The following is a 54432-nucleotide window of genomic DNA, read 5'->3' as shown; positions in this document are numbered from 1 at the left end:
CAGGCTCATGCCTCAAAGGGCGAAGCGGCCTGACGCCCTTCGCAAAACTCAAACCCGAACCAGACATACACTCAAGGAAACTGAACAATGGCTGACTTGCAGAAGATCGTTGACGACCTCTCGAGCCTCACCGTGCTCGAAGCTGCCGAACTCGCGAAGCTCCTCGAAGAGAAGTGGGGCGTTTCGGCTGCCGCGGCTGTCGCCGTGGCCGGCCCGGCTGCCGGTGGCGCCGCTGCCGCTCCGGCCGAAGAGAAGACCGAGTTCACGGTCGTCCTCGCCAGCGCCGGCGACAAGAAGATCGAGGTCATCAAGGAAGTCCGCGCCATCACCGGTCTCGGCCTGAAGGAAGCAAAGGACCTCGTCGAGGGTGCTCCGAAGCCGCTGAAGGAAGGCGTGAACAAGGACGAAGCCGACAAGATCAAGGCCCAGCTCGAGAAGGCTGGCGCCAAGGTCGAGCTCAAGTAAGCGCTGCTTACTGGCGGGATCCCGGGCGGGCAACGGCTCAGCCCGGGATCCTGGTCTTCTTCGAGAGGAGTGGACCGGATGCAAAAGGCGTGCGACGGAACGATCCGACGCAGGCCGAACACGAAAAAGTGTGGGGATTTGAGGGTTTGACCCTCGAATCTGCACTATTGTCGCCCCATATCGGGTCGGCAGCACGAAAGCGCGGTGGGCAGGGATGCCGGATTTCCCTGTAAGCCGTTGGGAGAGCAGGCTATTTCGGGCTTTTGCAGTCCGTGAAGATGATCGTTGTGACGGGCGGGCGCGCATCTGCGCCCCGCGCGTCGTTTTGCGTTTTGAAGGTCTGAAGAACAGATTCAGGACATCGGCACCTGAAACTGCGTCTCCGGCCCCCAAGACGGGTTCGAAAATTCAACCCGGAAGGCGGTGGCAGCCGCGTTCCGGACGGTTCGCCCAGGGCGGGCGACGAAAATGAGAGGCCACGATGGCGCAGCAGACATTCACCGGTCGCAAACGCGTTCGCAAGTTCTTCGGACACATCAAGGAAGTCGCCGAGATGCCGAACCTCATCGAGGTTCAGAAGGCGTCCTATGACCAGTTCCTGATGGTGGACGAACCGCAGGGCGGACGTCTCGACGAGGGTCTGCAGGCGGTGTTCCGCTCGGTGTTTCCGATCTCCGACTTCTCGGGCACCTCGATGCTGGAGTTCGTCCGCTACGAGTTCGAGCAACCGAAATACGACGTCGACGAGTGCCGCCAGCGCGGCATGACCTTCGCTGCGCCCCTCAAGGTGACGCTGCGCCTCATCGTGTTCGATATCGACGAGGAAACCGGCGCGAAGTCGGTGAAGGACATCAAGGAGCAGGACGTCTACATGGGCGACATTCCGCTCATGACGATGAACGGCACCTTCATCGTCAACGGCACCGAGCGCGTCATCGTCTCGCAGATGCACCGTTCGCCCGGCGTGTTCTTCGATCACGACAAGGGCAAGACCCATTCCTCGGGCAAGCTGCTGTTCGCCGCCCGCGTCATCCCGTATCGCGGCTCCTGGCTCGACATCGAGTTCGACGCCAAGGACATCGTCTATGCGCGTATCGACCGTCGCCGCAAGATTCCGGTGACGTCGCTGATGTTCGCCCTCGGCCTCGACGGCGAGGCGATCCTGTCGACGTTCTACAAGAAGATTCTCTACAAGCGGACCAAGGAAGGCTGGCGCGTTCCGTTCGACGCCAACCGCTTCCGCGGCTACTCGACCGTCAACGACCTGATCGATGCCGACACCGGCAAGGTCGTGCTCGAGGCCGGCAAGAAGCTCACCGTCCGCGCCGCCCGCCAGCTCCAGGAGAAGGGGCTGAAGGCGCTGCGCATGGCCGACGAGGAACTGGTCGGCAACTACGTCGCCGAGGACCTCGTCAACCCGAAGACCGGCGAGATCCACGCCGAGGCCGGTGAGGAGATCACCGACAAGCTGATGAAGGCGCTCAACGAGCAGGGCTACAAGGAGCTGCCGCTGCTCGACATCGACCACGTCAATGTCGGTCCCTACATCCGCAACACGCTCTCGGCCGACAAGAACATGACGCGCGAGGACGCGTTGTTCGACATCTACCGCGTGATGCGTCCGGGCGAGCCGCCGACGCTGGAATCGGCTCAGGCCATGTTCCAGTCGCTGTTCTTCGACGCCGAGCGCTACGACCTGTCCGCCGTCGGCCGCGTCAAGATGAACATGCGCCTCGACCTCGATGCGCCCGACACCCAGCGCACGCTGCGCAAGGAGGACATCCTCTCCGTCATCAAGACGCTGGTGGACCTGCGCGACGGCAAGGGCGAGATCGACGACATCGACCATCTCGGCAACCGCCGTGTGCGTTCGGTCGGCGAGCTCATGGAGAATCAGTACCGCATCGGCCTGTTGCGCATGGAGCGCGCGATCAAGGAGCGCATGTCCTCGGTCGACATCGACACGGTCATGCCGCAGGACCTGATCAACGCCAAGCCGGCGGCCGCCGCGGTGCGCGAGTTCTTCGGCTCCTCGCAGCTCTCGCAGTTCATGGACCAGACCAACCCGCTCAGCGAGATCACCCACAAGCGCCGCCTGTCGGCGCTTGGACCGGGCGGTCTGACCCGCGAGCGCGCCGGCTTCGAGGTGCGCGACGTGCATCCGACGCATTACGGCCGAATCTGCCCGATCGAAACGCCGGAAGGTCCGAACATCGGCCTGATCAACTCGCTCGCGACCTTCGCGCGCGTGAACAAGTACGGGTTCGTCGAGACGCCGTATCGCAAGGTCAAGGATGGTCGTGTCACCGACGAGGTGGTGTACCTGTCGGCGATGGAGGAAGGGCGCTATTCCGTGGCCCAGGCCAACGTGCCGGTCGATGCCAAGGGCCGCTTCACCGAAGACCTCGTGGTCTGCCGTTCGAGCGGCACCCGCGACGTCGTGCCGATGACGCCCGACAAGGTCGACTACATGGACGTGTCGCCGAAGCAGCTGGTTTCGGTCGCCGCGGCGCTGATCCCGTTCCTCGAGAACGACGACGCCAACCGCGCGCTGATGGGCTCGAACATGCAGCGCCAGGCGGTGCCGCTGGTTCGCGCCGAGGCGCCGTTCGTCGGCACCGGCATGGAGGGCGTGGTTGCCCGTGACTCGGGCGCTGCGATCGCGGCGCGCCGTTCGGGCGTGATCGACCAGATCGACGCGACCCGCGTCGTCATCCGCGCCACGGAAGATCTCGATCCGACCAAGTCGGGCGTCGATATCTACCGCCTCATGAAGTACCAGCGTTCCAACCAGTCGACCTGCATCAACCAGCGTCCGCTGGTGAAGGTCGGCGACATCGTCAAGAAGGGCGACATCATCGCCGACGGTCCCTCGACCGATCTCGGCGAGCTCGCTCTGGGACGGAACGTGCTGGTCGCGTTCATGCCGTGGAACGGCTACAACTTCGAAGACTCGATCCTGCTCTCCGAGCGGATCGTGAAGGAAGACGTCTTCACCTCGATCCACATCGAGGAGTTCGAGGTGATGGCCCGCGACACCAAGCTCGGACCTGAGGAAATCACCCGCGACATTCCGAACGTCTCGGAAGAAGCGCTGAAGAACCTCGACGAAGCCGGTATCGTCTACATCGGCGCCGAAGTGCGCGCCGGCGACATCCTGGTCGGCAAGATCACGCCGAAGGGCGAAAGCCCGATGACGCCGGAAGAGAAGCTGCTGCGCGCCATCTTCGGCGAGAAGGCCTCCGATGTCCGCGACACCTCGCTGCGCGTTCCTCCGGGCGTGCAGGGCACGATCGTGGAAGTGCGCGTGTTCAACCGTCACGGCGTCGACAAGGACGAGCGTGCGCTGGCGATCGAGCGGGAAGAGATCGAGCGTCTGGCCAAGGACCGCGACGACGAGCAGGCGATCCTGGACCGCAACGTCTACAACCGTCTTGCCGAGCTGCTCGAGGGGCGGCAGGGCATTGCGGGCCCGAAGGGCTTCAAGAAGGACACCAAGATCACCCGTGCGGTGCTCGAGGAGTATCCGAAGTCGCAGTGGTGGCTGTTCGCTTCGCCGAACGACAAGCTGATGGCCGAGATCGAGGCCATGCGGAAGCAGTACGACGAGTCGAAGAAGGGGCTGGAACAGCGCTTCCTCGACAAGGTCGAGAAGCTTCAGCGCGGTGACGAATTGCCGCCCGGCGTGATGAAGATGGTCAAGGTCTTCGTCGCGGTGAAGCGCAAGATCCAGCCCGGCGACAAGATGGCAGGCCGCCACGGCAACAAGGGCGTGGTGTCGAAGATCGTGCCGATCGAGGACATGCCGTTCCTCGAAGACGGCACGCATGCCGACATCGTGCTCAATCCGCTCGGCGTGCCCTCGCGCATGAACGTCGGACAGATCCTCGAGACCCACCTCGGCTGGGCCTGCGCCGGCCTCGGCAAGCGTATCGGCCAGACCGTCGATGCGTATTTGTCGAAGCAGGACATCAAGCCGCTGAAGGAAACCTTGAAGAAGGTCTACGGCGAGGACGAGACGATCAAGTCGCTCAACGACAACGAGCTGATCGAGCTCGGCCATAACCTCAGCCGCGGCGTGCCGATCGCGACCCCGGTGTTCGACGGTGCCAAGGAAGCCGACATCGAGGAGATGCTGAAGCTTGCCGGTCTCGACGCTTCGGGTCAATCGACCGTCTATGACGGCCGCACCGGCGATCCGTTCGATCGCAAGGTGACGGTGGGCTACATCTACATGCTCAAGCTGCACCATCTGGTCGACGACAAGATCCACGCGCGTTCGATCGGTCCGTACTCGCTCGTCACCCAGCAGCCGCTGGGCGGCAAGGCGCAGTTCGGCGGCCAGCGCTTCGGTGAAATGGAGGTGTGGGCGCTCGAGGCTTACGGCGCGGCGTACACGCTCCAGGAGATGCTGACGGTGAAGTCGGACGACGTCGCCGGCCGCACCAAGGTGTACGAGGCGATCGTGCGCGGCGACGACACGTTCGAGGCCGGTATTCCGGAATCGTTCAACGTGCTGGTCAAGGAAATGCGCTCGCTCGGCCTCAACGTCGACCTGCACAACTCCAAGATGGGACCGGCGCCGACGTCGGAAGCGGCCGAGTAATTCGACCTGTCATGCCCGGCCGTCGCGGCCGGGCATCGGCGCCCCGCCCGAGGCCTTGAGGGCAGGGCGCCATGCAGAAGTGATTTTCGAATTTGCGGCCGGAGGCGACCGGCACGCGAGGAGAAGACGATGAACCAAGAAATTATGAATCTCTTCAACCCGACGACGCCGGCTCAGGTCTTCGACCAGATCCGGATCTCGATCGCGTCTCCAGAGAAGATTCTGTCCTGGTCCTACGGCGAGATCAAGAAACCGGAGACCATCAACTATCGTACCTTCAAGCCCGAGCGCGACGGCCTGTTCTGCGCCCGCATCTTCGGGCCGATCAAGGACTACGAGTGCTTGTGCGGCAAGTACAAGCGCATGAAGTACAAGGGCATTATCTGCGAGAAATGCTCGGTCGAGGTCACGCTGTCGCGCGTCCGGCGCGAGCGCATGGGCCATATCGAGCTCGCAGCCCCCGTCGCGCACATCTGGTTCCTGAAGTCGCTGCCCTCGCGCATCGGCCTCCTGCTCGACATGACGCTGAAGGATCTCGAGCGGATCCTCTATTTCGAATATTACGTCGTGCTCGAGCCGGGCCTCACCGCGCTGAAGGACCGTCAGCTGCTGTCGGAAGACGAGTATCTGAAGGCGCAGGACGAGTACGGCCAGGACAGCTTCACCGCCATGATCGGCGCCGAGGCGATCCGCGAGCTGCTCAAGGGGATGGACCTCGAGAAGCTCGAGGCGTCCTTGCGTGTCGAGATGCAGGAGACCGACTCCGACATCAAGCACAAGAAGCTCGCCAAGCGCCTGAAGATCGTGGAAGCGTTCCGCCATTCCGGCAACAAGCCGGAATGGATGATCATGACCGTGGTTCCGGTGATTCCGCCGGACCTGCGTCCGCTGGTGCCGCTGGACGGCGGCCGCTTCGCGACCTCCGACCTCAACGACCTCTACCGCCGCGTCATCAACCGCAACAACCGCTTGAAGCGGCTGATGGAGCTGCGCGCGCCCGACATCATCATCCGCAACGAGAAGCGCATGCTTCAGGAAGCGGTCGATGCGCTGTTCGACAACGGCCGCCGCGGCCGCGTCATCACCGGCGCCAACAAGCGTCCGCTGAAGTCGCTCGCCGACATGCTCAAGGGCAAGCAGGGCCGCTTCCGCCAGAACCTGCTCGGCAAGCGCGTCGACTATTCCGGCCGTTCGGTGATCGTGGTCGGTCCCGAGCTGCGCCTGCATCAGTGCGGCCTGCCGAAGAAGATGGCGCTCGAGCTGTTCAAGCCGTTCATCTATTCGCGGCTCGACGCCAAGGGCCTGTCCACCACCGTGAAGCAGGCCAAGAAGCTGGTCGAGAAGGAACGGCCCGAGGTCTGGGACATCCTGGACGAGGTGATCCGCGAGCATCCGGTGCTGCTCAACCGCGCACCGACGCTGCACCGCCTCGGCATTCAGGCGTTCGAGCCCGTGCTGATCGAGGGCAAGGCGATCCAGCTTCACCCGCTGGTCTGCTCCGCGTTCAACGCCGACTTCGACGGCGACCAGATGGCCGTGCACGTTCCGCTGTCGCTCGAAGCGCAGCTGGAAGCGCGCGTCCTGATGATGTCGACCAACAACATCCTGCATCCGGCGAACGGCCAGCCGATCATCGTGCCGTCGCAGGACATCGTGCTCGGCCTGTACTACGTCTCGATCATGCGCGAAGGCCTGCCCGGCGAGGGCAAGGTGTTCGGCGACATGGCCGAGCTCGAGCACGCGCTGCACGCGAAGGTCATCCACCTCCACACCAAGATCAAGTACCGGTGGGAAGGCATGGACGAGACCGGCAAGGTCTCCAAGCGCTGGATCGAGACCACCGCAGGCCGCGTCATGCTCGGCAACCTGCTGCCGAAGAACCCGCGCATCTCCTACGAGATCATCAACAAGCTGATGACCAAGCGCGAGATCTCCGGCGTCATCGACCAGGTCTACCGCCACTGCGGCCAGAAGGAGACGGTGATCTTCTGCGACCGCATCATGGCGCTCGGCTTCTACAACGCGTTCAAGGCCGGCATCTCGTTCGGCAAGGACGACATGGTCGTGCCGCACGGCAAGTGGAAGATCGTCGACACCACCCGTACGCTGGCGAAGGATTTCGAGCAGCAGTACAACGACGGTCTGATCACCCATGGCGAGAAGTACAACAAGGTCGTCGACGCCTGGTCGAAGGCCACCGAAGAAATCGCCAAGGCGATGATGAAGGAGATCTCCGCCACCAAGAAGACGGCGAGCGGAGCCGACGCCGACATCAACTCGATCTACATGATGGCTCACTCCGGCGCCCGCGGTTCGCCGGCCCAGATGCGCCAGCTCGCCGGCATGCGCGGCCTGATGGCCAAGCCGTCGGGCGAGATCATCGAGACGCCGATCATCTCGAACTTCAAGGAAGGCCTCTCGGTGCTCGAGTACTTCAACTCGACCCACGGCGCCCGCAAGGGCCTCGCGGACACCGCGTTGAAGACCGCGAACTCGGGCTACCTGACCCGTCGTCTCGTCGACGTGGCGCAGGACTGCATCATCACGCAGAGCGACTGCGGCACCAAGCTCGGCATCAAGATGCGCGCCATCGTCGACGCCGGCACCGTGGTCGCCTCGCTCGGCTCGCGCATCCTCGGACGCACGGCCTGCGAAGACGTGCGTGACAGCTCGGGCCAGGTGATCGTCAAGCGCGACACGCTGATGGAAGAGAGCCACGTGGATGCCATCCATCAGGCCGGCATCCAGGAGGTGAAGATCCGCTCGGCACTGACCTGCGAGCTCGTCAACGGCATCTGCGGCAAGTGCTACGGCCGCGACCTCGCCCGCGGCACGCCGGTCAACCACGGCGAAGCGGTCGGCGTCATCGCGGCGCAGTCGATCGGCGAGCCGGGCACCCAGCTCACCATGCGCACCTTCCACATCGGCGGTGCGGCGCAGCTCAACGAGCAGTCCTTCGTCGAAGCCAACTTCGACGGCAAGATCGTGATCAGGAACAAGGCCATCGCCCGCAACAGCGAAGGTCACCTGATCGCGATGGTGCGCAACATGGTTGTCGCGATCGTCGATGCCGACGGCACCGAGCGTGCGACGCACCGTATCCAGTACGGTTCGCGCCTGCACGTCGACGAGGGCGACATGGTCAAGCGCGGCCAGCGCATCGTCGAGTGGGATCCCTACACCCGTCCGCTGCTCACCGAGGTCGAAGGTACCATCGGCTTCGAGGATCTGGTCGAAGGGCAGTCGATCTCGGAAACGCTCGACGAGGCGACCGGTATCGCCAAGCGCGTGGTCATCGACTGGCGTTCGACGCGCGGCGGCTCGGACCTGCGTCCGGCCATCGTGATCAAGGGCAAGGACGGCAAGGTGCTCAAGCTCGCCCGTGGCGGCGACGCCCGCTACATGCTGTCGGTCGACGCCATTCTCTCGGTCGACATCGGAGCCAAGGTCCAGCCGGGTGACATCCTCGCCCGTGTCTCGACCGAAAGCGCCAAGACGCGTGACATCACCGGCGGTCTGCCGCGGGTGGCGGAACTGTTCGAGGCTCGGCGCCCGAAGGATGCGGCGATCATCGCCGAAATCGCGGGCACCATCCGGTTCGGGCGCGACTACAAGAACAAGCGTCGCATCTCGATCGAGCCGATGGACAAGACCGACGAGCCGCGCGAGTACCTGATCCCGAAGGGCAAGCACATCCACCTTCAGGACGGCGACGTCGTCGAAAAGGGCGACTTCATCGTGGAAGGCAATCCGGCGCCGCACGACATCCTTGCGGTCAAGGGCATCGAGGAGCTCGCGGCCTATCTGGTCAACGAGATCCAGGAGGTCTACCGGCTGCAGGGCGTGCTCATCAACGACAAGCACATCGAGGTGATCGTCCGTCAGATGCTCCAGAAGGTGGAAATCACCGACCAGGGCGATACGGACATGATCTCCGGCGAGCAGGTCGACAAGATCGAGTTCGACGCGCTGAACGTGAAGGCCAAGGAAGAGGGCAAGAAGCCCGCCACGGGAACGCCGGTTCTGCTCGGCATCACCAAGGCGAGCCTGCAGACCCGCTCCTTCTTCTCGGCGGCATCGTTCCAGGAGACCACCCGCGTCCTCACCGAGGCGGCGGTCAACGGCAAGATCGATCCGCTCGAAGGCCTCAAGGAGAACGTCATCGTCGGCCGGCTGATCCCGGCGGGCACCGGCGCCTCCATGGCCAAGATCCGCGAGGTCGCCATGAAGCGCGACAAGCTGATCCTGGACGAGCGCGAGAAGCAGGCGGCCGTCGTGTCGCCGGCGCCAGAAGCCGAGCTTCCTGCGCTGCCGCCCGCGGAATGATGGTTCATCCGTAGGACTACCGAGGACAATGAAAAGGCCGGCTTTTGCCGGCCTTTTTGCTGCTTTCATTGCTTGCTGCGATGCAGGATCGCCCTTTGTTCATCTTTCCTTCAGCCGCCAAAGCGCTTCTGCTAAGGCGACTGAGACCGGTGGTCCCGTGAAGGGGGCAGGGCCGGAAGACCACGGAACTCCCATGCTTGATCTCGCAATCGTAGGCGGCGGCCCCGGCGGGCTGATGAGCGCCTGGTACCTGAAGCGCAAGCTCGGCGACCTCTGCCGCGTCACAATCTACGAGGCCTCCGACCGGCTCGGCGGCAAGATCGTCACGCGCAAGTTCGATTCGGCGCCGGCGATTTACGAGGCCGGCGTTGCCGAGATCTACGACTACTCGATGACGGGTCCGGATCCCTTGCGCGAGTTGATCCAGCATTTCGGCCTGCAGACCATTCCGATGGATGCCGAGCAGGTCCAGTTCGGCGGTGAGCTGCTCAACGACGTTCCGGGCATGCGCCGCAAATACGGCGCCAAGACTGCGGCAGCGATCGAGGCCTTCCGCAAGCGCTGCGCCGAGGTGATGTCGCCGGTGGAGTATTACGAGGGCGTCGGCGCGCACGACAACGAGCATCCCTGGGCCTACAAGACCGCCGAGCAGGTGCTCGACGAGGAGGTCGAGGACGCCACCGCAAAGCGCTTCTTCAAGGTGATGGCGCGCTCCGACATCGCGACCGAGAGCCACAACACCAACGGGCTCAACGCGCTCAAGAACTATCTGATGGACGTTGACGGCTATATCGGCCTCTATTCCATCCAGAACGGCAACGAGCAGCTGATCGATTGCCTGCAGTCGGAGGTCAATGCCGACATCCAGCTCAATCACCGCGTCCTCACCGTCGGCAAGGCGCCGACCGGCCGTTACCAGCTCAAGATGATGAACGGCAAGGGCCCGGAGACCCGCGACTTCGATCTCGTGCTGGTCTGCCTGCCGCATTCCTGGCTCGCCACCCTCGGCTGGGAGGGCGAGCAGCTGCGCAAGTCGATGGTCAAGCACGTCTCATATTTCGACCGTCCCGCGCACTATTTGCGCGTCTCGATCCTGTTCGACGAGCCGTTCTGGGGCGACAAGATTCAGGGCGCCTGGTTCATGTCGGAAGCCTTCGGCGGCTGCTGCGTCTACAACGAGGGCGCTCGTCACGACGTCGGCAAGCATGGTGTTCTGAACTGGCTCATTCCCGGCTCCGACGCGCTGGCTTTCGCCAATCTGTCGGACCAGGAGCTGATCGACGCCGCCCTGAAATCGCTGCCGGCCTCTCTCGGCGATGCGCGTCTGCACTTCATCGAAGGCAAGATCCACCGCTGGCTGTCGTCGGTGAACGCGCTGCCCGGCGGTTTGCCCGTGCGCGACGTCATGACCAATCACCGGCCCGAGCCGAAGGAGCACCCCGGCATCGTGGTGGTCGGCGACTATCTGTTCGATTCGACGCTGAACGGCCTGCTCGATTCCTCGGACGCCGCCACCGACATCATCCTGACCGAGATGATGCGCCTGCGCCGCGAGCGCGCGCAGAGCGAGAAGCCGCTCTCGGACAAGATCGATCGCGACTATTTCGAGAACTATCGCGGCCTCGGCCCCTATCACCAGGCGTGGCGGCACTTCACCGATCCCGGCTACCTCACCAAGCTGATCGGCATCGTCTGGGGCAAGGCGGCGGGCGCCAAGCTGCTGGTTGCGGGTTCCGCCAGCGGCGAACTGGTCGGCGCGCTGCGCGATCGCGGCATCGATGCGTGGGGAATCGAGAACAACCGCGCCATCCATGCCAAAACACCGAAAGCGCTGAAGAAGTACAACAAGCTCGGCTCGATCACCGACATGCCGTTCAAGGACGGCGCGTTCGACTTCGTGTTCGAGACCAGCCTCTGCCACGTTTCCCCGAAGCAGGTGGCCCGCGCCATCCGCGAGTTCAACCGCGTGGTCAAGACCGGCCTCGTGTTCGGCTCCGTCACCTCGGACATGGCGCCGGCATTGATCGACCGCTACGACCTGCTGCGCGGCGTCAAGAAGCTCGGCACCTGGTGGGAATGGTCAGAGCTGTTCTTCGGCAACGGCTTCGACCTGTCGATGCACCGCAAGGATTGCACCGATGCGCTCTGGGAGGCGACGCTCGCCGCCAACAAGGGGCCGGGGCAGTGGTACGCCGACGCGGACAGCTTGCGCTATTCCTTCTTCGACAAGGTCGAGGACGAAGACTAGTCTCAGGGAACGGGAAACGAATTCGCCAATTGTTTGCCGAATTCATCCTGATCGCATAGAATCGGTGCAATAGCGGTTGCCGCTATTCCTGCATTCTCTGCGGTCATGCCGGCCGTCAGCATCGGTTGGTTTCATGGCATCCAAGCCTTTCTCGCCCGGCGACAAGCCTCTTTCTCCCGACCAACAGAAGCTCGCCGCGGAAGAGGCGGCCGGGCTCGCCGACGCCGCCAATCCGGACCTCGAAGACGACGAGGACGCCGAAGACGAGGGGGATGACGAGCTGGAGCTCGACGAGGACGATGAGGACGAGGACCTCGTCGTGTTCACCGCGCGCGAAGCTGCCGGCGCGCTTGCGACCATCGTCGGGTTCGTCAAGCCCTATCTGTCCAACTACAAGCGGATGCTCTCGTACGTGGCATTCGGCGTCGTGGTCGAGACGTTGTTCAACGTCATCATGCCGCTCAGCCTCAAGTTCCTGATCGACGATGCGCTCGGCGAGGAGGATTTTCAGGCGCTCTACAAGATCCTCGGCGTGCTCGCCGTCGCCGGCATTTTCACCTCGGTCGTCGCGGTCTGGTACGAACGCTGGGACGCGCGCCTTGCCGGTTGCGTCATCTCCGACGTCCGCAAGCGCCTGTTCGAGCACGTCCAGGACCTGCCGGCGGCCTATTTCGGCCGCACCAGACGCGGCGAGATCCTGTCGCGCTTCTCGGTCGATCTCTCGGCCTTTGAAGGCGCGGTCAAGACGTTTGCCAACAGTGCCGCGCTGCCGTTCCTGGAGCTGATCGCCGGCATCATCCTGATGCTGTTCCTCAACTGGCAGCTCGCCGTCGTCGCGCTGCTGGTGTTTCCGATCACGCTGATCGGTCCCCGGATCCTGACGCCGAAGGCGGTGCAGGCCAATTACGAGCAGAAGCTCAACGAATCGGCGCTGCTCGGCCTGGTGCAGGAGAACGTGGCGGCCCAGGCGGTGATCAAGGCGTTCAGCCTGCAACGCAAGATGTTCGGCTTCTTCAGCTTGCGCAACGACGAGACCCGCAACAGGATCGCTTCGGCCACATTCCTCTCCACCATGGTGGAGCGGACGGTCACCATCTCGGTGCTCCTCCTGCACCTCGTGGTGCTCGCGATCGGCGCGTATCTGGCGACCACGGGCCAGATCACCATCGGCACCTTCGTCACCTTCGAGAGCGCGTTCTGGGAGGTCTCCTACAACATCGCCCACGTGATGCATTTCATCCCGGTGTCGATCTCCTCGGCCGCCGCGATCCGCCACATCCAGGAATTGCTCGACGAGCCGACGCGCGGCGCCGACCGCCCGGGCGCGCCGGATCTGCCTCGCATCACCAACGACATCACCTTCGATCACGTTACCTTCCAGTACGAGGGCAGCCAGACGCCGGTGCTGGACAATCTCAGCCTCAAGCTCAATGCCGGCAAGCGCATCGCGATCGTCGGTCCGAGCGGCTCCGGCAAGAGCACGCTGCTCAATCTGATCCTGCGGCTCTACGTGCCCAACGAAGGCCGCGTCACCATCGACGGCGTCGACGTCCGCAAGGTGACGCTGGACTCGCTGCGCCGGAGCATGGCGGTGGTGTTCCAGGAGAACATGCTGTTCAACATGTCGATCCGCGAGAACATCCGGCTCGGCAAGGAGGGCGCAACTGACCAGGAGGTGGAGGAGGCCGCCAAGAAGGCGGAGATCCACCGCTACATCATGAGCCTGCCGCAGCGCTACGACACGCCGGTCGGCGAGCGCGGCGATACCCTCTCGGGCGGCCAGCGCCAGCGCATCGCGATCGCCCGCGCGATCATCCGTAACCCTTCCGTGCTGCTGCTGGACGAAGCCACCTCGGCACTGGACCAGACCACCGAGGCCGCGATCAACCGCACGCTGCTCAAGGTCGCCAAGGGCCGCACCATGATCTGGTCGACCCACCGTCTGACGTCGGTGGTCGAGATGGACGAGATCATCGTGATTTCAGGGGGCAGGGCGATCGAGCGCGGCTCCCACGCCGAGCTGCTCGCAAAGAACGGCACCTATCGCAAGCTGTGGAACGACCAGATTCACCAGCCCCACGGCACCGCAGCTCACGCCGCCGACGATCGCGACGATGACGACGACGACGACGACGAGTGACCGGGCCACCGCGAGCCCGTGATTCCGGTCCGTGGCACGCGGGCCGAACCTGACAGCGAGTCTGTTCGATTCGAAAACGCGGTCAGATGTCTCATGCAGACGGCCGGGCCGTCGGAAGCTCGTGCAGCCGATACCGCCGTTGTCGGTCGGACCGGACCACTCGACGCCGATCATGGTGATGTTCGTCCTGGATTGCTGCCGACGTAGAGAGATTAACGCGTCTTAACGCATTACGAGCATAAAAGCCCGTCGATGCCGATAATATAGTTTCTTTTAACCCGGATATAAATGATATGTGGGTTGGCAAATTGGAGACTTGGATCCTATATCAGGGCTGTGCGGTGAGGGCGGCAAACAGCGATTTCGACCGGCGCATGAAGCGCTTTGTGACTGTCGTTTCACCTTGACTTGACCGATTCTCACTTATAGAAAGCGCCTCACTTAACGACAGGCGGTGAGCATCGCCAGCGTCGGAACGGGCCACCCGTTGATCCCCAAAGACTAGATCTGCAAGGGGTCGCAACGACGGGCACCAACCTCGACGAATGCCGCTCAAACGCTGTCGATCATAGCTAGGCAATGCCAGTGCGACTTTAGTTCTCTCGAGCACGTTCTCTTGAGATCGAATTCGGATGCATGACCTCAGTGTGCGGCCGCAGCGTTACGCTGAACGGCCTCGAGACTGCGGTCCTCTGTGGCGTCGAAGCGCTTTCCGCTCGTTGATGGAGCGGTTGGCGCAATTTCGCTTTGCGTGGGTTATTCGCGCAAGGCGGTCCCTTCGGGCGGGTAGCTCGAACAGAATTTGCGGACCCGGTGACGGGCCGCGGCAAGACAGCGGACCCGCGAGGGGCCGCGGCAGAAAAAGGGTGAAGGCCAGAATGCCGACGATCAACCAGCTGATCGCTCAACCGCGGGAAGTGCAGAAGTCGCGCAAGAAGGTGCCGGCGCTGCAGCAGTCGCCGCAGAAGCGTGGTGTTTGCACGCGCGTCTACACCACGACCCCGAAGAAGCCGAACTCGGCGCTTCGTAAGGTTGCCAAGGTGCGCCTGACCAACGGCTTCGAGGTGATCGGCTACATCCCCGGCGAGGGCCATAACCTCCAGGAGCACTCGGTGGTCATGATCCGCGGCGGCCGCGTCAAGGACTTGCCGGGCGTGCGCTATCACATCCTCCGCGGCGTTCTGGACACCCAGGGCGTCAAGAACCGTAAGCAGCGTCGTTCGAAGTACGGCGCCAAGCGTCCGAAGTAAGCGGGAACCAAGCCTATGTCTCGTCGCCACTCTGCGGAAAAGCGCGAAGTTCTTCCGGATCCGAAGTTCGGGAACATCATCGTCACGAAGTTCATGAACTCGGTGATGTACGCCGGCAAGAAGTCGGTTGCGGAAGGCATCGTCTATGGTGCGTTCGGCATCATCGAATCCAAGACCAAGCAGAACCCGCTCGGCGTGTTCGAGCAGGCGCTCGAGAACGTCATGCCGACCATCGAGGTTCGCTCCCGCCGCGTCGGCGGCGCGACCTACCAGGTTCCGGTCGAGGTTCGCTCGACCCGCCGGCAGGCTCTCGGCATTCGCTGGCTGATCGCGGCCGCGCGTGAGCGCAACGAGAAGACGATGACCGAGCGGCTCTCGGCGGAGCTCTTGGACGCATCGAACAACCGGGGGAACGCCGTCAAGAAGCGCGAAGACGTGCACCGCATGGCGGAAGCCAACCGCGCCTTCTCGCACTACCGCTGGTAACGGCGACACACTCGGACTCGCAAGGAACCACCCATGCCCCGCCAACATGCCATCGAGGACTACCGTAACTTCGGTATCATGGCGCATATCGACGCCGGCAAGACCACGACCACCGAGCGCATCCTCTATTACACCGGCAAGAGCCACAAGATCGGCGAAGTGCACGAAGGTGCCGCGACGATGGACTGGATGGAGCAGGAGCAGGAGCGTGGCATCACCATCACCTCGGCTGCGACCACCGCGTTCTGGAACGGCAAGCGCCTGAACATCATCGACACGCCCGGTCACGTCGACTTCACCATCGAAGTCGAGCGTTCGCTCCGCGTGCTCGACGGCGCCGTCTGCGTGCTCGACTCCAACCAGGGCGTCGAGCCCCAGACCGAGACCGTCTGGCGCCAGGGCGACAAGTACAGGGTTCCGCGCATCGTCTTCGCCAACAAGATGGACAAGATCGGTGCCGACTTCTTCAAGTGTCTGGCGGACATCGTCGACCGCCTGGGCGCCAAGCCCGTCGCGATCCAGCTTCCGATCGGTGCCGAGAACAACTTCAAGGGTCTCGTCGACCTCGTGAAGATGAAGGGCGTCGTCTGGAACGACGAGTCGCTCGGCGCCAAGTTCGACTATGTCGACATCCCGGAAGACCTCGTCGACCAGGCCAAGGAATACCGCGAGAAGATGGTGGAAGCCGCCGTCGAGCTCGACGACGATGCCATGGCCGCCTATCTCGACGGCAAGGAGCCGGACGAGGCGACCCTGAAGCGCCTGATCCGCAAGGCGGTGCTGACCGGCGCGTTCTATCCCGTGCTGTGCGGCTCGGCCTTCAAGAACAAGGGCGTGCAGCCGCTGCTCGACGCCGTCGTCGACTACCTGCCGTCGCCGCTCGACGTGCCCGCGATCAAGGGCACCGACGACAAGGGCAACGAGGTCGTGCGCAAGGCGGACGACAAGGAGCCGCTGGCGCTGCTCGCGTTCAAGATCATGGACGACCCGTTCGTCGGCACCATCACCTTCTGCCGCATCTATTCCGGCATTCTGCAGAGCGGCACCGGCGTCGTGAACTCGACCCGAGAGAAGAAGGAGCGCATCGGGCGCATGCTGTTGATGCATGCGAACAACCGCGAGGACATCAAGGAGGCCTATGCCGGCGACATCGTCGCGCTGGCCGGCCTGAAGGAAGCGCGCACCGGTGACACGCTGTGCGATCCCGACAAGCAGGTGATCCTGGAGAAGATGGAATTCCCCGAGCCGGTCATCGAGATCGCGATCGAGCCGAAGTCCAAGGCCGACCAGGAGAAGCTGGGCGTGGCGCTGGCCAAGCTCGCCGCGGAGGATCCGTCCTTCCGCGTGTCGACCGACCACGAGTCCGGCCAGACCATCCTCAAGGGCATGGGCGAGCTCCATCTCGACATCAAGGTCGACATCCTCAAGCGCACCTACAAGGTCGACGCCAACATCGGCGCGCCGCAGGTGGCGTTCCGTGAGCGCATCACCAAGCGGGTGGAGCACAGCTACACCCACAAGAAGCAGACCGGCGGTACCGGCCAGTTCGCGGCCGTGTCGTTCATCGTCGAGCCGAACGAGCCCGGCAAGGGCTTCGAGTTCGAATCGAAGATCGTCGGCGGCGCGGTGCCGAAGGAATACATCCCCGGCGTCGAGAAGGGCCTGGAGAGCGTGCTGTCGTCCGGCGTGGTCGCGGGCTTTCCCGTGGTCGACGTCAAGGTGCAGCTGGTCGACGGCAAGTATCACGACGTCGACTCGTCGGCGCTCGCCTTCGAAATCGCCTCGCGCGCCTGCTTCCGCGAAGCGCTGCAGATGGGCAAGTCGGTCCTGCTCGAGCCGATCATGAAGGTCGAGGTGGTGACCCCGGAAGACTACACCGGCTCGGTCATCGGCGACCTGAATTCCCGGCGCGGTCAGATCCAGGGTCAGGACATGCGCGGCAACGCCAACGTCATCAACGCGATGGTGCCGCTCATGAACATGTTCGGTTACGTGAACAACCTGCGCTCGATGAGCCAGGGTCGCGCGACCTTCACCATGCAGTTCGACCACTACGCAGAAGCGCCGGCCAACGTGTCGGCAGAAGTCCAGAAGAAGTTTGCCTGATTGTCGTCGGTTGAAAGCTGACGATTGAACGGAGAGTCAAATGGCCAAAGCAAAGTTTGAACGTACCAAGCCGCACTGCAACATCGGCACCATCGGTCACGTCGACCATGGCAAGACGTCGCTGACCGCGGCGATCACCAAGGTTCTCGCCGAAGCCGGCGGTGCGACGTTCACCGCGTACGACCAGATCGACAAGGCGCCGGAAGAGAAGGCCCGCGGCATCACCATTTCGACCGCGCACGTCGAATACGAGACGCCGAACCGCCACTACGCCCACGTCGACTGCCCCGGCCACGCCGACTACGTCAAGAACATGATCACCGGCGCTGCCCAGATGGACGGCGCGATCCTGGTCGTGTCGGCCGCTGACGGCCCGATGCCGCAGACCCGCGAGCACATCCTGCTCGCCCGCCAGGTCGGCGTGCCCGCGCTCGTCGTGTTCCTCAACAAGTGCGACATGGTCGACGATCCGGAGCTGCTCGAGCTCGTCGAGCTCGAAGTCCGCGAGCTGCTCTCGAAGTACGAATTCCCCGGCGACAAGATCCCGATCATCAAGGGTTCGGCGCTGGCCGCTCTCGAAGACTCCGACAAGAAGCTCGGCCACGACGCCATCCTCGAGCTGATGAAGAACGTCGACGAGTACATCCCGCAGCCGGAGCGTCCGATCGACCAGCCGTTCCTGATGCCGGTTGAAGACGTATTCTCGATCTCGGGCCGCGGTACCGTCGTGACCGGCCGTGTCGAGCGCGGCGTCGTCAAGGTCGGCGAGGAAATCGAGATCGTCGGTCTCCGCGCCACCCAGAAGACCACCGTCACCGGCGTCGAAATGTTCCGCAAGCTGCTCGATCAGGGCCAGGCCGGCGACAACATCGGCGCGCTGCTCCGCGGCACCAAGCGCGAGGACGTCGAGCGCGGCCAGGTTCTGGCCAAGCCGGGTTCGGTCAAGCCGCACACCAAGTTCAAGGCTGAGGCCTACATCCTCACCAAGGAAGAGGGCGGTCGCCACACCCCGTTCTTCACCAACTACCGTCCGCAGTTCTACTTCCGCACCACCGACGTGACCGGTGTCGTGCACCTGCCGGAAGGCACCGAGATGGTGATGCCGGGCGACAACATCGCGATGGAAGTGCACCTGATCGTGCCGATCGCGATGGAAGAGAAGCTCCGCTTCGCGATCCGCGAGGGCGGCCGCACCGTCGGCGCCGGCGTCGTCGCCTCGATCATCGAGTAATTACGAGAAAAGGGACGGCGAGTAGCGAATGGTGACATTCGCTATTCGCTATTCGCCACCCACTGAAGAGAGACCACGGCAATGAACGGCCAAAACATTCGTATCCGTCTCAAGGCGTTCGACCATCGTATCCTCGATACGTCGACCCGCGAGATCGTGAACACGGCGAAGCGCACCGGCGCGCAGGTCCGCGGACCCATTCCGCTGCCCACCCGCATCGAGAAGTTCACCGTCAACCGTTCGCCGCACGTCGACAAGAAGAGCCGCGAACAGTTCGAGATGCGCACTCACAAGCGCCTGCTCGACATCGTCGATCCGACCCCGCAGACCGTCGATGCTCTGATGAAGCTCGACCTGGCCGCCGGTGTCGACGTCGAGATCAAGCTCTAAGATTTTGGATCCCGTTCGCCAAAAGCGGACAAAGAGAACAGGAAGCAAGCCGATGCGCTCCGGAGTGATCGCACAAAAGGTCGGGATGACGCGGGTCTTCACGGAGGCCGGCGAACATATTCCCGTGACCGTGCTGAAGCTCGGCAATTGCCAGGTCGTAGGCCACCGCACCGAAGAGAAGAACGGTTACGTCGCGCTCCAGCTCGGTTCGGGCAGCCGCAAGACCGTTTACATGCCGAAGGCCGAGCGCGGCCAGTTCGCGGTCGCCAAGGTCGAGCCGAAGCGCCGGGTCGAGGAATTCCGCGTCACCGCGGACGCCATGATCCCGGTCGGCGCCGAGATTCAGGCCGACCACTTCGTCGTCGGCCAGTTCGTCGACGTCACCGGCACCTCGGTCGGTAAGGGCTTCGCCGGCGGCATGAAGCGCTGGAACTTCGGCGGTCTGCGCGCCACGCACGGTGTGTCGATCTCGCACCGCTCGATCGGTTCGACCGGTGGCCGTCAGGATCCCGGCAAGACCTGGAAGAACAAGAAGATGCCCGGCCACATGGGTGTCGACCGCATCACCACGCTCAACCTTCGCGTCGTCCAGACCGATGTCGAGCGCGGCCTGATCCTCGTCGAAGGCGCCGTTCCCGGCTCCAAGGGCGGCTGGATCCGCGTGCGCGACGCCGTCAAGAAGCCGCTGCCGAAGGAAGCCCCGAAGCCCGGCAAGTTCAAGGTTGCTGGCGACGCGGAAGCCGCTCCGGCTGCGCAGGAGGCGTGAGATGGAATTGAAGGTCACCACCCTCGAAGGTAAGGAAGCGGGCTCCGTCCAGCTGTCCGACGCCATTTTCGGCCTCGAGCCGCGCGAGGACATCATCGCGCGCTGCGTGCAGTGGCAGCTCAACAAGCGCCAGGCCGGCACGCACAAGGCCAAGGGCCGCGCCGAGATCTGGCGCACCGGCAAGAAGATGTACAAGCAGAAGGGCACCGGCGGTGCTCGCCACGGCTCGGCCCGCGTGCCGCAGTTCCGCGGCGGCGGTCGTGCCTTCGGTCCGGTGGTGCGTTCGCACGCCACCGACCTGCCGAAGAAGGTCCGCGCGCTCGCCCTGAAGCATGCGCTCTCGGCCAAGGCCAAGGACGGCGATCTCGTCGTGATCGAGAAGGCCGCGCTCGAAGCCGCCAAGACCAAGGCGCTGCTCGGCCACTTCTCGGGCCTCGGCCTGACCAACGCGCTGATCATCGACGGCGCCGAGCTCAACAACGGCTTCGCCGCTGCGGCCCGCAACATCCCGAACATGGACGTGCTGCCGATCCAGGGCATCAACGTCTATGACATCCTGCGCCGTCAGAAGCTCGTTCTGACCAAGGCCGCCATCGATGCGCTGGAGGCGCGCTTCAAATGAGCAAGAACATCGAGCCTCGCCACTACGACGTGATCCTGTCGCCGGTCGTGACCGAAAAGGCGACGATCGCCTCGGAGCACAACAAGGTGCTGTTCAAGGTCGCCGCCAAGGCGACCAAGCCGCAGATCAAGGAAGCGATCGAGAAGCTGTTCGACGTCAAGGTCAAGAGCGTCAACACGCTGGTCCGCAAGGGCAAGGTCAAGGCCTTCCGCGGCACCATCGGCTCGCAGTCGAACAGCAAACGCGCGATCGTGACCCTCGAAGAGGGTCACCGGATCGACGTCACCACCGGTCTGTAAGGTCGTACGACGATGGCACTGAAGACATTCAATCCCACGACGCCGGGCCAGCGCCAGCTGGTCATGGTCGATCGTTCGGCCCTCTACAAGGGCAAGCCGGTCAAGGCGCTCACCGAGGGCAAGAAATCCTCGGGCGGTCGCAACAATACCGGCCGCATCACCGTTCGCTTCCGCGGCGGCGGTCATAAGCAGACGCTGCGTACCGTCGACTTCAAGCGTGAGAAGGTCGACGTGCCCGCGACCGTCGAGCGGCTGGAATATGATCCCAACCGCACCGGCTTCATCGCGCTGATCAAGTATCAGGACGGCGAGCAGGCCTACATCCTGGCGCCGCAGCGTCTGGCCGTGGGCGACACGATCATCGCCGGCAACTACGTCGACGTGAAGCCGGGCAACGTCATGCCGCTCGGCAACATGCCGGTCGGCACGATCATCCACAACATCGAGGTCAAGATCGGGAAGGGCGGCCAGCTCGCCCGTTCCGCCGGCACCTACGCCCAGCTCGTCGGCCGCGACCAGGACTACGTCATCATCCGCCTGAACTCGGGCGAGCAGCGCCTGGTGCACGGCCGTTGCCGCGGCACGATCGGCGCGGTGTCGAACCCGGATCACATGAACACCTCGATCGGCAAGGCCGGTCGCAAGCGTTGGATGGGCCGTCGTCCGCACAACCGCGGTGTTGCCATGAACCCGATCGACCATCCGCACGGCGGTGGTGAAGGTCGTACCTCGGGCGGCCGCCACCCGGTCACCCCGTGGGGCAAGCCGACCAAGGGCAAGAAGACCCGCACCAACAAGTCGACCAACAAATTCATTCTCCTAAGCCGCCACAAGCGGAAGAAGTAAGGAACGCCGGACATGGTTCGTTCAGTCTGGAAAGGCCCGTTCGTCGAGGGTTCTCTGCTCAAGAAGGCAGATGCCGCGCGCGCGTCCGGCCGTCACGACGTCATCAAGATCTGGAGCCGCCGCTCGACGATCCTGCCGCAATTCGTCGGCCTGACCTTCGGCGTCTACAACGGCCAGAAGCACGTGCCGGTGGCCGTGAACGAGGAAATGGTCGGTCACAAGTTCGGCGAGTTCTCGCCGACCCGGACCTTCCATGGCCACTCCGGCGACAAGAAAGCCAAGAAGGCTTGAGGATTAAACGATGAGCAAACCTAAGCGCGAACGGAGCCTCGCCGAGAACGAGGCCAAGGCGGTCGCCCGGATGCTGCGGGTGAGCCCGCAGAAGCTCAACCTGGTCGCCCAGCTCATTCGCGGCCGGAAGGCGTCTGCCGCGCTCGCCGACCTGCAGTTTTCGCGCAAGCGGATCGCGGTCGACGTGAAGAAGTGCCTGGAATCGGCGATCGCCAACGCCGAGAACAACCACGACCTCGACGTCGACGATCTCGTCGTGGCGCAGGCCTTCGTCGGCAACGGCCTCGTGATGAAGCGTTTCGCCGCCCGCGGCCGCGGCCGCTCGGGTCGTGTCTACAAACCGTTTTCGCAGCTGACGATCATCGTTCGTCAGGTCGAAGCTGAAGCCGCCGCTTAAGGGCGCAGGAGAACACGATGGGTCAAAAGATCAATCCGATCGGTCTGCGCCTCGGCATCAACCGGACCTGGGATTCCCGCTGGTTCGCCGGCAAGCAGGAATACGGCAAGCTGCTGCACGAGGACGTCAAGATTCGCGAGATCCTGCACAAGGAGCTCAAGCAGGCGGCCGTCGCCCGCATCGTGATCGAGCGTCCGCACAAGAAGTGCCGCGTCACCATCCACTCGGCCCGTCCGGGCGTGGTGATCGGCAAGAAGGGCGCCGACATCGACAAGCTGCGCAAGCGGGTGGCCGACATCACCTCGTCCGACGTCGTCATCAACATCGTCGAGATCCGCAAGCCGGAGCTCGATGCGACGCTGGTGGCGGAATCGATCGCGCAGCAGCTCGAGCGCCGCGTGGCGTTCCGCCGTGCCATGAAGCGCGCCGTGCAGTCGGCGATGCGTCTCGGTGCGGAAGGCATCCGCATCAACTGCTCGGGACGTCTGGGCGGCGCGGAAATCGCGCGCATGGAGTGGTACCGCGAAGGCCGCGTGCCGCTGCACACGCTGCGTGCCGACATCGACTACGGCGTTGCGACCGCGTTCACGACCTTCGGCACCTGCGGCGTCAAGGTCTGGATCTTCAAGGGCGAGATCCTCGAGCACGATCCGATGGCCCAGGACAAGAGAATGGCCGAAGGCGAGACCGGCGGCAGTGGCGATCGCGGTGGCCGTCAGCGCCGCGAGACGGCCGCAGCCTAAAGCCAGACAGGAATTTGAGGGCTCAAAGCCATGATGCAACCTAAGAAAACGAAGTTCCGGAAGGCGCACAAGGGCCGCATCCACGGCGTCGCGTCTTCGGGCGCGACGTTGGCGTTCGGCCAGTTCGGCCTGAAGGCGACCGAGCCTGAGCGCGTCACCGCGCGCCAGATCGAAGCCGCCCGCCGCGCGCTGACCCGCCACATGAAGCGCGCCGGCCGCGTCTGGATTCGCGTGTTCCCGGACGTTCCGGTGTCGAAGAAGCCGGCCGAGGTCCGCATGGGCTCCGGCAAGGGTTCGCCGGAATTGTGGGTGGCGCGCGTCAAGCCGGGCCGGGTGCTGTTCGAGATCGACGGCGTCAACACCCAGACGGCGCGTGAAGCGCTGACCCTGGCGGCCGCCAAGCTGCCGATCAAGACGCGCTTCGTCGAGCGCATTGCGGAGTAATGGCCATGGCACAGATGAAGATCGAAGACATCCGCGCGATGAGCCCCGACCAGCAGGATGAGGCCATCCTCAACCTGAAGAAGGAGCGCTTCAACCTGCGCTTCCAGCGCGCCACCGGGCAGCTCGAGAACACCTCGCGCCTGCGCGAGGCCCGCCGTGACATCGCCCGGATCAAGACCATCGCCGCGCAGACGCGCGCGAAGAAGAAGTAAGAGGCTTACGAAGATGCCGAAACGTACTTTGCAGGGCGTGGTCGTCAGCGACAAGCAAGCCAAGACCATCGTGGTGCGCGTGGACCGCCGCTTCACGCACCCGATCTACAAGAAGACGATCCGCCGTTCGAAGAACTACCACGCGCACGACGAGAGCAACCAGTTCAAGCCGGGCGACATGGTGTGGATCGAGGAAACCAAGCCGATCTCGAAGTTGAAGCGCTGGGTCGTGATCCGGGGCGAACACAAGAAAAGCGCCTGATCTGTTGGCTTTAGCCGACTGACTTCAGGGAAATGTTGAGCGCCGGCTGGGCTGGCGCAAAGAGAAAGAGGACGAGGTGCATCAATGATTCAGATGCAGACCAACCTCGACGTGGCCGACAATTCTGGCGCACGCCGTGTCATGTGTATCAAGGTGCTCGGGGGCTCCAAGCGCCGCTACGCCACGATCGGCGACATCATCGTCGTGTCGATCAAGGAAGCGATTCCGCGTGGCAAGGTGAAGAAGGGCGACGTGATGAAGGCCGTCGTGGTGCGCGTCCGCAAGGACATCCGCCGCGCCGACGGCTCGGTCATCCGCTTCGACCGCAACGCCGCCGTGCTGATCAACAACCAGTCCGAGCCGGTCGGCACCCGTATCTTCGGGCCCGTGCCGCGCGAGCTGCGCGCCAAGAACCACATGAAGATCATCTCGCTCGCGCCGGAGGTGCTGTGATGGCTGCGAAGATCCGCAAGGGCGACAAGGTCGTCGTGCTGACCGGTCGCGACAAGGGCCGCACCGGCGAAGTGTTCGAGGTTCGCCCCGACGCCGGCACCGCGCTGGTGCGCGGCATCAACATGGTCAAGCGTCACCAGAAGCAGACGCAGGCCCAGGAGGGCGGCATCATCTCGAAAGAGGCGCCGATCCAACTGTCCAACATCGCGTATGTCGGCAAGGACGGAAAGCCGACGCGCGTCGGATTCAAGATTCTGGCGGACGGCAAGAAGGTCCGCATCGCCAAGAGCTCGGGAGCTGAGATCGATGGCTGAGGCCGCTTACACCCCGCGCCTGCGCGCGGAATACGATGCGAAGATCCGCACGGCTCTGACCGAGAAGTTCGGTTACGAGAACGTCATGCAGGTTCCGCGCCTGGACAAGGTCGTGCTCAACATGGGCGTTGGCGATTCCGTCAACGACCGCAAGAAGGCCGAGACCGCCGCTGCCGAATTGACCCAGATCGCCGGCCAGAAGGCGATCGTGACCTATTCGCGCATCGCGATCGCGACCTTCAAGCTGCGTGAGAACCAGCCGATCGGCTGCAAGGTCACGTTGCGCAAGGCCCGCATGTACGAGTTCATCGATCGCCTGGTGAACGTGGCGCTGCCGCGCGTGCGCGACTTCCGCGGCTTGAACCCGAAGAGCTTCGACGGCCGCGGCAACTACTCGCTCGGCATCAAGGAGCACATCATTTTCCCCGAGATCGACTTCGACAAGGTCACGGAAGCCCGCGGTATGGACATCACCGTCTGCACCACGGCCAAGACCGACGAAGAGGCGAGGGCCTTGTTGACCGCTTTCAATTTCCCGTTCCGGCAGTGAGACGCTGACTTAGAGCCTCTCAAACGCGGATACCCAGGAGCCAAGCATGGCAAAGAAGAGTTCAGTCGAGAAGAACAACCGGCGCAAGCGGATGGTGAAGAACGCCGCCGCCAAGCGCGAGCGGTTGAAGGCGATCATCGCCGACAAGACCCTGCCGATGGAGGAGCGGTTCGCCGCGACCCTGAAGCTGGCGGAAATGCCACGCAACTCGTCGGCGACCCGCATCCGCCTGCGTTGCGAGCTGTCGGGCCGTCCGCGCTCGAACTACCGCAAGAACAAGCTGTCCCGTATCGCGCTACGCGACCTTGGCTCCAAGGGCATGGTCCCGGGCCTCGTGAAGTCCAGCTGGTAAGGAGGGTCGTTTAGATGTCTACGCACGATCCAATCAGCGATCTGATCACCCGTATCCGCAACGCGCAGATGCGTTCGAAGACCAAGGTCTCCACGCCCGGCTCGAAGATGCGCGAGAATGTGCTCGAGGTTCTGAAGGCCGAGGGCTACATCCGCGGTTACGCCACGCTCGAGCACTCCTCGGGCCGCAGCGAGATCGAGATCGAGCTGAAGTATTTCGACGGCGAGCCCGTCATCCGCGAGATCGAGCGCGTTTCCAAGCCGGGGCGGCGCGTCTACGCCTCGGTGAAGAACCTGCCGCGGGTGAATAACGGTCTCGGCATTTCGGTGTTGTCGACGCCGAAGGGGATCATGGCCGACCACAGCGCGCGCGACGCGAATGTGGGCGGTGAAGTCCTCTTCACGGTGTTCTGAGAAGGATTTTTCATCCATGTCACGTGTTGGCAAAAGACCTGTGGCGGTTCCGTCGGGTGTGACCGCGACCGTCGATGGGCAGACCGTCAAGATGAAGGGCCCGAAGGGCCAGCTTCAGTTCGTCGTCCATGACGACGTCGAGGTGAAGCTCGAGAACGGCCAGGTAAAGGTGAACCCGCGGGTCGAGACCAATCGCGCGCGGGCGCTCTACGGCACCGCTCGCGCCCAGGTCGCGAATCTGGTCGAAGGCGTCACCAAGGGTTTCGAGAAGAAGCTCGAGATCACCGGCGTCGGCTACCGCGCCGCGATGCAGGGCAAGAACCTGCAGCTCGCGCTCGGCTACAGCCATGACGTGATCTATCCGATCCCGGAAGGCATCACGATCGCCGTGCCGAAGCCCACCGAAATCACGGTGTCGGGCAGCGACATTCAGCGCGTCGGCCAGGTTGCCGCCGAGATCCGCTCCTATCGTCCGCCGGAGCCCTACAAGGGCAAGGGCGTGAAGTATGTGGGCGAGTTCATCTTCCGCAAGGAAGGCAAGAAGAAGTAACGGAGCCGGTCATGTCCAAAGCCAAGGTTACGAATGCCCGGCGCAAGCGGAGTGTGCGGCTGAAGCTGCGCCGTTCCGCCGGCGGCCGCCCGCGCCTGTCGGTGTTCCGCTCGTCCAAGCACATCTACGCCCAGGTCATCGACGACCTGAAGGGCGAGACGCTGGCCTCTGCCTCCTCGCTGGAGAAGGCGATGCGCGACGGCGGCAAGACCGGCGCCGATATCGATGCGGCGAAAGCGGTCGGCAAGCTGCTGGCTGAGCGCGCTGCAGAGAAGGGTGTCAAGGAAGTCGTGTTCGATCGCGGCAGCTATCTCTATCACGGGCGCGTCAAGGCTCTTGCCGATGCTGCGCGTGAGAGCGGGCTGAGCTTCTAACGGAATTTGAGGATTGAGGCGTAAGCCTCTGAAGGATTAGAAAAATGGCAGAACGCGAACAACGTGGTGGACGCGATCAACGCGGCGGCGGACGTGAACGCAGGGAGCGCGAGGAGCGCGACAGCGAGTTCGTCGACAAGCTCGTCCACATCAACCGCGTGGCCAAGGTCGTCAAGGGCGGCAAGCGCTTCGGTTTCGCAGCGCTGGTCGTGATCGGCGACCAGAAGGGCCGCGCCGGCTTCGGTCACGGCAAGGCGCGCGAAGTGCCCGAGGCGATCCGCAAGGCGACCGAGTCCGCCAAGCGCAACCTGACCCGGGTGTCGCTGCGCGAGGGCCGCACGCTCCATCACGACATCGCCGGCCGTCATGGCGCGGGCCGAGTCTATCTGCGTGCAGCTCCGGCCGGTACCGGCATCATCGCCGGCGGTCCGATGCGCGCCGTGTTCGAGACGCTCGGCGTCCAGGACGTGGTGGCGAAGTCGATCGGCTCGTCGAACCCGTACAACATGGTGCGCGCCACCTTCGACGCGCTGAAGCACCAGGATTCGCCGCGTTCGGTCGCAGCCCGCCGCAACATCAAGGTGTCCACTCTGCAGTCGCGCCGTATCGGTGGCGATGCCGAGGCGGCTGCCGACTAACGGAAGCTTCGGAGTAGACTCCCATGGCCAAGGCCGCAAAGACGATCAAGGTCGAGCAGACCGGCAGCGCGATCCGCCGCCATCACTCGCAGCGCTCGACCCTGATCGGGCTCAAGCTCAACAAGATCGGCCGCACCAGCGAACTGCCGGATACTCCGGCAGTCCGCGGCATGATCGAGAAGGTTCACCATCTCGTCCGCATCATCGACGAGAAGTAAGCAAAGGCGGGCGGTCCCGGAAAGCCGGAAGCGGTTTTCGGTGAAGATCGTGCGCAAGACACAAGGAGAAGGGCGATGAAGCTCAGCGATATCGCCGACAACGCCGGCTCGCGCAAGAAGCGTATGCGCGTCGGCCGCGGCATCGGTTCCGGCAAGGGCAAGCAGTCCGGCCGCGGCGGCAAGGGCCAGACCGCGCGTTCGGGCGTGCGCATCAAGGGTTTCGAAGGCGGCCAGATGCCGATGCATCGCCGTCTGCCCAAGCGCGGCTTCAACAACATCTTCCGCGTCGAGTTCGCCGAGATCAATCTCGACCGGCTCCAGGAAGCGGTCGATGCCAAGAAGATCGACGCCGGCAGCGTCGTCAACGTCGAGGCCCTGGTGAAGGGCGGCGTGCTGCGCCGCGCCAAGGCCGGCCTGCGGCTGCTCGGCCGTGGCGAGCTCAAGTCCAAGCTCAACATCGAGGTGCACGGCGCCAGCAAGACCGCGATCGCGGCGGTCGAGAAGGCCGGCGGCTCGGTGAAGATCCTCGCCCAGCCCAAGGAAGAAGGCGAGGCGGCGTAACAACTGCGTCATTGGCCCGCGGCGCGCGGGCCTTTACGCATGCGGGACGTGGACTTATCGAAGCCGAGCCCCAGATAATGTCCGGCGTCCGCTAAACTAGCCCGGCCGCGGGCATGACGGCGCAACAGGCGGCGGGAGAAAGTCCAAGATGGTCTCTGCAGCGGAACAACTGGCAGCCAATCTCAATTTCGGCGCGTTTGCCAAGGCCGACGAACTGAAGAAGCGCATCTGGTTCACGCTGGGTGCGCTGCTCGTTTATCGGCTCGGGACCTACATCCCGCTGCCGGGCATCGATCCCAATATCTGGGAGCAGGTGTTCCGCTCGCAGGCGGGCGGTATCCTCGGCATGTTCAACATGTTCGCCGGCGGCGGCATTCACCGCATGGCGATCTTCGCGCTGAACATCATGCCGTACATCTCGGCCTCGATCATCATCCAGCTCCTCACCACCGTCTCGCCGCAGCTCGAGGCGCTGAAGAAGGAAGGCGAGGCCGGCCGCAAGACGCTGAACCAGTACACGCGCTATCTGACCGTCATCCTGGCCCTGTTTCAGTCCTACGGCATCGCCGTCGGCCTTGAGGGATCAGGTGGCGGCGTCGTCGCCGACCCCGGCATGTTCTTCCGCCTGTCCACGGCGATCACGCTGACCGGCGGCACCATGTTCCTGATGTGGCTCGGCGAGCAGATCACCTCGCGCGGCATCGGCAACGGCATTTCGCTGATCATTCTCGCCGGCATCGTCGCCGAGCTGCCCGCGGCGCTCGCCGGCATGCTCGAGCTCGGCCGTCAGGGCGCGATGTCGACCGGCCTGATCCTGGTCGTCATCATCATGGCCGTCGTCGTCATCGCCTTCATCGTCTTCATGGAGCGCGCCCAGCGCCGCCTCTTGATCCAGTATCCGAAGCGCCAGGTCGGCAACAAGATGTTCGAGGGCCAGTCCTCGCATCTGCCGCTCAAGCTCAACACCTCCGGCGTGATCCCGCCGATCTTCGCGTCCTCGCTGCTCCTCTTGCCGACCACGGTTGCGAACTTCAACACGGGCAGCGGGCCGGAATGGTTCCAGTGGATCACCACCCAGCTCGGCCATGGCCGTCCGCTGTTCCTGATCATGTATCTGGCGCTGATCGTGTTCTTCGCTTTTTTCTACACCGCGATCGTGTTCAACCCGACCGAGACCGCGGACAACCTGAAGAAGCACGGCGGCTTCATTCCGGGCATCCGCCCGGGCGAACGCACCGCGGAATACATCGACTACGTGCTGTCGCGCATCACCGTGCTGGGTGCGGTCTATCTCGCCATCGTCTGCTTGATCCCGGAAATCCTGATCTCCTACGCCTCGGTGCCGTTCTATTTCGGCGGCACCTCGCTGCTGATCGTCGTCAGCGTCACCATGGACACGGTGGCGCAGGTGCAAGGCTATCTGCTGGCGCACCAGTACGAAGGCCTGATCCGCAAATCGAAGCTGCGGGGCCGCCGTAGATGAGCAGGGAGCTCGCGCGCCGAATCGCTTTCACGATTGGCGCGCTGCTCCTTTTCAGGCTCGGAGCGCAGATCCCGATTCCGGGACTGGACCTCCCCGACGTCTCGCCGACACGGGATCTCGTCTCCCGGCTTTCGATCTTTGCGCTCGGCCTCATTCCCTATCTGACAGCGGCAATCTTCGTCCGGCTGCTGGCCGTGGTGTGGCGCGGCCTGAATTCGCTCGAACGGTCGGGCGAGGGTGGACGGCGCAAGATCGCGCGTGCCACGCTCGGGCTCACACTCGCACTTGCGGCCTTTCAGGCCCACGGCATCGCCTCGGCACTGACGTCGATCCCGGGCCTCGTCAAGAACCCCGACGGCTGGTTCGTGACGACGGCTACGGCCTCGATGGTCGGCGGCGTCTTCGTGCTGGTGTGGCTCGGCGAACAGATGACCCGCTACGGCATCGGCAATGGCTTGGCGCTGATCTTGAGCGCCGGCTTCATCGTCGCCATTCCGGAAAACATTGCCGGTGTCGCGGATCTCGTGCGGCGCGGGGTGATCTCGGGCAATCTCGTGCTCGGCCATGTCGTGTTCTGGATCGTGTCCGTCGTCGTGATCGTGCTTGTCGAAGGCGCGCGGCGAAATATCCGGGTCCAGTTCGCCGCATGCAGCGTCGGTACGCGGCAACTGCCCGAGCGCGATGCAATGCTGCCGATCAAGCTCAACAGCGCCGGGTTCCTGATTCCAGTCACCGTAGCGCCGCGGATTTTCTATCTGCCGCTTGCCTTTGCGGGCTTCATCCTGGGAGGCGATCATCCCCTGGTCGCCGCAGCCTACCGGAATCTCCAGCTGGGGCAGCCGGCGCACGTCATCCTCGTGTCGATCGCCGTGTTCGTGCTCGCCCTCGTCTATACCGCCTATGTCGTCGATCCCGAACACACGGCCCGATCCCTGGCGGATCGTGGCGGCACCGTTCCCGGTGTCGCTCCGGGTGAAGCCACGGCCGACTATCTCGATCGCGTCGTGTCATTGACGACAGTCGTCGGAGCCGTCTACCTGACGGCGTTGCAGTTGATTCCGGAGGTCTTCGAGCTTTACGGGATCGGGCTGCCTTATAGTATGGTCGTCAATGGTGGTGCAGCGCTGGTTGTGGTTTGCACCGCTCTTGATATCAAAGCACAGGTGCGCGACGTATCGCTCACCAAGCCGGGGGGCGTACGCCGATGAGAATTATACTTCTGGGACCGCCGGGGTCGGGCAAAGGGACTCAGGCCCAGCTCCTGGTGCAGCGCTATGGCATCGTCCAGCTTTCGACCGGCGAGATGCTGCGTGCCGCGGTTGCGGCCGGCACCCCGGTCGGGCTGAAGGCCAAGGAGATCATGGCCAGCGGCGGCCTCGTGCCCGATGACGTCGTGGTCGGAATCATTTCCGACCGCATCGACCAGCCGGACGCCAGGAACGGTTTCATCCTCGACGGTTTCCCCCGAACCGTGCCGCAGGCCGAGGCGCTGGACGAGCTGCTCAAGCACAAGCATCTCAAGCTCGACGCCGTGATCGAGCTCCGGGTCAATGAGAGCGCGCTCCTGAGCCGCGTCGAGACCCGCGTCGCCCAGATGCGGGAGCGCGGCGAGGAGGTCCGGCTCGACGACACCCCGGAGGTCCTGACCAAGCGGCTGGCCAGCTACCGCAGCCAGACGGAACCGCTGATTCACTACTATTCCGAGCGTCGGAAGCTCTCGACCATCGACGGCATGATGGCCATCGACGAGGTCACCCGCGCCATTCACCGCCAGCTCCTGGCGCTTGGGGCGGTCGAGCCCAAGAGCCATGGCAAGCCGCATGCCCGGAGCGCCGCCAAGGCGGCCCCGGCCAAGAAGGCCAAGGCGGGGAAGAAATCGGCCAAAAAACCCTCAAAGGCGACTAAAAAGCCCGCCAAATCGGCCAAAACCGCCAAAAAGGCAGCCAAGAAGACGGTCAAAAAAGCAGCCAAAAAGACCGTCAAGAAAGCCGCCAAGAATGGTGCCAAGAAGGCCGCAAAAAAGGTCACGAAAAAGCGAGCCAAGCGCTAGCGGCGGTTGACGAAAGCCCCTGGAATCCCCTAATAAGCCCCGCATCCAAGTCGGATAGTTTCAGACGATGCCGGGCCCCAGGAAGACCGGGGGTGGGCGTCGTGTTCGCGTTTGTGAACACCTGCCCGAGAAAGCAAGCACATAAAGCCCGATTCCTGACGAGGGATCGGCAACAGGAGAGAAGGCCGTGGCCCGTATTGCCGGCGTGAACATTCCCACCAACAAGCGCGTGCTGATCGCGCTCCAGTACATCCATGGCATCGGCCAGAAGATCGCTGGTGAGATCCTCGAGAAAGTGAAGATCCCCGTGGATCGTCGCGTTAATCAGCTCAGCGACGCCGAAGTGCTCCAGATCCGCGAAGTGATCGACCGCGACTATCTCGTCGAGGGCGACCTGCGTCGTGAGGTCGGCATCAACATCAAGCGTCTGATGGACCTCGGCTGCTATCGCGGCCTGCGTCATCGTCGCGGTCTGCCGGTGCGCGGTCAGCGGACCCACACCAATGCGCGCACGCGCAAGGGCCCGGCCAAGGCCATCGCCGGCAAGAAGAAGTAAGTTTTCGAATCTAGTCGCGGCGTGCGGCGAACAGGGATGACCCGTTCGCTGCGCGCTTTTCGTTCCACAGGTGTAGCCGCTGGCATTACGGCGGCGTTTGAGATCTTCAGGAAAGGGACTCAATGGGCAAGGAAGCCACCCGCGTTCGTCGTCGTGAGCGCAAGAACATCGCCTCCGGCGTCGCGCATGTGAACTCGTCGTTCAACAACACGACCATCACCATCACCGACGCGCAGGGCAACACCATCGCCTGGTCTTCGGCCGGCACGATGGGCTTCAAGGGCTCGCGCAAGTCGACCCCGTACGCCGCGCAGGTTGCCGCCGAGGACGTGTCCAAGAAGGCGCAGGAGCACGGCATGCGCACGCTGGAAGTCGAGGTCGCCGGTCCCGGTTCGGGCCGCGAATCGGCGCTCCGCGCGCTCCAGGCCGCCGGCTTCACCGTCACCTCGATCCGAGACGTGACCACGATCCCGCACAACGGTTGCCGTCCGCGCAAGCGTCGTCGCGTCTGATTTTTGACGAGCTGCGGGCGCATCGGCGCCCGCAGTGACTTTGCAAGAAGCCGCGGGAATGATCTGCGGCCTTTCTCCAACGCCAGTATTTGCACCGTCAAATTGACTGGCCTGTATGGGTGAAACAGTGACGATCCAGAAAAATTGGCAAGAACTGATTCGGCCGAACAAGCTCCAGGTCACGCCCGGCAGCGATCCCTCGCGTTTCGCGACCATCGTCGCCGAGCCGCTCGAGCGTGGCTTCGGCCAGACCCTCGGCAATGCGCTGCGCCGCATCCTGCTCTCCTCGCTCCAGGGCGCGGCGGTGCAGTCGGTGCACATCGACGGCGTGCTGCACGAGTTCTCCTCGATCGCGGGCGTCCGTGAGGACGTCACCGACATCGTGCTGAACATCAAGGACATCTCGATCAAGATGCAGGGCGAAGGCCCCAAGCGCATGGTCGTGAAGAAGCAGGGCCCCGGCGTCGTCACCGCCGGTGACATCCAGACCGTCGGCGACGTGGTCGTGCTGAACCCCGATCTGCAGATCTGCACGCTCGACGAGGGCGCCGAGATCCGCATGGAGTTCACGGTCTCGACCGGCAAGGGCTACGTGCCTGCCGAGCGCAACCGTCCCGAGGACGCGCCGATCGGCCTGATCCCGGTCGACAGCCTGTACTCGCCGGTCCGCAAGGTCTCCTACAAGGTCGAGAACACCCGCGAGGGCCAGATCCTCGACTACGACAAACTGACCATGACGATCGAAACCAACGGCGCGATCACGCCGGATGATTCGGTGGCCTATGCCGCCCGCATCCTGCAGGACCAGCTCAACGTGTTCGTCAACTTCGAAGAGCCGCGCAAGGAAGTCGCCCAGGAGATCATCCCGGACCTCGCCTTCAACCCGGCCTTCCTCAAGAAGGTGGACGAGCTCGAGCTGTCGGTGCGTTCGGCCAACTGCCTGAAGAACGACAACATCGTCTACATCGGCGACCTCGTGCAGAAGAGCGAGGCGGAAATGCTCCGCACCCCGAACTTCGGCCGCAAGTCGCTGAACGAGATCAAGGAAGTGCTGGCTCAGATGGGTCTGCATCTCGGCATGGAAGTGCCGGGCTGGCCGCCGGAGAACATCGACGAGCTCGCCAAGCGTTTCGAGGATCACTACTGAGCGAATGGCGAGGTGGGAGTGGCGAATAGGGGAAGACCTGTTCGCTACTCACCATTCGCCACTCGCGACCTAGGGCGAACGCAGGAAGCCCACCTGAAAACCAGTCGCTGAACCTCCGCGACACAATCGAAGAAGGACTACCCAAATGCGTCACGGCAAGGTTCATCGGAAGCTCAACCGCACGGCCGAGCACCGCAAGGCGATGTTCGCCAACATGGCGGCCGCGCTGATCAAGCACGAGCAGATCGTCACCACGCTGCCCAAGGCCAAGGAGCTCCGCCCGATCGTCGAGAAGCTCGTTACCCTCGGCAAGAAGGGCGGCCTGTCGCTGCGCCGCCAGGCCATCTCCGAGCTGCGCGACGTCGACATGGTCAAGAAGCTGTTCGACACGCTGGCGACCCGCTACAAGGACCGCCAGGGCGGCTACACCCGCATCATCAAGGCCGGCTTCCGCTACGGCGACAACGCCGCGATGGCCGTGATCGAGTTCGTCGATCGCGATGTCGATGCCAAGGGCCAGGATTCCGGCCCGGTGCAGGAGAAGGAAGCCGAGGCGGCGTAAGCCCGATCGGCATGACGTTTCAAAAGCGGCGCCCTTGGCGCCGCTTTTTTGTTGCGCAGGGACGGTAGGGTGGCCAAAGGCGCGCTCTTCGCGCGCCGTACCCACCATTCACGATCCTCACGCGTCAGTGAGTCCTGATTGCAGATGAGGGAGCTGCTTCCGATATCTCCATCCACATCCATGGAGATCCCGCATGAAGATCGACCTGTCCGGAAAGACCGCCCTCGTCACCGGCTCGACCGCCGGCATCGGCCACGCCATCGCCAGGGGCCTCGCCGCCTCGGGCGCCAGCGTCGTCGTCAACGGCCGCGGTCAGGACAAGGTCGATGCGGCGGTACGCAAGCTGGAAGGGACGGGCGCCAAGGTCCGCGGGATCGCGGCGGACGTCTCGACCGCGGCAGGCTGCAAGGCGCTGGTTGCGGCGCTGCCCGAGGTCGACATCCTCATCAACAATGCCGGCATCTTCGAGCCCAAGGAATTCTTCGACATCCCCGACGAGGACTGGACCCGCTTCTTCGAGGTCAATGTCATGAGCGGCGTGCGGCTGTCGCGGGCCTATATGAAGGGCATGCTCGCGCGCAATTGGGGCCGCATCGTCTTCATCTCCTCGGAATCCGGGCTCAACATTCCCGTCGAGATGATCCACTACGGCATGACCAAGACGGCCCAGCTCTCGGTCGCGCGCGGCCTGGCGCAGCTCACCGCCGGCACCGCCGTCACCGTCAATTCCGTGCTGCCGGGCCCGACCATGTCGGAAGGCGTCGAGACCTTCGTCAAGGATCTCGCTCGGCAGAACGGCCAGTCCGTGGACGAAGCCGCCGCCAACTTCGTCAAGCAGCATCGCCCGAGCTCGCTGCTGCAGCGCTTCGCCAGCGTCGACGAGATCGCCAACATGGTGGTCTACGTTTCGTCGAAGGAGGCGTCCGCGACCAACGGAGCGGCGCTGCGGGCGGAGGGCGGCATCGTCAACACGATCGCCTGAGGCGAGGCGCTGAAATCGTAGGGCGGGTTAGCCGTGCAGATGCGCGAAGCGCTTCTGCTCGGCGTAACCCACCACCTTCGTCATCGCGGGAAATGAAGAGATGGGTTACGCTATGCGAACTGCGCTTCGCGCAGCCGCAAGGCTAACCCACCCGACGCACCGAGGCCTTCGCCTACCACCCCTCCAGCACGATCTTGCCGCGCGACTTGCCGCTCTCCAGCAGCGCATGCGCGCGCTTGAGGTTGGCGGCGTTGATCGTGCCGAAGGTCTGGTCCAGCGTGGTGCGCAACACGCCTTTGTCGATGAGGTCGGCGATGTCATTGAGCAGATGATGCTGCGCGATCATGTCAGGGGTCTGGAACGAGGAGCGCGTGAACATCGATTCCCAATGCACCGAGATCGCCTTGCCCTTGAATGCGGCAACCGTGAACTCCGGGGGATCGTCGATCAGGCCGAACTTGCCCTGCGGTGCCATGAATTCCGCAATCGCCTTGTAGTGCTGGTCGGTGAAGGTCAGGCTGGCGACCAGCGCGACCGGCGGCAGCTTCAGTCTCTCGATCTGCTCCTTCATCGGCTTGCCATGGTCGATCACTGCATGCGCGCCGAGATCGAGGCACCATTTTTGCGAGTCCGGCCGCGTGGCGGTGGCGAGCACCGTGAGGCCGGTGAGGCGGCGGGCGAGCTGGATCAGGATCGAGCCGACGCCGCCGGCGCCGCCCGTGATCAGCAGCGTGCGAGGATCGACGCTCTTGCCCGGCACGGCACCGAGACGGTCGAACAGCAATTCCCAGGCCGTGATGGAGGTGAGGGGAAGGGCGGCAGCTTGCGCGAACGACAGGCTCTTCGGCTTGTTGCCGACGATGCGTTCGTCGACCAGGTGAAATTCGGCGTTGGTGCCCTGGCGCAGGATCGAGCCGGCGTAGAACACTTCGTCGCCCGGCTTGAACAGCGTGACCTCGGGCCCGACCGCATCGACCACGCCGGCCGCGTCATAGCCGAGGATTTTCGTTTCGCCCTCGGGCGGCGCGGCGCGCTTGCGCACCTTGTAGTCGACCGGATTGGCCGAGATCGCTTTCACCGCGACACGGATGTCGCGCCCCTTGGGCTCGGGCTTTGCGGTCTCGAAATCGATCAGTGACTCCGCATCCTCGATCGGAAGCGATTTCTTGTAGCCGACGGCCTTCATGGCTTGTCTCCATCAGATGGCTTGGTTCGCCCGCCGCCCTAACTGTCGCTCTGGCTCCGATTTGGCAAGTACTGTAAATTCGGGGATATAGTCTCTGTTTGGATACTATTGGGAAAACCCGCATGAAACGCCACAATTTCGCCCGCCGTCCCGGCTGCTCGGTCGAGGCGACGCTGGACCTGATCGACGGCAAGTGGAAGGGCGTGATCCTCTACCACCTGCAGAGCGGCACCCAGCGCTTCGGCGAATTGCGCCGCCGGATGCCCGGCATCACCCAGCGCATGCTGACGAAGCAGCTGCGCGCGCTGGAGGAAGACAAGCTCGTCATCCGCAAGGTCTATGCCGAGGTGCCGCCGCGCGTGGAGTATTGCCTGTCCGAATTGGGCGAGAGCCTGAGGCCCGTGATCGACATCCTGAAGGCCTGGGGCGAGAGCCATCAGGAGCGGCTGTCCTGCGCGCCGCCGCCCGTTGTCGTGAAGAAGAAGCGCGCGGCGTGATCGTTCGGGAGTGGATGCTGCCGCTCCCGAACGACCTCGCTCTTAGAACGCGAACTGCGTGCGCATCGCGACGGCGTCGAACTTCGAGCCGACGTCTGCGGTCGAGACCGGCGAGGCCTGCCGCGACACCGTGCCGTGCAGATAGTCCAGCATGAAGCGCACGTTGCCGTTGACGTACCAGTTGAGCGCGAGCGTATAGACGGTCTGCCGGCCGCCTGCGACGCCGCTCGCCGTGGCGAGCTGATCGTTGAGGTCGATCGTCGAGAAGCGCCCTGCGATCTCCCACGCGCCCCAGCCTCCGCCGTCGAGCGAGAACGGATGCGCCGGCTTGACGCCGCTATAGGCCGCGTTCGCCGCATTGTAGGAACGGCCTTCGCCGGTCAGCACATAGCCGGCCTGCGCGTAGCCGCCCTGGAATTTAAGGCTCGGTGCGCCCACCAGCGGAACAGCGGTGTTGGCGGTGCGATCGACATTGTACCAGAAATACTCGCCCTGGACGATGAACGGGCCGTAGGTCGCCGCCGCCTCGACGCTGTAGACCTGCGCGCCCGAGGCATTGGCGATCGCACCGGTCGAGATCAGCGTGGTCGGATCGAGCCGCAATTCCGGACGATCGCTGAGCGTGACCGTCTGGGTGTTGGCGATCAGATTGCGCGGCGGCTGGATCAGCCATTGCGCGTTGGCGCCGATATGCACCGAGTAGTCCTTGGTGCTGATCGGATTGCCGGCCACGCGCGCCACGGCGCCATATTGCTCGCTGGTGCCCGCCGGCGCCGCGCTCGAGGCGGAATGGATCGCACCGGTCGAGGGCCCCGTGACATAGCCGCCGATCCAGAGCTGGTCGCTATACCAGCGCGCACCGGCTGCGGAACGGAAATCGCCGGCGGCGATGTTGGTCGCGATCACGCCGGGCGAGGCGCGCTCCATGAACATGATGTCGTTCGAGCTCGTGGCTTCATCCATGGTGTAGGGCAGGTCCATGATGCCGGCCTCGATCGCCATCTTGCCGCCGAACGGCTTCAGGCCGGTATAGCTGATATAGGCGTTCTCGACGCCGGAGACGCCGCCGCCGGGCAGCGATCCCGGCGCTGTGCCGCCAAATCCGTCGGACGAACCGCCGAAATCGTAGACAAGCGCAAAATTCCAATCGTGGAAGAACTTGCCGGTGACACCGATGCGCGCGCGGCGGACATTCTGGCCGCTATCGAGCTTTTGCGGCACGGTGGCCGCGGTGTTGGGTCGATAGTCATAGCCGCCGACATCCCAATGCAGGCGGCTGGTGATGGCGACGCAGTTGGCCTGGTCGGCGGTGCAGATCGTCGGCCGGTTGTTCGGCATCGTCACGACGACGCCTGACGCCGGCGCCGGCCCCTTGACGGGGATTGTCGCGTTGGCATTGGCCACCGCGGCCTTTGCCTCCGCGCGCGCCTCGGCTTTGGCCTCAGCCTTGGCTTCGACTTTCGCCTTTGCTGCGGCGGCCGTGTTCGCCGCGGTCTGGCTCTGCAGCTTGTCGAGCTTCTGCTCGAGCATCTTCAGCTGCTGCTTCAGCAGCGCGATCTCCTGCTCGCTGCTGCTGGCCGATTGGGCCTGGGCCTGAGAGGCCGCCAGCGCGCCGGCGAGACCAATCGCGGTGGCCGCCATTCTTGCTCTGCTCACGTTACGCTCCATTTTGACTGTTTTCCCCAAGCCGCGAACGGAGAGCCTAGGTGTGATCGATGACTGCCCCGCGACGCTTCGATCGGTTGCGTGGGTTCCCACTGATGCAAATTCGCCGCAACCGAATCCGCTTCACACCACCATGCAAGATGACGCACATCATGCCAATCCGCCGTCCGGGCAAATTGCCGATTCGCACGGCAGGCTTGCGCGCCGGACACGGCAGCGCGGGGGCCAATATTGCCCTCCGGCGCCCTTCTATTGGGGGGAGAACGCGCCTATATTCCGGCGTCTTTTCCAAGAGGTAGGAATGTTTCGAGCGACCTGGACTGCCGTCATCACGGCGCTGTGCGTAGCCTTTTCGGCCACCTTCAATCCGACTGCTGCGCAGGACCGTCGAGTCCCGTCGTCGCCGGCCGAATTGCGGATGTCCTATGCGCCGATCGTGCAGCGGGTGCAGCCGGCGGTCGTCAACGTCTATGCCGCAAAGGTGGTGCAGAACCGCAATCCGCTGCTGGACGATCCGATCTTCCGCCGCTTCTTCGGCGTACCGGGCCAGCAGCCCGAGCAGATGCAGCGCTCGCTCGGCTCCGGCGTCATCGTCGATGCCTCCGGCCTCGTCGTCACCAACGTTCACGTCATCGAGGGCGCCGACCAGGTGAAGGTGTCGCTGTCGGACAAGCGTGAGTTCGAGGCCGAGATCTTGCTCAAGGATTCCCGGACCGATCTCGCCGTGCTGCGCCTGAAGGACAGCAAGGAGAAGTTCCCGACGCTCGACTTTACCAATTCCGATGAGCTCCTGGTTGGCGACATCGTGCTCGCGATCGGCAATCCCTTCGGCGTCGGCCAGACCGTGACCCACGGCATCATTTCGGCGCTGGCGCGCACGCAAGTCGGCATCACCGATTATCAGTTCTTCATCCAGACCGATGCGGCGATCAATCCGGGCAATTCCGGCGGCGCGCTGGTCGACATGGGCGGCAAGCTCGCCGGCATCAATACCGCGATCTATTCGCGCTCCGGCGGCTCGCAAGGAATCGGCTTTGCGATTCCCGCCAACATGGTGCGCGTCGTCGTCGCCTCCGCCAAGAGCGGCGGCAAGGCGGTGAAGCGGCCTTGGCTGGGAGCAAAATTGCAGGCGGTGACGCCCGAGATCGCAGAGAGCCTCGGCATGCGTTCGCCGACCGGTGCGCTGGTCGCGAGCGTGGTGTCGAACGGTCCGGCGGCGAAAGCCGGCCTGAAATCCTCCGATCTCATCACCGGAATCGACGGCCAGACCGTGGACGATCCGAACGCCTTCGACTATCGCTTCGCAACTCGTCCGCTCGGCGGCACCGCCCAGCTCGACGTGCAGCGCGGCGGCAAGTCGGTGAAGCTCACGGTGGCGCTGGAGACCGCGCCCGACACCGGACGCAACGAGATCGTCGTCACCGCACGCTCGCCGTTCCAGGGCGCGAAGGTTTCCACCATCACGCCGGCCGTCGCCGACGAGCTGCGTCTGGACGCCGATACCGAAGGTGTCGTGATCACCGATATCGGCGGCGATAGCGCGGCTGCGAGTGTCGGCTTCCAGAAGGGCGACATCATCCTGGCCGTCAACAATCAGAAGATCAGCAAGACCGGCGACCTCGAGAAGGCCGCGGGCGAGCGGGCACGGATCTGGCGCATCACGCTGGTGCGCGGCGGCCAGCAGATCAACGTCACGCTGGGCGGATGAGTCCGAAGCGACCACAGGAGACGCCGACGCTCTTTGCCGCGGCGGGGCTCGATCACGATGCTCCGCATCCGCTGCCGGACCGGCTGCGCCCGCGCACGCTCTCCGAAGTCGTCGGCCAGGACCACATCCTCGGCCCCGATGGTGCGCTGACGCGCATGCTGGAGACGCGCACGCTGGGATCGCTGGTGTTCTGGGGTCCGCCCGGCACCGGCAAGACCACGGTGGCGCGGCTCCTGGCTGATGCCACCGATCTGCATTTCGAGCAGATCTCTGCGGTATTCTCCGGCGTCGCCGACCTCAAGAAGGCGTTCGATGCCGCGCGCGCCCGCCGCGAGATGGGTAAGGGCACGCTGCTGTTCGTCGATGAGGTGCACAGGTTCAACCGCGCCCAGCAGGACTCCTTTCTGCCCGTGATGGAGGACGGCACGGTCGTCATGGTCGGCGCCACCACCGAGAATCCGTCGTTCGAGCTCAACGCGGCGTTGCTCTCGCGTGCGCGCGTGCTGGTGTTTCGATCGCTCGATGCCGCCGCGATCGAAAAGCTGTTCGCCCATGCTGAAGCCGTCGAGGGCAGGAAGCTGCCGCTCGATGCGGAGGCGCGCGCGGTGCTGGTGCGCATGGCCGACGGCGATGGCCGTGCGTCGTTGACGCTCGCCGAAGAGGTCTGGCGTTCGGCGCGGACGGACGAGATCTTCAATGCCGCGCAGTTGCAGGAGATCCTGCAACGCCGCGCGCCGATTTACGACAAATCGGCTGACGGCCATTACAATCTGATCTCGGCGCTGCATAAATCGGTGCGCGGCTCCGATCCCGATGCCGCGCTTTATTATCTCGCGCGCATGCTGGACGCCGGCGAGGACCCGCTGTTCCTGGCCCGCCGCGTCGTGCGCATGGCGGTCGAGGACATCGGGCTGGCCGATCCGCAGGCGCTCGTCATCGCCAATGCGGCGAAAGACGCCTTCGACTTCCTCGGCCATCCCGAGGGCGAGCTCGCCATCGCGCAGGCCGTGGTCTATCTCGCCACCGCGCCGAAATCGAACGCGGTCTACACCGCCTTCGGCTCGGCGATGCAGGTGGCCAAGCAGGCCGGTTCGCTGCTGCCCCCGAAGCACATCCTCAATTCTCCGACCAAGCTGATGAAGTCGGAAGGTTACGGCTCCGGCTACGCATACGACCACGACGCGCCGGACGCTTTCTCCGGCCAGGACTACTTCCCGGAGGCCCTGGGCCGCCAGACCTTCTACGACCCGCCCGAGCGCGGCTTCGAGCGCGAGATCCGGAAGCGGCTGGATTACTGGGCCAAGCTAAGGAAGGAGCGGGGCGGCTCGGGCTAGAAACGGCCATTTCGTCGTGACGGAAGACCGCTTTTAGGGTACGCAGGCAACCATGAGCCGCCGTATCAAGAGAATGAACCCAAAGCCGCGTTCGCGTGACGAGCGTGACGATTTGCGCCCGCATCAGGCGCGTAGTGCGAAGAAGGCCGGTCCGCGTCCGGGTGCAAAACCCGGCAGCAAGCCGGGTGCAAAGCCGCGCTTTGTCGGGGAGCGCGCCGAGCGGCGTCCGCCCAAGGCGGTCCAGGAGAGGCCTGCGCCTGAAAAGTCCGTCGAGGCGCTGCTGCCGACCAAGGTGCAGACCGTCACGGTCACGGCCGACGAGAACAACATGCGCGTTGACCGTTTCCTGGAAGCGCGCTTCCCCGGCCTGTCGTTCTCCCACATCCAGCGTGTCGTGCGCAAAGGCGAGCTGCGTGTCGATGGCAAGCGCGTCGACAGCAAGGACCGGCTGGAGGAGGGACAGAGCGTCCGCATTCCGCCGCTGAAGCTCGACGCGCCGAAGGTCGTCGGCGAGCTGTCGGAGGCTGCGCAGAAGACGCTCAAGGCGCTGAAGGAGATGACGATCTGGGAGGACGACGACGTCCTCGTGCTCAACAAGCCGGCCGGCCTTGCGGTGCAGGGCGGCTCGGGCATGACGCGGCACATCGACCAGATGCTGGAAGTGATGCGCGATGCCAAGGGCCAGAAGCCGCGCCTCGTCCACCGTATCGATCGCGAGACGTCGGGCTGTCTGCTGATCGCCAAGACGCGCTTTGCCGCTTCGCATCTGACCGGCGCGTTCCGCTCGCGCTCGGCGCGCAAGGTCTATTGGGCCCTGGTGCCGGGCCTGCCGAAGCCGAAGCAGGGCCGCATCTCGACCTTCCTTGCAAAGGAGGAGAGCGAGGACGACACCATCATGCGCATCGCCCAGCATGGCGACGAAGGCGCCAGTCACGCGGTGACGTACTACGCCGTGGTCGAGACCGCCGGCAACAAGCTGACTTGGGTGTCGCTGAAGCCGGTGACGGGCCGCACCCACCAGCTGCGCGCCCACATGGCCCATATCGGCCATCCCATCGTCGGCGATCCCAAATATTTCAACATCGAGAACTGGCAGCTGCCGGGCGGCCTGCAGAACCGGCTGCATCTGCTCGCACGCCGTATCGTCATCCCGCATCCGCGCGGCGGCGTGATCGACGCCACCGCGCCGTTGCCGCCGCACATGCAGCAGTCGTGGAACCTGCTCGGGCTCGATGCAGCCAGATTTGATCCGATCGAGAACGCGCCGGAAGAATAGTGAGGTTGAATCCGGGCGGCAGGCGCACGACATGTCCCTCATGAGACGACTGTCGATCTGCTTTGCGCTGTTGGCCACTCTGTTGGTGGGGCAGGCCGCCCACGCGCAATATGTATCGCCGGGCGCCGCGCGGCTCGCTCCGCCGCTTCCTGCGCCGCCACCGCCGCCGAAGATCGAGGTGCCCCAGGTTCCGCAATTCGACGCGCCGCCGCGCTATAATTACCAGCCGCTCCCGCGCAGCTCCTTCAGCGATCGCGTCACGAAGTGCCTCGATGACGCTGCAGCCGCTGGACTGGGCCTGGCCGATCGCGGCACCTATGCCCGCAGCTGCGCGAACTAGCCGCACTTCTCGTCGTCTTGGCGGGGGCAGGACGACACGCGTAATTTGACTGACGATAGGATCGGAAAACCGACATGCGCGAATTGTTCGAAGAAGCAGCAAGCCAGCCTGCGCCGGATCCCCGGGAATCGGCGCGCGCCTCCGCGCGCACGCCCCTGCGCAAGCGCTTCTACAAGGAAGCCGGCGTCGCCGATGCCGAGGACGGCTTCGCCATCACGCTCGACGGCAAGCCGATCCGCACGCCGTCCGGCCGCCAGGTGGTGATCCCCTCGCGCGCGCTCGCAGATAGCGTCGCCGCCGAATGGGCCGCCCAGGGCGAGACGATTGATCCGGTGACCATGCCGTTGACGCGGATCGCCAACAGCGTGGTCGAGGGGGTCGTCGATCGCGTCGACCTCGTCAGCGATGACCTCGCCAGATATTTCGAGTCTGACCTACTGTTCTATCGTGCCGGCCATCCCGAAGGACTGGTTGCCCGTGAGGCCGCGCATTGGGATCCCGTGCTGTTCTGGGCGGCGCAGACGCTGGGGGCGCATTTCATCCTGTCGGAGGGCGTCATGCACGTGAAGCAGCCGGACGAGGCGGTGAAGGCTGCGCGGGCCGCGCTGCCCGGCGACCCCTGGTCGGTCGCGGCGCTCCATATGGTGACCACCCTGACCGGCTCGGCGCTGCTGGCGCTGGCGCTGGACCAGGGCGTGCGCGATGCCGACCAGGTGTGGGCCGCCGCCCACGTCGACGAGGATTGGAACGTGGAGCAATGGGGCGTGGACGAGGAGGCGGCCGCCCGCCGCGCCGCCCGCCTGAAGGATTTCCAGGCTGCCGTGACGGTTCTGGCGGCGGTGAAGCCGCCAGCCGTCCCAGGTCCTTAACGAGAGGTTTACGAGGCGGCGGTTACGGTAGCCGGCACTCCCCTAGGGCTGCCGAGATGCCGACGCCGGTCACCTCCATCGTTCCCGTCAGTGCCCCCAGCCGCCCGGCTGATGCGGCGACGCCGGATCTCGTGCTGCAAGCCGGCAGTGTCGTCGATGCCAGGGTGGTCAGCGTGCTCGCCGACAATCTGGTGCGGATCGCGATCGCCAACCTGTCGATGGACGTGATGTCGGAGGTGACGCTGACGCCGGGGCAGAATCTCCAGCTCGCGGTCTCGCAGAACAACGGCACCATTCGCCTCGCGGTCATGAGCGGGGCGGGCGAGGCGGCGGGCGACCAGGTCACGCTGACGCCGCGGGCGGCCTCGCTGGTGGAGAGCCCGCCGCTGGCGCCGTCGGTGGCCGCGGCACGGAACAGCCTGACGCCGTCCGAGCAGGCCGCCGTCGCAACGGCCTCCGCCGAGGCCGCGACCAAGCAGGGCAGCCAGGCGCCGCTGTTTGCCAACCTGGCCTCCGTCGTGACGAGCAGCAATCTGCCCGCAGGGCTGAAGCAGGCGATGCTTGGCGTGCTGGCGCAGCAGACGCCGCTCGACACCGCCCTCGACGGCGGCGATATCGAATCCGCGTTCCAGAAGTCCGGACTGTTTCTCGAGGCCTCACTGGCCGCAGGCACGACGCCGTCCTCCGGCGCGATCCCGGACCTGAAGGCCGCTCTGCTGGTGTTGCGCCAGACCCTGGCATCGACCTCCGGCGCGCCGCAGGCAACTGCGCAAGGTGCGTCGCTGCCGGCGAGTGCCGCGGCCACGACGCAGACCGCAGCCTCCGCGCTGGCGGGCGGGACGGCACAGGCGGCGTCGCCGTCGCCCGATGCGGAAGCCGCCCAACCGGCGCAATTGACGCGCGGTGCGCTTGCTGCCGCCGTGCTGGCTGATGTGGCGGGCAACCATGCGCAAGCTTTGGTGCCGCGAACCATGTCCGCCGGCCTTGCCGCGAGCCTGCTGCAAGAGGTCACGGAAAACCTGCCGCGCCTGACCGGCAATGTGCCGGGCTCCAACAAGGCCGTGCCGGATGCCCACAACTTCGAGGCTGCCGCACACCCGACACCTCCGCCGGTCCGCGGTGCACTGCCGGCGCCGCAGTCCATCGCCGCGCCGTCGCTCGCGCCGGACACGCCGCTGGCTGCGACCGTGCATCGTCTGCTCGACGACACCGATGCCGCGATCGCGCGGCAGACGCTGTTGCAGATTGCCTCGCTTCCCGATCGCACCGACGCCAGCGGCCACCGCACCGATCCGGCCGTGCCGCAGTGGAATTTCGAAATCCCGTTCGCGACCCCGCAAGGCACCGCGATGGCGCAGTTCGAGATCTCGCGCGATGGCGGCAATGAGTCCTCCGATCCCGCCAAGCGCACCTGGCGCGCGCGCTTCTCGCTGAATGTCGAGCCGGCCGGACCCGTGCATGCGCTCATCACGCTGAACGGCGACAAGACCTTCGTCCGGATGTGGGCGGAGCGGCCGGCGACCGCGCAGCAGCTCCGCGCCGGCATCGGTGAGCTCAGCCAGGCGTTGACGAAGGCCGAGCTCAAGCCCGGCGATATCGTCGTCCGCGACGGCACGCCGCCGCCACCGGCACCGGCCCGCGCCGGCCACTTCCTGGATCGCGCCACATGAGCGATCCGTCCAAGCTCGCGATCGCGCTGCATTACGAGAAAGGATCCGGCGCGCCCGTCGTCGTCGCCAAGGGCAAGGGCACGATCGGCGAAAAGATCGTCGAGATCGCCAAGGCGCACGACATTCCGATCGAGGAGAACGAGGTTCTGGCCGGCGCGCTGTCGAAGGTCGAGCTCGGCGACGAAATCCCGCCGGATCTCTACAAGGCCGTCGCCGAGGTGCTGGTGTTCGTGCTGCGGCTGTCGGGCCGGGGGCGGTAAAAACAACCTGTCATCGTTTCAACACTTAGCGGCTGCATGGTCGCGCTGGTTTTCACTGTCACGGATATCGCTTTTGCTGACTCGCCGTTCCACTCTCGGCCTCCTCGCCGCAACCGCGATCCTGCCTTCACGCGCGCGCGCCCATGTCGCGCCGCCGCGCAATGAAATCCGCGACACGCTCGCAAAGCGCTTCGCCGATCTCGGCACGTCAGGCACGTTCGTCGGCTACAAGGTCGAGGACTATCTGATCGTCGCCAGCGACAAGGAGCGCTCGGGCGAGGGCAAGCTGCCGGCCTCGACCTTCAAGATTCCCAACGCGCTGATTGCGCTCGAGACCGGTGTGGTCGCTGACCCCGACAAGGACGTGTTTCCCTGGGACGGCGTCAAGCGCCCGATCGAGGCCTGGAACAAGAATCACACGCTGCGCAGCGCGATCCTCGTGAGCGCGGTGCCGGTCTATCAGGAGATCGCGCGCCGCATCGGCGAGGCGCGCATGCAAAAATATGTCGAGGCGTTCGACTACGGCAATCGCGACATCGGCGGCGGCATCGACCAGTTCTGGCTCACCGGCGCCTTGCGCATCGACCCGGTCGAGCAAGTCGATTTCGTCGACCGGCTGCGCCGCCGCGCGCTGCCGATCTCAAAGCGCAGCCAGGATTTCGTCGCCGACATTCTGCCGGTGACCAAGGTCGGCGAGGGCATCATCCGCGCCAAATCCGGCCTCCTGGGCGCCGAGCGCGGCGAACCGTCGCTCGGCTGGATGGTCGGCTGGGCCGAGAAGGGCGAGGCGCATACCGTGTTCGCGCTCAATATCGATTGCAAGGAGCCGCGCCATATCGAGGCCCGCATGAGCCTGACACAAGCCTGCCTTGCCGATATCGGCGCGATCTGAGCCGAATCTCGTTTGGCCAAGGAGATGGTGCGGCCGGGTAAGGAGGTGCCAAGCCTGCCGCAAGCCTCGCAATAGGGAGCGCGGCTCTCTCCACGCATCATTGCGAGCGCAGCTCTCGCCACGTCATTGCGAGGAGCTGTTGCGACGAAGCAATCCAGAGTCTCCCACAGTGGCAGTCTGGATTGTTTCGCGGGGCCTGTCATCGGGCCGCGCTTTGCGCGGACCCGGTGCCTCGCAATGACGGAGTAGGTGGCGCCGGCGTCCCGAACAGACGCGCTTGTCCCGGCTTGGGCCGCGCCTGCAAGAACTCCTTCACCGGAGTTATTCAGTCGACACGCGCGGCGGTCTCAGCCCTTGTCGCCCGTCTTCTTCGCCGTCAGCACCCGGTCGATCGCAAAGCCGCCGATCTCGCTCATGGCCTGCGAGATCACGTCGCCACGCCCGGCAAAGCCGGTGGAGAGATAATCGAACTGCGTCCGCGCCAGCCGCAGCACCTCGATCGGCACCGAGACCACGGTCTCGTTGAAGCTGTCGACGGAGGCGCGCAAGCTGTCGAGCTCCGTCGTGAGCTTGCCGATATGACTCTCGGCATGCTGCATCAGCGCGAGCAGCTTGCCGCGCTCGGCATCGAAGGCGGCGCGCTCGGCTGCGGTCGCCGCGCTGAGCTCGGCGAGCTGCGCCCGCAGCGCCGCGATCTGGCCGACCATGGCGTCGGAGGCGAGTTCGGCGGACTCGCGCAGCTCGGCGTTGTGCGTGCTCTCTTCCTGCGCCTGATGATAGAACCGCTCGGCCGACATCGCCCGCTGGCCGAGCTGCTCGATCATGCCGGCTGCACGCAGCAGCATCTCGCCGTTCCGCCCCGACACCATGCCAGCCATGCGGCGCAGGAAGCCGATGGTTTCGGACGCTGGGTTCGGCGGCAGGGGGACGACCGTCGCGGACATCTCGGTGATGCCAGTTGCTGATGCGGGAGCCGGGCCATGAGGATCATCGCCGTACCGACTGGGCTCACGCAACATTCGGCGCCTGATCGCCCTGAGCAAGCCTGAATCGGTCGACCCGGTCAACCTGCCGGGCTGCCGAATTTCAGGTCAGGCGTCCTTCTGCCGCCCGATCCGCCCCAAATGGGTGAAGCCGAACCCGGCGGAATATTTCAGGCCGTAGCCGAGCGCCCGGTCGATGCCGATATGGGCAAGCCAGATCAAGGCGATGGACAGGGTAAGGGGCGAGGCGAGGCCGAAGCCCAGCGTCAGCAGCGCCACCGGCGCCATGTAGCTGTGGGCGGCGTTGTAGACCATCGCGCCGAATCTGGCGTCGGACAGGTAGGCCAGGAAGCTCAGATCGGGCACGAAGAACAGCAGGGCGAACACCAGCCACGACCCGTCCCAGGCCGCATAGAGCGTCACCATCCCCGCAAACAGGGTCAGGCCCTCCAGCCGCAGCAGGATGTTGACGCCGCCTGTCGCAGCGCCCGTCTCGGCCGTTCCTTCCGTCATCCTCGTCTCCCGGACAAAACTTTGTAATTCCTTGCGCTTTCCCGCTGCGGCAAGGCAGCCCTGCGACGGCGAAAGCGGCTTTCCGGCCCGCAAAATGCCGTGTTAGAACCCGCCCATCACTTAAGAACTGGCGGGAGCAAATGAAACACATCCTGGACGCCCTTGAAGATCGTCGTGCCGGCGCAAAGCTCGGCGGCGGGGAGAAGCGCATCGAGGCGCAGCACGCCCGCGGCAAGCTGACGGCGCGCGAGCGCATCGAGCTGCTGCTCGACAAGGGATCGTTCGAGGAATTCGACATGTTCGTCGAGCACCGCTCTACCGAGTTCGGCATGGAGAAGACCAAGGTGCCCGGCGACGGCGTCGTCACCGGCTGGGGCACCGTCAACGGCCGCAAGACTTTTGTCTTTGCCAAGGACTTCACGGTGTTCGGCGGCTCGCTGTCCGAGACCCACGCGCTCAAGATCACCAAGTTGCAGGACATGGCGATGAAGGCGCGGGCGCCCATCATCGGCCTCTATGACGCCGGCGGCGCCCGCATCCAGGAAGGCGTCGCCGCGCTCGCCGGCTATTCCTACGTGTTCCGCCGCAACGTGCTCGCCTCGGGCGTGATCCCGCAGATCTCCGTCATCATGGGCCCCTGCGCCGGCGGCGACGTCTATTCGCCGGCGATGACCGACTTCATCTTCATGGTGAAGAACACCAGCTACATGTTCGTCACCGGCCCCGACGTGGTGAAGACCGTCACCAACGAGGTCGTCACCGCCGAGGAACTCGGCGGCGCCTCGGTGCACGCAACGCGCTCCTCGATCGCCGACGGCGCTTTCGAGAACGACGTCGAGACGCTCCTGCAGATGCGTCGCCTGATCGACTTCCTGCCCTCCAACAACACCGACGGCGTGCCGGAATGGCCGAGCTTCGACGACATCGAGCGGGTCGACATGTCGCTCGACACGCTGATCCCCGACAATCCGAACAAGCCCTATGACATGAAGGAGCTGATCCTGAAGGTCGTGGACGAGGGCGACTTCTTCGAGATCGCGGAAGCCTTCGCCAAGAACATCGTCACCGGCTTTGGCCGCATAGCCGGCCGCACCGTCGGCTTCGTCGCCAACCAGCCGATGGTGCTGGCCGGCGTGCTCGACAGCGACGCCTCGCGGAAAGCGGCCCGCTTCGTCCGCTTCTGCGACGCCTTCAACATCCCGATCGTCACCTTCGTCGACGTGCCGGGCTTCCTGCCCGGCACCGCCCAGGAATATGGCGGCCTGATCAAGCACGGCGCGAAGCTCCTGTTCGCCTATTCGCAATGCACCGTGCCGCTCGTCACCATCATCACCCGCAAGGCCTATGGCGGCGCCTTCGACGTCATGGCCTCCAAGGAGATTGGCGCCGACATGAACTACGCCTGGCCGACCGCCCAGATCGCGGTGATGGGTGCCAAGGGCGCGGTCGAGATCATCTTCCGCAGTGACATCGGCGACCCCGACAAGATCGCAGCCCGCACCAAGGAATACGAAGACCGCTTCCTGTCCCCGTTCATCGCCGCCGAGCGCGGCTATATCGACGACGTCATCATGCCCCACTCGACCCGGAAGCGCATCGCGCGGGCGCTGGCGATGCTGAAGGACAAGAAGACGGAAATGCCGGCGAAGAAGCACGACAATTTGCCGTTGTGAAGGACTCACAGGCGCTTTTCGACCAAATCCGCATGGTGCCTCCGAACGGACTCGACTATATTAGGGTCATGACAGAAGCTCTCAAGAAGCTCATCGAAGCTGCCAAGACCGCCAATCCGTCCCCGGAACACAGGGAGGAGCAGCGGCGCAGTTTCGTGTACGGCAATACCCATTTCGAGAATGCGCTCATTACGCGCGAAATGGTGGACCGTGAGGCCGAGAAGTTGGCCAAGGAAGAGAAATGACAAGCGAAGAGCGCGAACGGCGCGATAGCCGTGCGCTCGAACCTGAGTTGATTACAAATCCTCAGGAAAAGGCCGCAGCCGAAGCGCGGAATGGGTTCCGCCAGTACGACGCAGCTATTGGCGCGATCCAGGCGGCTATTGAGCGGGGCTCATTCAAGCTCCGTCCCTCACTCGTGCTTGGCTTGCAACGAGAGGCTTTGGCAGGCATCAGCTCCTATGCCGGAAACTACCGCCCCGGTGGCGTTGCTATCGAGGGAAGCAAGCATGAGCCCGTCGGCGCACATCTGGTACCCGAACTCGTTGAGGACATGTGCGACTACGTTAATGAACATTGGGAAGCCAGTACGCCGATCCACCTCGCGGCTTATGTCATGTGGCGGCTAAATTGGATTCATCCGTTCGCGGATGGAAATGGCCGTACCTCCCGAATCGTATCGTACGTTGTGCTTTCAGTTCGGGCCGGAGTACTTTTGCCGGGGACGCCGACGATCCCGGATCAAATCGTCGAGAACCGAAAGCCCTATTTCGATGCTTTGGATGCGGCCGATTTGGCCTTTCGCGACGGTGGCCGGATCGATGTCTCGAAGATGGAAGAGCTGTTAGCTTCACTCTTAGCGAACCAGCTCGCGGAATTCTATAAATCGGTTGGTGGCAAGCTGCCTGACTAAGAAGTATTTGGCGGCGACCCTCCATCCGCAACCGAGCTCCTAGCTCTTGAATCCAATGATCGAAGACGATCCAGTCGACGAAATCTCCGACATCGAAGTCCGGATCCAGCAGCTCGCCGAGATCGCCGAGCGCTGCCGGAAGTACATCCTGGCGTCCAAGATCGCGATCGGGGGCGGGGCGGCGCTGCTGGTGGTGACGATCCTCGGGCTGTTTGGCTTCGGTCAGACCGCAGCGCTCGGATCGATCGCGCTCGTGCTCGGCGGAATCGTCTCGCTCGGCTCGAACGTCTCGACGCTGCGACAGACGGACGAGGCGATCAGTGCTGCGGAGGCGCGGCGTTCGGCGTTGATCGGCAGCATCGATCTTCGTGTCGTCGCTGACGCGCCCCTGAAGCTGGTCTAACGCGCACCAGCCCGCCTCACGCGGCGGTCTTGAGCGTCAGCTCCGACAATTCGGCGCGGCATTCGGCGGCGTAGGCCTGGAGGCGCTCGGCGGTCTGCCGGTCGAGGATGGCCTTGGCCAGCCGCTCGGCGCGGGCGATCTGTCGCTTGAGATATTCGATGCGGACCATGTGTCACCTTTCGAATTCGGTCCTTCCGGTGCCGGCGACTCTATGCCAAGCACAGGATCGATTGTGTGAGGCACATCACGCGCCGCGGGCCTGATCCGCCGCAGCGAAATGCGCCATCTGGTCGGCGTGCGCCTTGGCGAACGCCGGGCGGGCCGTGGCGCGCGCGACGTAGGCGCGGCAGGCAGGACTGTCCGCCAGCCCGCCGAAGCGATCGACCACGCGCAGCACGTCTGCCATCAGGATATCGGCGATGGAGAAGGAGCCGGCCAGCCATTCGCGGCTGCCGAGCACCGGCTCGAGACGCCTCAGCCTGAGCTTGAGGAAGTCGTTTACGAATTTCCACGCCGCCGTGTCGGTCGGATGTCCCATGAATTTCGACATGCCCCAGGGCAGGCTGGCCATCTCCACCGAATTGAGTGCCGCGAACACCCATTCCGTCGCTTCAGTGCGGCCGCTTGGGTCGTTTGGCATCAGCCTCTCGCTGAGGCCGCCGAGATGCAGCAGGATCGCGCCGGTCTCGAAGATCGAGATGTCGCCATCGGTCAGCCACGGCACCTGGCCGAACGGCTGGTGCGCCAGGTGCGCAGGCCCGCGGTCGTCGAACTGGGTGCTGGCGACGCGATAGGGCAAGGCGGCCTCCTCGAGGGCCCAGCGCACGCGCAAGTCCCGCACGAGACCACGTGGCGGTTCGGGAACCCAGTTGAAGGTGGTCAGGGTGAGGTCGGCCATTTGCTGTCTCCGTGTCCTGGTTCGATGCAAAGGACGAGCGAAGGGCGTCCATTCCGACATCAGGGCCAAGTCTTTTTGTCGCCAGCGACGGAAAGCGGTTAGTCTCGCGGCAAACAAGGGAGGACATCCGATGCCAGCAGCCTTCTTCGTCGTTCGCGCCGTCGTCACCGAGGCCGAAAAGCGCGCTGCTTTCGACCGATGGTACGAGACGGAACATTTGCCCGACGCGGTGAAGGCCTTCGGCGTAGCTAAGGCGTGGCGATTCTGGAGCCTGGATGATCCCTCGCTGCACCAGGCGATGTATCAGTTCGACGACGAGGCCGGGCTGAATGCGATGCTGAAAGGCGACGCGCTGCAAAAGCTCGTCGCCGATTTCAACCGCGAGTGGCCCGAGGTGAAGCGCTCGCGCGAGACGCTGGTGCTGGCGCAGGAATTTCCACAGTAGGCACACCGAATGTCTGCTGCGCAACGAATCTCAACACGCGATTCAGCCTTGGTTCATGTCGTGGCCGCGACACTTCCTCTGCATCACTTGCCAGGTAGCCTAGAGGAATTGCCATGGAGCGCCGGAACTTTTTGAAACTTGCCTTGGGATTGACGGCGGGTGCAGCCGCCTTTGCCGCGACTGCCGCGCAGGCCGCGCCGCTGTCGCCGCAGCCGCTCGTTGATCCCGCTCGTACGCCGCAAGGCAGTCCCGACGCTCATCCTGCCGTCACCACCAGCGAGGAAGCCGCCAAGCTGACGCCCGAGCAGGTTCACTGGCGGGGGCGCGGCCGCCATTGGGGTTGGCATCGCCGTCATTGGCGCCGGCATCGCCGGCGCTGGCACCGCCGCCATTATTGGTAAGCTCGCGACCACTCGCGGACTCGACGGGGATCGCCGCTGGCGGTCCCCGTTTCGATTTTGGGGAGCGCTCCGGTTCCGCAGCGGATGGATCGTCAGCAAAAAAAGGCCGCGCAGGCTTTCGCCGCGCGGCCATTTGCAACGGAATGGAGGAGATCAGTACGGGCGGCAGCGGCCGGCGTACCAGCGGAAGCCGTAGGGGCAAACGCGCGCACGGGGTACGACGACGACCGGTGCCGGCGCGACCACCACGGGGGCGGGGCGAACGACGACAGGGCCGCGCATCGGGCGGCAGCTGCCGTAGGGACCGCGATACCAGCCCGGGCCGCAACCGCCGGCGGCGCTTGCCACCTCGCTGAAACCGACGACCGCGCTCGCGAGCATCACGGCAGCGAAGAGATATTTCATTTGATCTTCCTTCTCGTCCTTGGGGCAGATTCTTGGGGGGCACGGCGCTTGTGGCGCACAATGAATCAACAGACACGATTCGACACGTTAAATCTGGGTGACACGTGCCGATACGTCGCGATCCAAACCTGCCAATCATGACCTGAATGCGGCATGAACGTTCCCCGCATCCTGCCTCAGACGACACGCAGCTGTCGCTAGCGGCCAAGAAAGCTCAGCACCAGTTCCCTGTACTTCTCCGGCGCCTCAAGGAAGA

The 54432-nt window shown here is 64.3% G+C and carries 62 protein-coding genes (2 of these 62 cut by a window edge); 54 read left to right on the top strand and 8 right to left on the bottom strand.

Annotation, left to right across the window (positions count from 1 at the left end):
* The 39 genes from rplJ to BDOA9_RS26460 all read left to right on the top strand — a co-directional run.
* Positions 1 to 33, top strand: the 3' end of a protein-coding gene (gene rplJ / locus BDOA9_RS26650; protein WP_025037001.1) for a 50S ribosomal protein L10. Its footprint begins 486 nt before the window's first position; 33 of the gene's 519 nt are visible here — the last part of the coding sequence; its start codon lies off the left edge, out of view; the stop codon is at positions 31 to 33.
* A gap of 54 nt (positions 34 to 87) precedes the next feature.
* Positions 88 to 465, top strand: coding sequence for a 50S ribosomal protein L7/L12 (gene rplL / locus BDOA9_RS26645; protein ID WP_025037000.1), 378 nt, complete (start codon positions 88 to 90; stop codon positions 463 to 465).
* Positions 466 to 946: 481 nt separating this feature from the next.
* Positions 947 to 5071 (top strand): DNA-directed RNA polymerase subunit beta, encoded by a 4125-nt coding sequence (gene rpoB / locus BDOA9_RS26640; protein WP_025036999.1) that lies wholly within the window; start codon positions 947 to 949, stop codon positions 5069 to 5071.
* A 129-nt stretch (positions 5072 to 5200) separates the two neighbouring features.
* A complete protein-coding gene (gene rpoC, locus BDOA9_RS26635; protein WP_025036998.1) occupies positions 5201 to 9397 on the top strand; it encodes a DNA-directed RNA polymerase subunit beta' in 4197 nt (1398 codons plus the stop codon).
* Between the two features lie 193 nt (positions 9398 to 9590).
* Entirely contained in the window at positions 9591 to 11645 is a 2055-nt protein-coding gene (locus BDOA9_RS26630; protein WP_025036997.1) for an FAD-dependent oxidoreductase, read from the top strand.
* Positions 11646 to 11778: 133 nt separating this feature from the next.
* Positions 11779 to 13785, top strand: coding sequence for an ABC transporter ATP-binding protein (locus tag BDOA9_RS26625; RefSeq protein WP_025036996.1), 2007 nt, complete (start codon positions 11779 to 11781; stop codon positions 13783 to 13785).
* A gap of 878 nt (positions 13786 to 14663) precedes the next feature.
* Positions 14664 to 15035 (top strand): 30S ribosomal protein S12, encoded by a 372-nt coding sequence (rpsL, locus tag BDOA9_RS26620; protein ID WP_007603006.1) that lies wholly within the window; start codon positions 14664 to 14666, stop codon positions 15033 to 15035.
* Between the two features lie 15 nt (positions 15036 to 15050).
* Positions 15051 to 15521 carry a 30S ribosomal protein S7 gene (gene rpsG, locus BDOA9_RS26615; protein ID WP_018647239.1) on the top strand — a complete coding sequence of 157 codons (471 nt, stop codon included), beginning with the start codon at positions 15051 to 15053 and terminating at the stop codon, positions 15519 to 15521.
* 33 nt (positions 15522 to 15554) lie between these two features.
* Entirely contained in the window at positions 15555 to 17627 is a 2073-nt protein-coding gene (gene fusA / locus BDOA9_RS26610) for an elongation factor G (protein ID WP_025036995.1), read from the top strand.
* A 40-nt stretch (positions 17628 to 17667) separates the two neighbouring features.
* The gene (gene tuf, locus BDOA9_RS26605; RefSeq protein ID WP_025036994.1) at positions 17668 to 18858 is read left to right on the top strand and encodes an elongation factor Tu; all 1191 of its coding nucleotides are present in this window, start codon (positions 17668 to 17670) and stop codon (positions 18856 to 18858) included.
* Between the two features lie 81 nt (positions 18859 to 18939).
* Positions 18940 to 19248 (top strand): 30S ribosomal protein S10, encoded by a 309-nt coding sequence (rpsJ, locus tag BDOA9_RS26600; RefSeq protein WP_002712302.1) that lies wholly within the window; start codon positions 18940 to 18942, stop codon positions 19246 to 19248.
* Between the two features lie 52 nt (positions 19249 to 19300).
* Positions 19301 to 20014 carry a 50S ribosomal protein L3 gene (rplC, locus tag BDOA9_RS26595; RefSeq protein ID WP_025036993.1) on the top strand — a complete coding sequence of 238 codons (714 nt, stop codon included), beginning with the start codon at positions 19301 to 19303 and terminating at the stop codon, positions 20012 to 20014.
* A 1-nt stretch (position 20015) separates the two neighbouring features.
* A complete protein-coding gene (gene rplD, locus BDOA9_RS26590; RefSeq protein ID WP_018647243.1) occupies positions 20016 to 20636 on the top strand; it encodes a 50S ribosomal protein L4 in 621 nt (206 codons plus the stop codon).
* Positions 20633 to 20935, top strand: coding sequence for a 50S ribosomal protein L23 (locus BDOA9_RS26585; RefSeq protein WP_025036992.1), 303 nt, complete (start codon positions 20633 to 20635; stop codon positions 20933 to 20935). The genes rplD and BDOA9_RS26585 overlap by 4 nt, the downstream gene beginning before the upstream one ends.
* Positions 20936 to 20947: 12 nt before the next feature.
* A complete protein-coding gene (gene rplB, locus BDOA9_RS26580) occupies positions 20948 to 21781 on the top strand; it encodes a 50S ribosomal protein L2 (protein ID WP_025036991.1) in 834 nt (277 codons plus the stop codon).
* Between the two features lie 12 nt (positions 21782 to 21793).
* Positions 21794 to 22072: a 30S ribosomal protein S19 gene (gene rpsS, locus BDOA9_RS26575; RefSeq protein ID WP_008136357.1), complete on the top strand. Its 279-nt coding sequence runs from the start codon at positions 21794 to 21796 to the stop codon at positions 22070 to 22072.
* Positions 22073 to 22082: 10 nt separating this feature from the next.
* Complete coding sequence (gene rplV / locus BDOA9_RS26570; RefSeq protein WP_024342451.1) at positions 22083 to 22469, top strand: 50S ribosomal protein L22; 387 nt, start codon at positions 22083 to 22085, stop codon at positions 22467 to 22469.
* 17 nt (positions 22470 to 22486) lie between these two features.
* Positions 22487 to 23212 (top strand): 30S ribosomal protein S3, encoded by a 726-nt coding sequence (gene rpsC / locus BDOA9_RS26565; RefSeq protein WP_036011029.1) that lies wholly within the window; start codon positions 22487 to 22489, stop codon positions 23210 to 23212.
* A 30-nt stretch (positions 23213 to 23242) separates the two neighbouring features.
* Complete coding sequence (rplP, locus tag BDOA9_RS26560; protein WP_008136349.1) at positions 23243 to 23656, top strand: 50S ribosomal protein L16; 414 nt, start codon at positions 23243 to 23245, stop codon at positions 23654 to 23656.
* A 5-nt stretch (positions 23657 to 23661) separates the two neighbouring features.
* Positions 23662 to 23868: a 50S ribosomal protein L29 gene (gene rpmC / locus BDOA9_RS26555; protein ID WP_025036989.1), complete on the top strand. Its 207-nt coding sequence runs from the start codon at positions 23662 to 23664 to the stop codon at positions 23866 to 23868.
* Positions 23869 to 23881: 13 nt separating this feature from the next.
* A complete protein-coding gene (gene rpsQ, locus BDOA9_RS26550) occupies positions 23882 to 24130 on the top strand; it encodes a 30S ribosomal protein S17 (protein ID WP_024342452.1) in 249 nt (82 codons plus the stop codon).
* A gap of 84 nt (positions 24131 to 24214) precedes the next feature.
* The gene (gene rplN, locus BDOA9_RS26545) at positions 24215 to 24583 is read left to right on the top strand and encodes a 50S ribosomal protein L14 (RefSeq protein WP_007603030.1); all 369 of its coding nucleotides are present in this window, start codon (positions 24215 to 24217) and stop codon (positions 24581 to 24583) included.
* Positions 24583 to 24897 carry a 50S ribosomal protein L24 gene (rplX, locus tag BDOA9_RS26540; RefSeq protein WP_011088142.1) on the top strand — a complete coding sequence of 105 codons (315 nt, stop codon included), beginning with the start codon at positions 24583 to 24585 and terminating at the stop codon, positions 24895 to 24897. Before rplN ends, rplX begins: the two co-directional genes overlap by 1 nt.
* Positions 24890 to 25447, top strand: coding sequence for a 50S ribosomal protein L5 (rplE, locus tag BDOA9_RS26535; protein ID WP_025036988.1), 558 nt, complete (start codon positions 24890 to 24892; stop codon positions 25445 to 25447). The genes rplX and rplE overlap by 8 nt, the downstream gene beginning before the upstream one ends.
* 46 nt (positions 25448 to 25493) lie before the next feature.
* Positions 25494 to 25799, top strand: a complete 306-nt coding sequence (gene rpsN / locus BDOA9_RS26530) for a 30S ribosomal protein S14 (RefSeq protein ID WP_024342455.1) — start codon at positions 25494 to 25496, stop codon at positions 25797 to 25799.
* Positions 25800 to 25813: 14 nt separating this feature from the next.
* Complete coding sequence (gene rpsH / locus BDOA9_RS26525) at positions 25814 to 26212, top strand: 30S ribosomal protein S8 (RefSeq protein WP_024342456.1); 399 nt, start codon at positions 25814 to 25816, stop codon at positions 26210 to 26212.
* A 16-nt stretch (positions 26213 to 26228) separates the two neighbouring features.
* Positions 26229 to 26762, top strand: coding sequence for a 50S ribosomal protein L6 (gene rplF / locus BDOA9_RS26520; protein WP_025036987.1), 534 nt, complete (start codon positions 26229 to 26231; stop codon positions 26760 to 26762).
* 11 nt (positions 26763 to 26773) lie between these two features.
* Complete coding sequence (gene rplR / locus BDOA9_RS26515; RefSeq protein WP_025036986.1) at positions 26774 to 27136, top strand: 50S ribosomal protein L18; 363 nt, start codon at positions 26774 to 26776, stop codon at positions 27134 to 27136.
* A 44-nt stretch (positions 27137 to 27180) separates the two neighbouring features.
* Positions 27181 to 27774 (top strand): 30S ribosomal protein S5, encoded by a 594-nt coding sequence (gene rpsE, locus BDOA9_RS26510; protein WP_025036985.1) that lies wholly within the window; start codon positions 27181 to 27183, stop codon positions 27772 to 27774.
* 23 nt (positions 27775 to 27797) lie between these two features.
* Positions 27798 to 27992 carry a 50S ribosomal protein L30 gene (rpmD, locus tag BDOA9_RS26505; RefSeq protein WP_025036984.1) on the top strand — a complete coding sequence of 65 codons (195 nt, stop codon included), beginning with the start codon at positions 27798 to 27800 and terminating at the stop codon, positions 27990 to 27992.
* A 75-nt stretch (positions 27993 to 28067) separates the two neighbouring features.
* Positions 28068 to 28553: a 50S ribosomal protein L15 gene (rplO, locus tag BDOA9_RS26500; RefSeq protein WP_025036983.1), complete on the top strand. Its 486-nt coding sequence runs from the start codon at positions 28068 to 28070 to the stop codon at positions 28551 to 28553.
* A 148-nt stretch (positions 28554 to 28701) separates the two neighbouring features.
* Positions 28702 to 30036 (top strand): preprotein translocase subunit SecY, encoded by a 1335-nt coding sequence (secY, locus tag BDOA9_RS26495; protein ID WP_025036982.1) that lies wholly within the window; start codon positions 28702 to 28704, stop codon positions 30034 to 30036.
* On the top strand, positions 30033 to 31244 hold the full coding sequence (locus tag BDOA9_RS26490; RefSeq protein WP_025036981.1) for a preprotein translocase subunit SecY: 1212 nt from the start codon (positions 30033 to 30035) through the stop codon (positions 31242 to 31244). The genes secY and BDOA9_RS26490 overlap by 4 nt, the downstream gene beginning before the upstream one ends.
* Entirely contained in the window at positions 31241 to 32086 is an 846-nt protein-coding gene (locus BDOA9_RS26485) for an adenylate kinase (protein WP_025036980.1), read from the top strand. Before BDOA9_RS26490 ends, BDOA9_RS26485 begins: the two co-directional genes overlap by 4 nt.
* Positions 32087 to 32273: 187 nt before the next feature.
* Entirely contained in the window at positions 32274 to 32642 is a 369-nt protein-coding gene (rpsM, locus tag BDOA9_RS26480) for a 30S ribosomal protein S13 (protein WP_008549231.1), read from the top strand.
* Positions 32643 to 32764: 122 nt separating this feature from the next.
* Positions 32765 to 33154, top strand: a complete 390-nt coding sequence (gene rpsK / locus BDOA9_RS26475; RefSeq protein WP_007603045.1) for a 30S ribosomal protein S11 — start codon at positions 32765 to 32767, stop codon at positions 33152 to 33154.
* A gap of 115 nt (positions 33155 to 33269) precedes the next feature.
* Entirely contained in the window at positions 33270 to 34301 is a 1032-nt protein-coding gene (locus BDOA9_RS26470; protein ID WP_029674561.1) for a DNA-directed RNA polymerase subunit alpha, read from the top strand.
* Positions 34302 to 34446: 145 nt separating this feature from the next.
* Entirely contained in the window at positions 34447 to 34863 is a 417-nt protein-coding gene (gene rplQ / locus BDOA9_RS26465; RefSeq protein ID WP_025036979.1) for a 50S ribosomal protein L17, read from the top strand.
* A gap of 193 nt (positions 34864 to 35056) precedes the next feature.
* The gene (locus BDOA9_RS26460; RefSeq protein ID WP_025036978.1) at positions 35057 to 35845 is read left to right on the top strand and encodes an SDR family NAD(P)-dependent oxidoreductase; all 789 of its coding nucleotides are present in this window, start codon (positions 35057 to 35059) and stop codon (positions 35843 to 35845) included.
* A gap of 172 nt (positions 35846 to 36017) precedes the next feature.
* Here the strand turns inward: BDOA9_RS26460 and BDOA9_RS26455 are convergent, their stop codons facing one another.
* Complete coding sequence (locus BDOA9_RS26455) at positions 36018 to 37031, bottom strand: zinc-binding alcohol dehydrogenase family protein (RefSeq protein ID WP_025036977.1); 1014 nt, start codon at positions 37029 to 37031, stop codon at positions 36018 to 36020.
* A gap of 122 nt (positions 37032 to 37153) precedes the next feature.
* Here BDOA9_RS26455 and BDOA9_RS26450 point away from each other — a divergent pair, with 122 nt between their 5' ends.
* Positions 37154 to 37528: a winged helix-turn-helix transcriptional regulator gene (locus tag BDOA9_RS26450; protein WP_025036976.1), complete on the top strand. Its 375-nt coding sequence runs from the start codon at positions 37154 to 37156 to the stop codon at positions 37526 to 37528.
* A 42-nt stretch (positions 37529 to 37570) separates the two neighbouring features.
* On the opposite strand, the gene BDOA9_RS26445 is transcribed toward BDOA9_RS26450, so the two are convergent.
* Positions 37571 to 39184 (bottom strand): OprO/OprP family phosphate-selective porin, encoded by a 1614-nt coding sequence (locus BDOA9_RS26445; protein ID WP_025036975.1) that lies wholly within the window; start codon positions 39182 to 39184, stop codon positions 37571 to 37573.
* Between the two features lie 310 nt (positions 39185 to 39494).
* Here BDOA9_RS26445 and BDOA9_RS26440 point away from each other — a divergent pair, with 310 nt between their 5' ends.
* The 8 genes from BDOA9_RS26440 (at position 39495) to blaOXA (ending at position 47542) form a co-directional block, all read left to right on the top strand.
* On the top strand, positions 39495 to 40901 hold the full coding sequence (locus BDOA9_RS26440; RefSeq protein ID WP_025036974.1) for a DegQ family serine endoprotease: 1407 nt from the start codon (positions 39495 to 39497) through the stop codon (positions 40899 to 40901).
* Complete coding sequence (locus BDOA9_RS26435; RefSeq protein ID WP_025036973.1) at positions 40898 to 42235, top strand: replication-associated recombination protein A; 1338 nt, start codon at positions 40898 to 40900, stop codon at positions 42233 to 42235. Before BDOA9_RS26440 ends, BDOA9_RS26435 begins: the two co-directional genes overlap by 4 nt.
* Before the next feature lie 52 nt (positions 42236 to 42287).
* Positions 42288 to 43511, top strand: a complete 1224-nt coding sequence (locus BDOA9_RS26430; protein WP_025036972.1) for an RluA family pseudouridine synthase — start codon at positions 42288 to 42290, stop codon at positions 43509 to 43511.
* A 31-nt stretch (positions 43512 to 43542) separates the two neighbouring features.
* Positions 43543 to 43851 carry a hypothetical protein gene (locus BDOA9_RS26425; protein WP_042336781.1) on the top strand — a complete coding sequence of 103 codons (309 nt, stop codon included), beginning with the start codon at positions 43543 to 43545 and terminating at the stop codon, positions 43849 to 43851.
* 74 nt (positions 43852 to 43925) lie between these two features.
* Positions 43926 to 44720, top strand: coding sequence for an ATP12 family chaperone protein (locus tag BDOA9_RS26420; protein ID WP_025036970.1), 795 nt, complete (start codon positions 43926 to 43928; stop codon positions 44718 to 44720).
* A gap of 56 nt (positions 44721 to 44776) precedes the next feature.
* Positions 44777 to 46390, top strand: a complete 1614-nt coding sequence (gene fliK / locus BDOA9_RS26415; RefSeq protein WP_025036969.1) for a flagellar hook-length control protein FliK — start codon at positions 44777 to 44779, stop codon at positions 46388 to 46390.
* On the top strand, positions 46387 to 46650 hold the full coding sequence (locus tag BDOA9_RS26410; RefSeq protein ID WP_025036968.1) for an EscU/YscU/HrcU family type III secretion system export apparatus switch protein: 264 nt from the start codon (positions 46387 to 46389) through the stop codon (positions 46648 to 46650). Before fliK ends, BDOA9_RS26410 begins: the two co-directional genes overlap by 4 nt.
* A gap of 73 nt (positions 46651 to 46723) precedes the next feature.
* Positions 46724 to 47542 (top strand): class D beta-lactamase, encoded by an 819-nt coding sequence (blaOXA, locus tag BDOA9_RS26405; protein WP_025036967.1) that lies wholly within the window; start codon positions 46724 to 46726, stop codon positions 47540 to 47542.
* Positions 47543 to 47889: 347 nt separating this feature from the next.
* On the opposite strand, the gene BDOA9_RS26400 is transcribed toward blaOXA, so the two are convergent.
* Together BDOA9_RS26400 and BDOA9_RS26395 are read right to left on the bottom strand one after the other, a co-directional pair.
* Positions 47890 to 48486: a hypothetical protein gene (locus BDOA9_RS26400; protein WP_025036966.1), complete on the bottom strand. Its 597-nt coding sequence runs from the start codon at positions 48484 to 48486 to the stop codon at positions 47890 to 47892.
* Between the two features lie 147 nt (positions 48487 to 48633).
* Positions 48634 to 49038: a DUF4260 domain-containing protein gene (locus BDOA9_RS26395; RefSeq protein ID WP_025036965.1), complete on the bottom strand. Its 405-nt coding sequence runs from the start codon at positions 49036 to 49038 to the stop codon at positions 48634 to 48636.
* A 140-nt stretch (positions 49039 to 49178) separates the two neighbouring features.
* Between BDOA9_RS26395 and BDOA9_RS26390 the strand changes: the two genes are divergently transcribed.
* The 4 genes from BDOA9_RS26390 to BDOA9_RS26375 all read left to right on the top strand — a co-directional run bounded on the left by BDOA9_RS26390 (position 49179) and on the right by BDOA9_RS26375 (position 52027).
* Positions 49179 to 50711 (top strand): acyl-CoA carboxylase subunit beta, encoded by a 1533-nt coding sequence (locus BDOA9_RS26390; protein WP_025036964.1) that lies wholly within the window; start codon positions 49179 to 49181, stop codon positions 50709 to 50711.
* Positions 50712 to 50779: 68 nt separating this feature from the next.
* Complete coding sequence (locus tag BDOA9_RS26385) at positions 50780 to 50956, top strand: hypothetical protein (RefSeq protein ID WP_192859613.1); 177 nt, start codon at positions 50780 to 50782, stop codon at positions 50954 to 50956.
* A complete protein-coding gene (locus tag BDOA9_RS26380) occupies positions 50953 to 51624 on the top strand; it encodes a Fic family protein (protein WP_025036963.1) in 672 nt (223 codons plus the stop codon). Before BDOA9_RS26385 ends, BDOA9_RS26380 begins: the two co-directional genes overlap by 4 nt.
* Positions 51625 to 51679: 55 nt before the next feature.
* Positions 51680 to 52027 carry a hypothetical protein gene (locus BDOA9_RS26375; RefSeq protein WP_025036962.1) on the top strand — a complete coding sequence of 116 codons (348 nt, stop codon included), beginning with the start codon at positions 51680 to 51682 and terminating at the stop codon, positions 52025 to 52027.
* A 16-nt stretch (positions 52028 to 52043) separates the two neighbouring features.
* Here BDOA9_RS26375 and BDOA9_RS39055 read toward each other — a convergent pair whose 3' ends face one another.
* Both BDOA9_RS39055 and BDOA9_RS26370 read right to left on the bottom strand, forming a co-directional pair.
* On the bottom strand, positions 52044 to 52196 hold the full coding sequence (locus tag BDOA9_RS39055; RefSeq protein WP_192859612.1) for a hypothetical protein: 153 nt from the start codon (positions 52194 to 52196) through the stop codon (positions 52044 to 52046).
* Between the two features lie 75 nt (positions 52197 to 52271).
* Positions 52272 to 52925, bottom strand: coding sequence for a glutathione S-transferase family protein (locus BDOA9_RS26370; RefSeq protein ID WP_025036961.1), 654 nt, complete (start codon positions 52923 to 52925; stop codon positions 52272 to 52274).
* A 130-nt stretch (positions 52926 to 53055) separates the two neighbouring features.
* On the opposite strand from BDOA9_RS26370, the gene BDOA9_RS26365 reads away from it, so the two are divergent.
* Positions 53056 to 53370 carry a hypothetical protein gene (locus BDOA9_RS26365; protein WP_025036960.1) on the top strand — a complete coding sequence of 105 codons (315 nt, stop codon included), beginning with the start codon at positions 53056 to 53058 and terminating at the stop codon, positions 53368 to 53370.
* A gap of 113 nt (positions 53371 to 53483) precedes the next feature.
* Positions 53484 to 53771 (top strand): hypothetical protein, encoded by a 288-nt coding sequence (locus tag BDOA9_RS26360; RefSeq protein WP_025036959.1) that lies wholly within the window; start codon positions 53484 to 53486, stop codon positions 53769 to 53771.
* A gap of 153 nt (positions 53772 to 53924) precedes the next feature.
* Here BDOA9_RS26360 and BDOA9_RS26355 read toward each other — a convergent pair whose 3' ends face one another.
* Together BDOA9_RS26355 and BDOA9_RS26350 are read right to left on the bottom strand one after the other, a co-directional pair.
* Positions 53925 to 54176, bottom strand: a complete 252-nt coding sequence (locus tag BDOA9_RS26355; RefSeq protein ID WP_025036958.1) for a GCG_CRPN prefix-to-repeats domain-containing protein — start codon at positions 54174 to 54176, stop codon at positions 53925 to 53927.
* Positions 54177 to 54373: 197 nt separating this feature from the next.
* On the bottom strand, positions 54374 to 54432 hold the 3' portion of the coding sequence (locus tag BDOA9_RS26350; protein WP_025036957.1) for an alpha/beta fold hydrolase. It continues 952 nt past the right edge of the window; the window shows 59 of its 1011 coding nt (coding positions 953-1011); its start codon lies off the right edge, out of view; it ends in the stop codon at positions 54374 to 54376.

Source organism: Bradyrhizobium sp. DOA9, assembly GCF_000617845.2.
In the GTDB taxonomy this organism is placed as follows: Bacteria; Pseudomonadota; Alphaproteobacteria; order Rhizobiales; family Xanthobacteraceae; genus Bradyrhizobium.
Note: the sequence above shows the minus strand (reverse complement) of the source record. Positions and strands in the feature narration are given on the sequence as shown.

What these genes read in the sequence shown, in the direction of transcription:
- BDOA9_RS26460 (WP_025036978.1), top strand. Translation starts at nt 35,057, where the DNA reads ATGAAGATCGACCTGTCCGGAAAGACCGCCCTCGTCACCGGCTCGACC.
- BDOA9_RS26470 (WP_029674561.1), top strand. Translation starts at nt 33,270, where the DNA reads ATGGGTGAAACAGTGACGATCCAGAAAAATTGGCAAGAACTGATTCGG.
- BDOA9_RS39055 (WP_192859612.1), bottom strand. Translation starts at nt 52,196, where the DNA reads ATGGTCCGCATCGAATATCTCAAGCGACAGATCGCCCGCGCCGAGCGG.
- rplR (WP_025036986.1), top strand. Translation starts at nt 26,774, where the DNA reads ATGTCCAAAGCCAAGGTTACGAATGCCCGGCGCAAGCGGAGTGTGCGG.
- rplE (WP_025036988.1), top strand. Translation starts at nt 24,890, where the DNA reads ATGGCTGAGGCCGCTTACACCCCGCGCCTGCGCGCGGAATACGATGCG.
- BDOA9_RS26375 (WP_025036962.1), top strand. Translation starts at nt 51,680, where the DNA reads ATGATCGAAGACGATCCAGTCGACGAAATCTCCGACATCGAAGTCCGG.
- BDOA9_RS26410 (WP_025036968.1), top strand. Translation starts at nt 46,387, where the DNA reads ATGAGCGATCCGTCCAAGCTCGCGATCGCGCTGCATTACGAGAAAGGA.
- BDOA9_RS26630 (WP_025036997.1), top strand. Translation starts at nt 9,591, where the DNA reads ATGCTTGATCTCGCAATCGTAGGCGGCGGCCCCGGCGGGCTGATGAGC.
- rplB (WP_025036991.1), top strand. Translation starts at nt 20,948, where the DNA reads ATGGCACTGAAGACATTCAATCCCACGACGCCGGGCCAGCGCCAGCTG.
- BDOA9_RS26485 (WP_025036980.1), top strand. Translation starts at nt 31,241, where the DNA reads ATGAGAATTATACTTCTGGGACCGCCGGGGTCGGGCAAAGGGACTCAG.
- BDOA9_RS26435 (WP_025036973.1), top strand. Translation starts at nt 40,898, where the DNA reads ATGAGTCCGAAGCGACCACAGGAGACGCCGACGCTCTTTGCCGCGGCG.
- BDOA9_RS26490 (WP_025036981.1), top strand. Translation starts at nt 30,033, where the DNA reads ATGAGCAGGGAGCTCGCGCGCCGAATCGCTTTCACGATTGGCGCGCTG.
- BDOA9_RS26450 (WP_025036976.1), top strand. Translation starts at nt 37,154, where the DNA reads ATGAAACGCCACAATTTCGCCCGCCGTCCCGGCTGCTCGGTCGAGGCG.
- rpsN (WP_024342455.1), top strand. Translation starts at nt 25,494, where the DNA reads ATGGCAAAGAAGAGTTCAGTCGAGAAGAACAACCGGCGCAAGCGGATG.
- BDOA9_RS26355 (WP_025036958.1), bottom strand. Translation starts at nt 54,176, where the DNA reads ATGAAATATCTCTTCGCTGCCGTGATGCTCGCGAGCGCGGTCGTCGGT.
- BDOA9_RS26370 (WP_025036961.1), bottom strand. Translation starts at nt 52,925, where the DNA reads ATGGCCGACCTCACCCTGACCACCTTCAACTGGGTTCCCGAACCGCCA.
- rpmC (WP_025036989.1), top strand. Translation starts at nt 23,662, where the DNA reads ATGGCACAGATGAAGATCGAAGACATCCGCGCGATGAGCCCCGACCAG.
- rplN (WP_007603030.1), top strand. Translation starts at nt 24,215, where the DNA reads ATGATTCAGATGCAGACCAACCTCGACGTGGCCGACAATTCTGGCGCA.
- BDOA9_RS26365 (WP_025036960.1), top strand. Translation starts at nt 53,056, where the DNA reads ATGCCAGCAGCCTTCTTCGTCGTTCGCGCCGTCGTCACCGAGGCCGAA.
- BDOA9_RS26430 (WP_025036972.1), top strand. Translation starts at nt 42,288, where the DNA reads ATGAGCCGCCGTATCAAGAGAATGAACCCAAAGCCGCGTTCGCGTGAC.
- rplX (WP_011088142.1), top strand. Translation starts at nt 24,583, where the DNA reads ATGGCTGCGAAGATCCGCAAGGGCGACAAGGTCGTCGTGCTGACCGGT.
- rpoB (WP_025036999.1), top strand. Translation starts at nt 947, where the DNA reads ATGGCGCAGCAGACATTCACCGGTCGCAAACGCGTTCGCAAGTTCTTC.
- BDOA9_RS26585 (WP_025036992.1), top strand. Translation starts at nt 20,633, where the DNA reads ATGAGCAAGAACATCGAGCCTCGCCACTACGACGTGATCCTGTCGCCG.
- tuf (WP_025036994.1), top strand. Translation starts at nt 17,668, where the DNA reads ATGGCCAAAGCAAAGTTTGAACGTACCAAGCCGCACTGCAACATCGGC.
- rpsS (WP_008136357.1), top strand. Translation starts at nt 21,794, where the DNA reads ATGGTTCGTTCAGTCTGGAAAGGCCCGTTCGTCGAGGGTTCTCTGCTC.
- fusA (WP_025036995.1), top strand. Translation starts at nt 15,555, where the DNA reads ATGCCCCGCCAACATGCCATCGAGGACTACCGTAACTTCGGTATCATG.
- rpsC (WP_036011029.1), top strand. Translation starts at nt 22,487, where the DNA reads ATGGGTCAAAAGATCAATCCGATCGGTCTGCGCCTCGGCATCAACCGG.
- rpoC (WP_025036998.1), top strand. Translation starts at nt 5,201, where the DNA reads ATGAACCAAGAAATTATGAATCTCTTCAACCCGACGACGCCGGCTCAG.
- BDOA9_RS26385 (WP_192859613.1), top strand. Translation starts at nt 50,780, where the DNA reads ATGACAGAAGCTCTCAAGAAGCTCATCGAAGCTGCCAAGACCGCCAAT.
- rplP (WP_008136349.1), top strand. Translation starts at nt 23,243, where the DNA reads ATGATGCAACCTAAGAAAACGAAGTTCCGGAAGGCGCACAAGGGCCGC.
- rplC (WP_025036993.1), top strand. Translation starts at nt 19,301, where the DNA reads ATGCGCTCCGGAGTGATCGCACAAAAGGTCGGGATGACGCGGGTCTTC.
- fliK (WP_025036969.1), top strand. Translation starts at nt 44,777, where the DNA reads ATGCCGACGCCGGTCACCTCCATCGTTCCCGTCAGTGCCCCCAGCCGC.
- BDOA9_RS26380 (WP_025036963.1), top strand. Translation starts at nt 50,953, where the DNA reads ATGACAAGCGAAGAGCGCGAACGGCGCGATAGCCGTGCGCTCGAACCT.
- rplQ (WP_025036979.1), top strand. Translation starts at nt 34,447, where the DNA reads ATGCGTCACGGCAAGGTTCATCGGAAGCTCAACCGCACGGCCGAGCAC.
- rpsK (WP_007603045.1), top strand. Translation starts at nt 32,765, where the DNA reads ATGGGCAAGGAAGCCACCCGCGTTCGTCGTCGTGAGCGCAAGAACATC.
- secY (WP_025036982.1), top strand. Translation starts at nt 28,702, where the DNA reads ATGGTCTCTGCAGCGGAACAACTGGCAGCCAATCTCAATTTCGGCGCG.
- rplF (WP_025036987.1), top strand. Translation starts at nt 26,229, where the DNA reads ATGTCACGTGTTGGCAAAAGACCTGTGGCGGTTCCGTCGGGTGTGACC.
- rpsQ (WP_024342452.1), top strand. Translation starts at nt 23,882, where the DNA reads ATGCCGAAACGTACTTTGCAGGGCGTGGTCGTCAGCGACAAGCAAGCC.
- rplL (WP_025037000.1), top strand. Translation starts at nt 88, where the DNA reads ATGGCTGACTTGCAGAAGATCGTTGACGACCTCTCGAGCCTCACCGTG.
- rpsE (WP_025036985.1), top strand. Translation starts at nt 27,181, where the DNA reads ATGGCAGAACGCGAACAACGTGGTGGACGCGATCAACGCGGCGGCGGA.
- rpsH (WP_024342456.1), top strand. Translation starts at nt 25,814, where the DNA reads ATGTCTACGCACGATCCAATCAGCGATCTGATCACCCGTATCCGCAAC.
- rpmD (WP_025036984.1), top strand. Translation starts at nt 27,798, where the DNA reads ATGGCCAAGGCCGCAAAGACGATCAAGGTCGAGCAGACCGGCAGCGCG.
- BDOA9_RS26440 (WP_025036974.1), top strand. Translation starts at nt 39,495, where the DNA reads ATGTTTCGAGCGACCTGGACTGCCGTCATCACGGCGCTGTGCGTAGCC.
- rplO (WP_025036983.1), top strand. Translation starts at nt 28,068, where the DNA reads ATGAAGCTCAGCGATATCGCCGACAACGCCGGCTCGCGCAAGAAGCGT.
- BDOA9_RS26455 (WP_025036977.1), bottom strand. Translation starts at nt 37,031, where the DNA reads ATGAAGGCCGTCGGCTACAAGAAATCGCTTCCGATCGAGGATGCGGAG.
- rplD (WP_018647243.1), top strand. Translation starts at nt 20,016, where the DNA reads ATGGAATTGAAGGTCACCACCCTCGAAGGTAAGGAAGCGGGCTCCGTC.
- BDOA9_RS26420 (WP_025036970.1), top strand. Translation starts at nt 43,926, where the DNA reads ATGCGCGAATTGTTCGAAGAAGCAGCAAGCCAGCCTGCGCCGGATCCC.
- BDOA9_RS26625 (WP_025036996.1), top strand. Translation starts at nt 11,779, where the DNA reads ATGGCATCCAAGCCTTTCTCGCCCGGCGACAAGCCTCTTTCTCCCGAC.
- BDOA9_RS26395 (WP_025036965.1), bottom strand. Translation starts at nt 49,038, where the DNA reads ATGACGGAAGGAACGGCCGAGACGGGCGCTGCGACAGGCGGCGTCAAC.
- BDOA9_RS26390 (WP_025036964.1), top strand. Translation starts at nt 49,179, where the DNA reads ATGAAACACATCCTGGACGCCCTTGAAGATCGTCGTGCCGGCGCAAAG.
- rplV (WP_024342451.1), top strand. Translation starts at nt 22,083, where the DNA reads ATGAGCAAACCTAAGCGCGAACGGAGCCTCGCCGAGAACGAGGCCAAG.
- rpsG (WP_018647239.1), top strand. Translation starts at nt 15,051, where the DNA reads ATGTCTCGTCGCCACTCTGCGGAAAAGCGCGAAGTTCTTCCGGATCCG.
- rpsJ (WP_002712302.1), top strand. Translation starts at nt 18,940, where the DNA reads ATGAACGGCCAAAACATTCGTATCCGTCTCAAGGCGTTCGACCATCGT.
- BDOA9_RS26360 (WP_025036959.1), top strand. Translation starts at nt 53,484, where the DNA reads ATGGAGCGCCGGAACTTTTTGAAACTTGCCTTGGGATTGACGGCGGGT.
- rpsL (WP_007603006.1), top strand. Translation starts at nt 14,664, where the DNA reads ATGCCGACGATCAACCAGCTGATCGCTCAACCGCGGGAAGTGCAGAAG.
- BDOA9_RS26425 (WP_042336781.1), top strand. Translation starts at nt 43,543, where the DNA reads ATGTCCCTCATGAGACGACTGTCGATCTGCTTTGCGCTGTTGGCCACT.
- BDOA9_RS26400 (WP_025036966.1), bottom strand. Translation starts at nt 48,486, where the DNA reads ATGTCCGCGACGGTCGTCCCCCTGCCGCCGAACCCAGCGTCCGAAACC.